This is a genomic window from Archangium sp. (genome assembly GCF_045802675.1).
In the GTDB taxonomy this organism is placed as follows: Bacteria; Myxococcota; Myxococcia; order Myxococcales; family Myxococcaceae; genus Archangium.
On the sequence record NZ_JBJMQO010000003.1, the window covers coordinates 1 to 46,161 of the forward strand.

General features: G+C 68.3%; 36 protein-coding genes. 12 read left to right on the top strand and 24 right to left on the bottom strand.

Annotation, left to right across the window (positions count from 1 at the left end; all coding sequences use genetic code 11):
- Positions 1 to 1,383, top strand: a 1,383-nt coding sequence (locus ACJ8AN_RS00365; RefSeq protein ID WP_407753159.1) for a sensor histidine kinase, incomplete at its 5' end; no start/stop codon positions are given.
- A gap of 12 nt (positions 1,384 to 1,395) precedes the next feature.
- Here the strand turns inward: ACJ8AN_RS00365 and ACJ8AN_RS00370 are convergent.
- Positions 1,396 to 1,527, bottom strand: a complete 132-nt coding sequence (locus tag ACJ8AN_RS00370; RefSeq protein WP_407753160.1) for a hypothetical protein — start codon at positions 1,525 to 1,527, stop codon at positions 1,396 to 1,398.
- A 257-nt stretch (positions 1,528 to 1,784) separates the two neighbouring features.
- Between ACJ8AN_RS00370 and ACJ8AN_RS00375 the strand changes: the two genes are divergently transcribed.
- Positions 1,785 to 2,303 carry a helix-turn-helix domain-containing protein gene (locus ACJ8AN_RS00375; protein WP_407753161.1) on the top strand — a complete coding sequence of 173 codons (519 nt, stop codon included), beginning with the start codon at positions 1,785 to 1,787 and terminating at the stop codon, positions 2,301 to 2,303.
- A gap of 4 nt (positions 2,304 to 2,307) precedes the next feature.
- Positions 2,308 to 4,899 (top strand): VIT domain-containing protein, encoded by a 2,592-nt coding sequence (locus ACJ8AN_RS00380; protein ID WP_407753162.1) that lies wholly within the window; start codon positions 2,308 to 2,310, stop codon positions 4,897 to 4,899.
- A 60-nt stretch (positions 4,900 to 4,959) separates the two neighbouring features.
- Here the strand turns inward: ACJ8AN_RS00380 and ACJ8AN_RS00385 are convergent, their stop codons facing one another.
- On the bottom strand, positions 4,960 to 5,967 hold the full coding sequence (locus ACJ8AN_RS00385; protein ID WP_407753163.1) for an NADP-dependent oxidoreductase: 1,008 nt from the start codon (positions 5,965 to 5,967) through the stop codon (positions 4,960 to 4,962).
- Positions 5,968 to 6,152: 185 nt separating this feature from the next.
- On the opposite strand from ACJ8AN_RS00385, the gene ACJ8AN_RS00390 reads away from it, so the two are divergent.
- The 3 genes from ACJ8AN_RS00390 to ACJ8AN_RS00400 are packed head-to-tail and all read left to right on the top strand — an operon-like array spanning position 6,153 to position 10,287.
- Positions 6,153 to 8,405, top strand: coding sequence for an ATP-binding protein (locus ACJ8AN_RS00390; protein WP_407753164.1), 2,253 nt, complete (start codon positions 6,153 to 6,155; stop codon positions 8,403 to 8,405).
- Positions 8,406 to 8,414: 9 nt separating this feature from the next.
- Positions 8,415 to 8,858 (top strand): PAS domain-containing protein, encoded by a 444-nt coding sequence (locus tag ACJ8AN_RS00395; protein WP_407753165.1) that lies wholly within the window; start codon positions 8,415 to 8,417, stop codon positions 8,856 to 8,858.
- A 58-nt stretch (positions 8,859 to 8,916) separates the two neighbouring features.
- Complete coding sequence (locus ACJ8AN_RS00400) at positions 8,917 to 10,287, top strand: styrene monooxygenase/indole monooxygenase family protein (protein ID WP_407753166.1); 1,371 nt, start codon at positions 8,917 to 8,919, stop codon at positions 10,285 to 10,287.
- Between the two features lie 12 nt (positions 10,288 to 10,299).
- Here the strand turns inward: ACJ8AN_RS00400 and ACJ8AN_RS00405 are convergent, their stop codons facing one another.
- The gene (locus tag ACJ8AN_RS00405; RefSeq protein WP_407753167.1) at positions 10,300 to 10,899 is read right to left on the bottom strand and encodes a hypothetical protein; all 600 of its coding nucleotides are present in this window, start codon (positions 10,897 to 10,899) and stop codon (positions 10,300 to 10,302) included.
- Between the two features lie 450 nt (positions 10,900 to 11,349).
- Between ACJ8AN_RS00405 and ACJ8AN_RS00410 the strand changes: the two genes are divergently transcribed.
- Positions 11,350 to 12,081: a class I SAM-dependent methyltransferase gene (locus ACJ8AN_RS00410; RefSeq protein ID WP_407753168.1), complete on the top strand. Its 732-nt coding sequence runs from the start codon at positions 11,350 to 11,352 to the stop codon at positions 12,079 to 12,081.
- A 170-nt stretch (positions 12,082 to 12,251) separates the two neighbouring features.
- Here ACJ8AN_RS00410 and ACJ8AN_RS00415 read toward each other — a convergent pair whose 3' ends face one another.
- Positions 12,252 to 14,060 (bottom strand): hypothetical protein, encoded by a 1,809-nt coding sequence (locus tag ACJ8AN_RS00415; protein ID WP_407753169.1) that lies wholly within the window; start codon positions 14,058 to 14,060, stop codon positions 12,252 to 12,254.
- Between the two features lie 289 nt (positions 14,061 to 14,349).
- A complete protein-coding gene (locus ACJ8AN_RS00420; RefSeq protein ID WP_407753170.1) occupies positions 14,350 to 15,918 on the bottom strand; it encodes a urate hydroxylase PuuD in 1,569 nt (522 codons plus the stop codon).
- A 286-nt stretch (positions 15,919 to 16,204) separates the two neighbouring features.
- On the opposite strand from ACJ8AN_RS00420, the gene ACJ8AN_RS00425 reads away from it, so the two are divergent.
- Positions 16,205 to 17,296 (top strand): ATP-dependent DNA ligase, encoded by a 1,092-nt coding sequence (locus ACJ8AN_RS00425; RefSeq protein WP_407753171.1) that lies wholly within the window; start codon positions 16,205 to 16,207, stop codon positions 17,294 to 17,296.
- Between the two features lie 14 nt (positions 17,297 to 17,310).
- On the opposite strand, the gene ligD is transcribed toward ACJ8AN_RS00425, so the two are convergent.
- Positions 17,311 to 18,381, bottom strand: a complete 1,071-nt coding sequence (gene ligD / locus ACJ8AN_RS00430) for a non-homologous end-joining DNA ligase (RefSeq protein ID WP_407753172.1) — start codon at positions 18,379 to 18,381, stop codon at positions 17,311 to 17,313.
- Between the two features lie 135 nt (positions 18,382 to 18,516).
- On the opposite strand from ligD, the gene ACJ8AN_RS00435 reads away from it, so the two are divergent.
- Positions 18,517 to 18,855 carry a VOC family protein gene (locus tag ACJ8AN_RS00435; RefSeq protein ID WP_407753173.1) on the top strand — a complete coding sequence of 113 codons (339 nt, stop codon included), beginning with the start codon at positions 18,517 to 18,519 and terminating at the stop codon, positions 18,853 to 18,855.
- A gap of 172 nt (positions 18,856 to 19,027) precedes the next feature.
- Here ACJ8AN_RS00435 and ACJ8AN_RS00440 read toward each other — a convergent pair whose 3' ends face one another.
- Positions 19,028 to 20,077 carry a nucleoside 2-deoxyribosyltransferase gene (locus ACJ8AN_RS00440; RefSeq protein WP_407753174.1) on the bottom strand — a complete coding sequence of 350 codons (1,050 nt, stop codon included), beginning with the start codon at positions 20,075 to 20,077 and terminating at the stop codon, positions 19,028 to 19,030.
- 308 nt (positions 20,078 to 20,385) lie between these two features.
- On the opposite strand from ACJ8AN_RS00440, the gene ACJ8AN_RS00445 reads away from it, so the two are divergent.
- On the top strand, positions 20,386 to 20,511 hold the full coding sequence (locus ACJ8AN_RS00445; RefSeq protein ID WP_407753175.1) for a hypothetical protein: 126 nt from the start codon (positions 20,386 to 20,388) through the stop codon (positions 20,509 to 20,511).
- 39 nt (positions 20,512 to 20,550) lie between these two features.
- On the opposite strand, the gene ACJ8AN_RS00450 is transcribed toward ACJ8AN_RS00445, so the two are convergent.
- On the bottom strand, positions 20,551 to 21,759 hold the full coding sequence (locus ACJ8AN_RS00450; protein WP_407753176.1) for a trypsin-like peptidase domain-containing protein: 1,209 nt from the start codon (positions 21,757 to 21,759) through the stop codon (positions 20,551 to 20,553).
- Positions 21,756 to 22,535 carry a hypothetical protein gene (locus ACJ8AN_RS00455; RefSeq protein ID WP_407753177.1) on the bottom strand — a complete coding sequence of 260 codons (780 nt, stop codon included), beginning with the start codon at positions 22,533 to 22,535 and terminating at the stop codon, positions 21,756 to 21,758. Before ACJ8AN_RS00455 ends, ACJ8AN_RS00450 begins: the two co-directional genes overlap by 4 nt.
- Before the next feature lie 558 nt (positions 22,536 to 23,093).
- On the opposite strand from ACJ8AN_RS00455, the gene ACJ8AN_RS00460 reads away from it, so the two are divergent.
- A complete protein-coding gene (locus ACJ8AN_RS00460; protein WP_407753178.1) occupies positions 23,094 to 26,780 on the top strand; it encodes a tetratricopeptide repeat protein in 3,687 nt (1,228 codons plus the stop codon).
- Positions 26,781 to 26,823: 43 nt separating this feature from the next.
- On the opposite strand, the gene ACJ8AN_RS00465 is transcribed toward ACJ8AN_RS00460, so the two are convergent.
- The 15 genes from ACJ8AN_RS00465 to ung all read right to left on the bottom strand — a co-directional run bounded on the left by ACJ8AN_RS00465 (position 26,824) and on the right by ung (position 45,461).
- On the bottom strand, positions 26,824 to 28,173 hold the full coding sequence (locus tag ACJ8AN_RS00465; RefSeq protein WP_407753179.1) for a DUF6986 family protein: 1,350 nt from the start codon (positions 28,171 to 28,173) through the stop codon (positions 26,824 to 26,826).
- Positions 28,174 to 28,185: 12 nt separating this feature from the next.
- On the bottom strand, positions 28,186 to 28,527 hold the full coding sequence (gene uraH, locus ACJ8AN_RS00470; protein WP_407753180.1) for a hydroxyisourate hydrolase: 342 nt from the start codon (positions 28,525 to 28,527) through the stop codon (positions 28,186 to 28,188).
- A complete protein-coding gene (uraD, locus tag ACJ8AN_RS00475) occupies positions 28,524 to 29,036 on the bottom strand; it encodes a 2-oxo-4-hydroxy-4-carboxy-5-ureidoimidazoline decarboxylase (RefSeq protein ID WP_407753181.1) in 513 nt (170 codons plus the stop codon). Before uraD ends, uraH begins: the two co-directional genes overlap by 4 nt.
- Positions 29,037 to 29,038: 2 nt before the next feature.
- Positions 29,039 to 30,055, bottom strand: a complete 1,017-nt coding sequence (alc, locus tag ACJ8AN_RS00480) for an allantoicase (RefSeq protein ID WP_407753182.1) — start codon at positions 30,053 to 30,055, stop codon at positions 29,039 to 29,041.
- Between the two features lie 30 nt (positions 30,056 to 30,085).
- Positions 30,086 to 31,447, bottom strand: coding sequence for an allantoinase AllB (gene allB, locus ACJ8AN_RS00485; RefSeq protein WP_407753183.1), 1,362 nt, complete (start codon positions 31,445 to 31,447; stop codon positions 30,086 to 30,088).
- A 275-nt stretch (positions 31,448 to 31,722) separates the two neighbouring features.
- A complete protein-coding gene (locus ACJ8AN_RS00490) occupies positions 31,723 to 34,050 on the bottom strand; it encodes a PPC domain-containing protein (RefSeq protein WP_407753184.1) in 2,328 nt (775 codons plus the stop codon).
- A 90-nt stretch (positions 34,051 to 34,140) separates the two neighbouring features.
- Positions 34,141 to 34,452 (bottom strand): YkvA family protein, encoded by a 312-nt coding sequence (locus ACJ8AN_RS00495; RefSeq protein ID WP_407753185.1) that lies wholly within the window; start codon positions 34,450 to 34,452, stop codon positions 34,141 to 34,143.
- 120 nt (positions 34,453 to 34,572) lie between these two features.
- Positions 34,573 to 36,141, bottom strand: a complete 1,569-nt coding sequence (locus tag ACJ8AN_RS00500; protein ID WP_407753186.1) for a hypothetical protein — start codon at positions 36,139 to 36,141, stop codon at positions 34,573 to 34,575.
- Between the two features lie 482 nt (positions 36,142 to 36,623).
- Complete coding sequence (locus ACJ8AN_RS00505) at positions 36,624 to 37,310, bottom strand: hypothetical protein (protein WP_407753187.1); 687 nt, start codon at positions 37,308 to 37,310, stop codon at positions 36,624 to 36,626.
- Positions 37,311 to 37,460: 150 nt separating this feature from the next.
- On the bottom strand, positions 37,461 to 37,721 hold the full coding sequence (locus ACJ8AN_RS00510) for a hypothetical protein (protein ID WP_407753188.1): 261 nt from the start codon (positions 37,719 to 37,721) through the stop codon (positions 37,461 to 37,463).
- Between the two features lie 293 nt (positions 37,722 to 38,014).
- Positions 38,015 to 40,777 carry a DNA gyrase subunit A gene (gene gyrA / locus ACJ8AN_RS00515; RefSeq protein ID WP_407753189.1) on the bottom strand — a complete coding sequence of 921 codons (2,763 nt, stop codon included), beginning with the start codon at positions 40,775 to 40,777 and terminating at the stop codon, positions 38,015 to 38,017.
- 187 nt (positions 40,778 to 40,964) lie between these two features.
- A complete protein-coding gene (locus ACJ8AN_RS00520) occupies positions 40,965 to 42,122 on the bottom strand; it encodes a hypothetical protein (protein ID WP_407753190.1) in 1,158 nt (385 codons plus the stop codon).
- 25 nt (positions 42,123 to 42,147) lie between these two features.
- A complete protein-coding gene (locus ACJ8AN_RS00525; RefSeq protein ID WP_407753191.1) occupies positions 42,148 to 42,921 on the bottom strand; it encodes a tetratricopeptide repeat protein in 774 nt (257 codons plus the stop codon).
- Between the two features lie 132 nt (positions 42,922 to 43,053).
- Positions 43,054 to 44,676 (bottom strand): type VI secretion system contractile sheath domain-containing protein, encoded by a 1,623-nt coding sequence (locus ACJ8AN_RS00530; protein ID WP_407753192.1) that lies wholly within the window; start codon positions 44,674 to 44,676, stop codon positions 43,054 to 43,056.
- Between the two features lie 110 nt (positions 44,677 to 44,786).
- Positions 44,787 to 45,461: a uracil-DNA glycosylase gene (gene ung, locus ACJ8AN_RS00535; protein WP_407753194.1), complete on the bottom strand. Its 675-nt coding sequence runs from the start codon at positions 45,459 to 45,461 to the stop codon at positions 44,787 to 44,789.
- A gap of 208 nt (positions 45,462 to 45,669) precedes the next feature.
- Here ung and ACJ8AN_RS00540 point away from each other — a divergent pair.
- Positions 45,670 to 46,161: ATPase, T2SS/T4P/T4SS family (locus ACJ8AN_RS00540; protein WP_407753193.1), on the top strand; the 492-nt coding region annotated here is incomplete at its 3' end.

The following is a 46,161-nucleotide window of genomic DNA, read 5'->3' on the forward strand; positions in this document are numbered from 1 at the left end:
ATCCAGAGCGCCGCCGGGCAGCCCGGCATGGAGGAAGGACGGCTCGGCGGCCAGGAGAACGCGGCCCACCTGCGGCGCCTCTTCGAGCGGGTGAAGCAGAGCCGGTCCGGCGAGGCCATCGTGGAGCTCCCGGAGCACTCCGAGTACATCGCCGTGACGCGGCTCCAGGGCCCGGATTGGTATTTCGCCACGGTGTTGCCCGAGAGCACGGTGACGGGGCCCGCCCTGAGCGCGGCGCGCTACGTGCTGCTGCTCGGCGTGCTGTCGCTGGTGCTGGAGCTGGTCATCATGTACTGGGTCCTCCAGCGGCAGATCCGCGAGCCCCTGGTGGCCTTCGCCCGGGCCACGGACCGGGTGGCGGCCGGCGACTTCCAGGTGGCGCTGGACAGCTCGCGCGGCGACGAGCTGGGGCAGCTGGCCCGCGCCTTCCAGCTCATGGCCGGGCAGGTGCAACGGCGCGAGGAGGAGCTGCGCCAGGCCAACGAGGGACTGGAGCACCGGGTGGAGGAGCGCACCCGCGAGCTCAAGGACATCCACCTGCAGCTGGTGCAGACGGCGCGGCGCGCGGGCATGGCGGAGATCGCCACCAACGTGCTGCACAACGTGGGCAACGTGCTCAACAGCGTCTACACTGCGGCCCAGGTCGCCAAGGAGCGGATGACGGGGATGCGGCTGGAGCACGTGGGCCGCGTGGCGGGCCTGCTCCAGGAGCACCTGGCCGACGCGGGCACCTTCCTCACCCAGGACGAGCGCGGACGCAATGTCATGCCCTTCTTGAGCAAGCTGGGGAAGAACCTGCTCGACGAGCGCGCCGAGGTCATCGTGCTGCTCGACGACGTGGGCCGCTACACCGAGCACATCGGAGACATCGTCAAGGTGCAGCAGAACTACGCCCGCATGCCCCGGGTGCACGAGCCCGTGCAGCTGGCGGAGCTGATGGAGGACGCCCTGCGCATCAACGCGGCCGGGCTCTCCCGCCATCAGGTGAAGGTGCAGCGGCACCTCGCGTCCCTGCCGGCCGTGCTCACCGACAAGCACAAGGTGCTGATGATCCTCGTCAACCTCGTGAGCAACGCCAAGTACGCCATGGACGAGGTGACCCCGAGCGAGCGGCTCCTCACGGTGAAGCTGGAGCAGACCCAACCGGACCGCGTGCACATCGCCATCCACGACAACGGCATGGGCATCGCGCCGGAGATGCTCACGCGCATCTTCCAATATGGCTTCACCACGCGCGCCGAGGGCCACGGCTTCGGCCTGCACTCCAGCGCCCTGGCGGCCCAGGAGCTGGGCGGCTTGCTGACCGTGCACAGCGATGGGCCCGGCCACGGCGCCACCTTCACCCTGGAGATTCCCTTCGTGCAGGTGCTCGCGACGGCGTGAGCCCGGGGCTCCTCACCGCTTCGGCTCGCCCGTGGGCACGGGCACCTGGGCGTCCGGGTACAGCTCGCGCTTCTCCGGCTCGAGTGCGTCCCGGCCCAGCCGCAGCGACGCCAGCGCGAACAGCGCGATGACTCCCAGCAGCACCACGCCCACCGAAGGTGCCGCCGGTCCAGGATGGAGACCTCCAGCCGCGGCATCTCGCGCCTCGGGTGGCCCTCCGGCAGCGAGCGCCACTCGCGCAGCATCTCCCGCGTGCACGCCGTGCCCCTCTGTCCTACCCGCCCCACGCCCGCCGCGAGCCTGCTCGGCTGCCCTCCCCCATCCAGCCACTGGCTTCATGACAGTGACAATTCACCAGTGACGACTTGACACAAGCGCTGTCGAGTCCTACTGTCAGTCCCGTGAGCACGACGAAGACACCCAGGGAGTGGAAGCTGACGGAGCTGGCCGAGGCGGCGGGCGTGTCCCCACGCACCGTGCGCTACTACGTCCAGCGGGGGCTGCTGCCCGCCCCGCCCTTCAAGGGGCCGGACACCGTCTACGGCGAGGACCACCTGCTGCGCCTCAAGGCCATCCGCGCCCTACAGGCCCGCTTCCTCCCGCTCGATGCCATCCAGGTGGAGCTGGCGCGGCTGAGCCCCGACGAGCTGAAGGCGCTCGTCGACGCTGACGCCACGCCTCCACCCGCCTCCGCCGCCGGGGCCGCTGTACCCGCCCCCTCGCCGGCTCCCGCGTCGGAGCCGGTGAAGGAGGAGGCCCCTGTCTCCCCCTCGGACGGGGTGACAAGCTGGCGCCGGTGGGAGTTGGCGCCGGGGCTGGAGCTGCAGCTCGCCGACACGGCGGACGAGAAGACCCGGGCGCTCGCCGAGCGTGTGCGCGCCCTCATCAATGAGTCCCAGGAAGAGTCCCAGGAAAGGTAGCGCCATGGTGAACGAGAAGGCTGGTCTGTACACGCAGAGCGGTGCCCAGGTTCCCCTTCAGGGAGTGGACGTCAGTGGCGAGTTGCTCGGCGGGCACGCCCGGGTGCGCGTGCGCCAGCGCTACCGCAACACCGAGTCCAAGCCCGTCGAGGCCGTCTACGTCTTCCCCCTCCCCTCCGACGCCACCCTCACCGCCTTCTCCATGGAGTGCGCCGGGCGGCGCGTGCAGGGCATCCTCAAGGAGCGCGACGAGGCCTTCCGCGCCTATGACGACGCGGTGACGGCCGGCCATGGCGCCGCGCTGCTCGACCAGGAGCGCCCCAACGTCTTCACCGCCCAGGTGGGCAACCTCCTGCCCGGCGAGGAGACCCTCGTCGACGTGGAGTTCCTCCAGGCCATCCAGGTGGAAGAGGGCTGCGTGCGCTGGGCCCTGCCCACCCTCGTGGCGCCCCGCTACATCCCCGGCTCGCCCTCGGGAGACCGCAGTGGCCACGGTTGGGCCGACCCCACCAGCCGCGTGCCCGACGCGGACCGCATCACCCCGCCCGTGGGCGACGCGCGCTACGGCCTCACGCTCGACCTGCTCATTGCGCTCGGCCGCGAGGTGGTGGTGGAGAGCCCCTCGCACAAGCTGGAGGTCTCGAAGGCCGAGGGCGGCACGCACGTGAAGCTCTCCCAGCCCCAGGTGGCGCTGGACCGCGACCTGGTGCTGAGCATCCGCAGCCCGGACACGAGCACTCCGCTCACCACGCTCGTCACCCACCGCAAGGGCGAGGAGCCGGGCGCCTTCGCCCTCACCGTGGTGCCGGACCTGCTCGGCATGGCCGCGGGCCCCAGGCGTCAGGAGGTGGTGTTCGTCGTGGACACCTCGGGCTCCATGGGCGGCGAGAGCCTCCCGCAGGCCCAGGGCGCGCTCCGCCTGTGCCTGCGCCACCTGCGCGAGGGCGACCGCTTCAACATCATCGCCTTCGAGAGCTCCTTCCAGCTCTTCTCCAAGGAGCCGGTGACCTTCACCCAGAAGACGCTGGAGCAGGCGGACAAGTGGGTGGCGGCGCTGCAGGCCAGCGGTGGCACCGAGCTGCTCCAGCCCATGCAGGCCGCGGTGCAGGCCGTGCCGGACGGCGTGGTGGTGCTGCTCACCGACGGCCAGGTGGGCAACGAGGCGGAAATCCTCAACGCGGTGATGGGGGCGCGCAAGACGGCACGCCTCTACTCCTTCGGCATCGGCACCAACGTGAGTGACGTGCTGCTCAAGGACATGGCGCGGCAGACGGGCGGCGCGGTGGAGTTCATCCACCCCGGCGAGCGCATCGACGACAAGGTGGTGGCGCAGTTCTCCCGCGCGCTCGCCCCCCGCGTCACCGGCGTGGAGCTGCGCTTCGAGGGCGTGGAGGCCTCGGAGCTGGCGCCCGCCGAGCCGCCGCCGCTCGTGGACGGCACGCCGTGGAGCCTCTTCGGCCGCTACACCACGCCGGGCAGCGGCAAGCTGGTGCTCAAGGGGAAGTCGGGCGCCGAGACGTTCTCGCTCTCCATCCCCGTGAGCTTCCCCGCCCAGAGTGACCGGCCGGTGGTGGAGAAGCTGTGGGCCGCCGAGCGCATCCGCGCGTGGCAGGACGCCGCGCTCGTGGGGCGGCGCGCCGAGGCGCTCAAGCAGCGCATCGTGCAGCTGGCGCTCGCGCACGGCATCGTCACGCCCTACACCTCCTTCGTGGTGGTGGAGGAGCGCCAGGGCGAGCGCCGCGCCTCGGGCCAGCCGGAGACGCGCGTCGTCCCCGTCAATGCCCCGGCCGGCTGGTCCATGTTCGGCACGGCGAAGCAGGAGGAGCAGGCCCCCCAGGCCCAGGGGGTGGCGCGCAAGGGCCGTCCCGCCATGGCGGCGAAGAAGCTCGCGGCCCCGAGCATCGGGGGCATGGCCCCGGGCTCGCCGCCGATGCCCTCGCCCGCCCGCGCCGCGCCGTCCGCGTCGTTCGCCCCGCCCCCGCCCGCGCCCGTGGCCGCCGCTCCGGCGGCCCGAGCCGCCTCGGCGGGTCCGTCGGGTGCCTCCGAGCGGAGCAAGGGCGGCTTCGGCACCCTCGCTGGGCTGGTCAAGGAGAAGGCCGCCGCCAAGATGGACTCCATGGACCTGGGCCGCGATGCCGACGACTCGTTCTCGGTGCTGGCGGAGTCGTCCGCGAGCCTGGAGCTGGAAGCGCCCGCGGAGGAAGAGTCCGCGGCGGACGGCGGCGTGGGCCTGCTCGAGCAGCAGCTCGCCAGCGGCCTGTGGGCGGGCACGGGGACGGGCGCCGAGCCCGTGCGCCAGGCCCGCGCCACCGCGCTCGCCCTGCTGGAGCTGTTGCGCCAGGGCATCACCAGCAGCCACGCGCTGCACGGCGCGCAGGTGAAGAAGGCCGTGGAGGCGCTGCTCGCGCTCGTGCCCCAGTTGAGCGGGGCGCCCGACGTGGCCGAGCTCGCCCTGGGCGTGGCGTGGCTGGTGGCCGCCGGCCCGCGCACCCGGGGGAAGATCGCCGAGGCCGCGCAGCCCATCGCCGGGCTGAGCGCGCGGCTGCAGAACGAGGTGGCCCTGCGCCAGCACGTGGACGCGCTCGCCACGCGCTGAGCCGGGCCCTCCGCACCGCCGAGGCGCTTGTCCCGGGCCTCGGTGGTGGGTGGAGCGGGGTTACTCCCTGGCGACCTGGAGCACGAGCTTGCCCGTGTTCTCGCCCTTGAAGAGCTTGAGCAGGGTGTCGGGGAACGTCTCGAGGCCCTGGACGATGTCCTCGCGGGACTTGAGCTTGCCCTGGGCCATCCAGCCGGCCATCTCGCGAGCCGCCTCGCCGTAGCGCGGGGCGTAGTCGAACACCACCATGCCCGTCATGCTCGCGCGGTTGACGAGCAGGGACATGTAGTTGGCCGGGCCCTTCGCCGGGCCCGTGTTGTTGTACTGGGAGATGGCGCCGCAGATGATGATGCGCGCCCCGCGCGCGAGCTGGGTGAGCACCGCGTCGAGGATGTCGCCGCCCACGTTGTCGAAGTAGACGTCCACGCCCTTGGGGCAGTGCGTGCGCAGCGCCTTCTTCACGTCCTCGGACTTGTAGTCGATGGCGGCGTCGAAGCCGAGCTCCTCCACGAGGTAGCGGCACTTGTCCGGCCCACCGGCGATGCCCACCACGCGGCACCCCTTGAGCTTCGCGATCTGCCCGGCCACCATGCCCACCGAGCCGGCCGCGCCCGAGACGACGACGGTGTCCCCCGGGTTGGGCTTGCCGATGTCGAGCAGCCCGAAATAGGCCGTCATGCCGGAGATGCCGAGCACGCCGAGGTAGACGGGCAGCGGGATGCGCGGGTCGACCTGGGTGACGCCCTTTCCGTCGGAGCGCGCGTACTCCTGCACGCCGAAGACACCCAAGACGTGGTCGCCGGCCGAGAAGCCGGGGTGCTTGCTGGAGACGACGCGGCCCACGCCCGCGGCGCGCATGACCTCGCCGATGCCCACGGGCGGGATATAGGACTTGCCCTCGTTCATCCACGAGCGCATGGCCGGGTCCAGCGAGAGGTAGAGCACCTTCACCAGCAGCTCGCCGTCCCTCGGCTCGGGGACGGGCTCCTCGGTGTACTTCCAGTCTTCGCGCTTGGGCATGCCGGCCGGGCGGGCGGCGAGGCGGAACTGATGATTGGTGGGGCTCATGGTGCTCCTGTCGGAGACGGCGGCTACGGAACGAGGCTTATAGCGCCCGAGTCACTTATGAGTCTATAAGCCTGCCCTGCCCGGCCCGTCACCCGGTCCCTTCAGGGATGACAGAGGCTGGACAAACCATGACGAACAGAAGTGGGGGAAACATTCCGCGCCCGTCGCGGTTGAGCCATTCCCGAATGACAGCTCCCACGCTCCGGCCCCCCACCTCCCTGGCCCGCTCGACCCTCATCCAGATGGGCGTGCGCATTGGCGTCCTCATCGCCCTGAGCACGCTCGCCAGCTACCTGCACATGTTCCACACGCTGCGCGAGGAAGCCCTCCAGCAACTGGCGCGGCATGTGGCGGAGCGCAGCCAGCGGGAGCAGGCCATCTTCACGCTGGCGGAGGACAACCACGCCATCCTCCGCAAGGCCCTGGAGGAGCGCATCCGCGCCTGGGGCCAGCAGGATCCGAATCCGCGCTTCGACAGCCTGTTTACCCAATGGCCGGATGGCACGGTCCGCTCCCGGGTCGAGGGCTTCGACGGGACGCGGATGGCGGGAGTCTTCGTCCCGCCGGGTGTGAAGCTCGACACGGAGCTGCGCCGCCGCATCCTGGCCGCCTACGACGTCACCATGCAGTACGGGCCCGCCTTCGCGGCCCGCTTCATCGACACCTATGTCACCCTGGCGGAGGGGCCCGTCATCACGTTCTGGCCCACGAGACCCGCCTGGGCCCTCGAGCTCCCGGCGAACGACCCGACGCTCGAGTACGAGTACGTCACCATCACCACTCCCGCGAAGAACCCGCGGCGGCGGACGGCCTGGACCGGCAGCTACCTGTACCCGCCCACCCAGAACTGGTTGGTCACGGTGAGCACCCCGCTGGACCTGGAGGGCCGCCATGCCGCGACGTTCTCCCATGACGTCATGCTGGACGAGCTGCTGGCCCGCTCCATCAACGACCACCTGCCCGGCACCTACAACCTGCTCGTGCGAGATGACGGCCAGCTCATCGCGCATCCCGGGCTGGACATGCGGGGCGCCACCGTGGACTACGACCTGCTGGGCACCGCTCCGAAGCCCGGGGAGACGGCCCCCCGGCTCGCGTCCGAGGAGGAGCGGGTCCACCTGCGGAGCCTCTTCGAGAAGCTGAAGAACCGCCAGCCCGGCGAGGACCTCGTGGAGCTCCCCGAGTATGGCGAGTACATCGCCGTGGCCCGGCTACAGGGGCCAGAGTGGAACTTCGTCACGGTGCTGCCCAAGAGCATGGTGACCGACTCCGCCTTGAGGGCGGCGCGCTATGTGCTGCTGTTCGGCCTGGCGTCCCTGCTGCTGGAGCTGGTCATCATGTACTGGGTGCTCCGCGAGCAGATCTCCCAACCGCTGCTGGCTTTCACCCAGGCCACGCACCGGGTGGCGTCCGGGGACTTCCAGGTGACGCTGGACACGCGGCGCGAGGACGAGCTGGGGCAGCTGGCGGGGGCCTTCCGGACCATGGCCAACCAGGTGCAGCAGCGCGAGGAGCAGTTGCGTCAGGCCAACGAGGGACTGGAGCAACGCGTCGAGGAGCGGACCCGGGAGTTGAAGACGGTCCACGGGCAGCTGATACAGACGGCGCGGCAGGCGGGCATGGCGGAGATCGCCACCAGCGTGCTGCACAACGTGGGCAATGTGCTCAACAGCGTCTACACCTCCTCCCAGCTGGCGCGGGACAGGGTGGGCGAGCTGCGGTTGGAGCACGTGAGCAAGGTGGCCATCCTGATGGAGGAGCGCCAGGCGGACCTCGCCACCTTCCTCACCCAGGACGAGCGCGGGCGCAACACCCTGCCCTTCCTGAACAAGCTGGGACAACACCTGCTGAAGGAGCGCCAGGAGATCATCACCCTGCTGGAGGACGTGGGCCGGTACACGGAGCACATCGGCGACATCGTCAAGGTGCAGCAGAACCATGCCCGCACACCCCGGATGAACGAGCCCGTCCACCTGTCCTCGCTGCTGGAAGACGCGCTGCGCATCAACGCGGCCGCCCTCACCCGTCACCACGTGAAGGAGGTCCGGCAACTGCCCGTCCTGCCTCCCTCGATGACGGACAAGCACAAGGTGCTGATGATCCTCGTCAATCTCATCAGCAACGCCAAATACGCCATGGATGGGACGCCGCCGGAGCAGCGCATCCTGCGCGTGAAGCTGGAGCGCCCCGTGCCCGACCGCGTCCGCATCGAGGTCCAGGACAATGGCATGGGCATCCCCCCGGAGCTGCTCACGCGCATCTTCCAGTACGGCTTCACCACCCGGGCGGACGGGCACGGCTTCGGCCTGCACTCCAGTGCCGTGGCGGCCCAGGAGCTGGGGGGCTCGCTGACGGTCCACAGTGACGGGCCCGGGTGTGGCGCCACGTTCACGCTGGAGCTGCCCTACCAGCCCATCGGGCAGAGCGCTCCCTCATGACGGACCCAGGTGAGCCCGCTTCCTGAGCAGCGGGGAGACGAGGGCGGAGTGTCCAACTCCTCCACCCTCTTCGAACAGGCAGCGCTGCGCTCTTGCCAGGAGCCGAGGGCCCGTCCCACTGTGCCTGACTTCCAGCAACTCTTCGAGAAGAGCCCGGGCGCCTACCTCGTCCTCACGCCCGACGCGGACTTCACCATCGTGGCGGTGAGCGACGCCTACCTGCGTGCCACCTTGACGGCCCGCGCGGCCATCCTCGGCCGCGGCCTCTTCGAGGTGTTCCCCGACAACCCGGCGGACCCGAACGCCACGGGCACGCGCAACCTGCGCGCCTCGCTCGGGCGGGCCCTGGCCACTCACGCGCCGGACACCATGGCCGTGCGTCCCGCGAAGCTGAGGCGCCAGGAATTCCGGGCTCGCCGGCAACCCTTGGCCAGGTCATGGCCGCGGGCGTGAAATCACAACCAACTCCGAGGGCCTCTCCCCGCTGTGGACACCCAAGGGTGGGGAAGACATGCGGAATATCGGCATCATCGGCTCGGGAGTCGTCGGACTCCTGGCCGCGCACGGCCTGCGCCAGGCGGGCCACCAGGTGACACTCTATTCGGACAAGACGCCCGAGCAGTGGCTTCAGAGCCGGCCCACGGGCACGGCGGCGCGCTTCGGCCTGTCGCTGCAACTCGAGCGCGAGCTCGGCCTCAATCACTGGGATGACGAGGTGCCCTGGGTCGAGGGCGCGCACATCACCGTCTGCCCCGCGCCGCGCAACCGCCTGCTCACGCTCACGGGGCGCATGCGCGAGCGCTTCCTGGCCATCGACGTGCGGCTGCAGAGCCACCGGTGGATGAAGGGCCTGGTGGAGCGGGGCGGCCGCATCGAGCTCGAGTCCGTGACGGTGGAGCGGCTGGAGGAGATCGCCGCCGCGCATGAGCTCACCCTGGTGGCGGCCGGCCGTGCGGAGCTGTGCCAGCTCTTCGAGCGCGACGCGGCCCGGAGCGTCTACGACACGCCCCAGCGCCAGCTTGCGCTCATGTGCATCAAGGGCCCGAAGCTGCGCTTCGACAACCTGCCGCTGGTGCCGGTGAAGTTCAACGCCTTGCCCGGCGTGGGCGAGGTCTTCTACATGCCCTATCACCACAAGGACGTGGGCCCGAGCTGGAACTGCCTCTTCGAGGCGAAGCCCGGCGGGCCGCTGGACCGGTTCCGCGAGGCGAAGAGCGGCGAGCAGGTGGTGGAGCTCGCCAAGGGGCTGTTCCGTGAGTTCTTCCCCTGGGACGCGGACTGGTTCCAGGACGCGGAGCTTTCGGACTCACAGGGGTGGCTGGTGGGGGCGTTCACGCCCACGGTGCGCCAGCCGGTGGGACGGCTGCCCTCGGGGCGCGAGGTGATGGCGCTCGGGGACACGGTGATGTCGCTGGACCCCGTCGGGGGGCAGGGCGCCAACAACGGGTACAAGCAGGTGCGCAACCTGCTCGAGTGCGTGGCCGCGCACGGGGAGCGGCCCTTCGGCGCGGCGTGGATGAGCGCCACCTTCGAGCGCTTCTACGCACGCCACGGGCACCCGACGAACACCTTCAACAACCTCCTGCTCGAGCCCATCACCCCGGCGGTCCGCGAGCTGCTGATGGCCCAGTACGGCAGCGACGGCCGCGAGGACAACCGGAGCGCGGTGCAGCGGTTGGCCGATGCCTTCGCCGAGAACTTCAACGACCCGGCCTCGCTGACCTCGGTGATACAGAACCCGCGCAGCACGCGCGACTTCATCGCGGGGACCACCGGCGGCCCCTGGTTCTCCGCCCTGGCCCGCGGCGGGCTGGGCGTGGCCTGGGGGCAGTTGCGCCAGAAGCTCGGCCTGGACCCGAGGACCCCACCCCTGGCCGCCTGAATCGCCGCGCTTTCACGACCCGCCCATCCCACGCTTGCGCCCGGCGGTGCGCTTCCGGGGCACGGGCCCGAGCACTTCCGCGATGGCCTCCTTGCGGAGCATGGCTTGGGCGCGGGTTGCGAACTCCTCGAACGGGAGGGCCTCGCCCGCCTTCGTCACCAGGACCAACCGGTACACCGCCCGCGAGCGGCTGGTCGGGAACGAGTCATTGGACGAGGACGTGTACTCATGGCGGGTCACCTCGAAGTCCGCCATGTCCGCGGGCGACACCTGGCGCTCGCGCGGCGCGAAGGGGCGCAGGTGCCAGCGGAAGGTGAGGCCCTTCTTCCGCTCGATATGGACGGAGCACGCGGCGCTGGCGGCAATGGCACCCGCGAGGGTGAGGCCACTTCCCACCGCGGCCATGGTGAGCGGTATGAGCTTGAACGGGAACGGGATGGGCAGCCGGAGGAAGGGAAGCGTCCTCGCGGTGAAGCCCGCGCCGAACACCGCGGCGGCGCCTCCCACCAGGCGTGCCGGTAGCGCGGGGCCTTCCAGTTCGAGAACACCTCGCTCGCGCTCCGAGACCTTCACCTTCATCCGGGTGCACGGCGGAGAGGAGAGCCATTGCATGGCCAATAGGATACGCCCGCTTCCTCAACACTCCGCCCTCTTTCTTATACGCCACGGTTGGGCCAGGCCGCTCCCGGCTTACAATCTCTCTCTTGAGCGGGGTCACAACGGCTGGCCGTCATCGCCGCGGTCACCCTGCCGATCACGGCCCTGTCGTCGATCCTCGGGATGAACGTCATCGTCAGCGGGAGCACCCATCTCGGGCTCCTGCTGCCGGCTCTGGCGGTCATGCTGGTGATGTCCGCCGTCCTGCTCGTCTGGGCCAGGCGCAAGGGATGGTGGTAGCCCTACCCGGGGCCCCTGGCGGGCTGGTAGGGCCTCACGCGCACGGAGAGGAGGGACCCGAATATCCGCCGATCCGGCCTGAATCCCCGCTCTCCCCTTCCTCGGGCTCCCGACGCATTCTCTGGTCCCATGGTCCGCCTCCCGCGGGCCTCTCGAGGACACGCCATGGCTCACGAACACCCCGCCCCCTCCGCCCACCACGTCGTGCACGGCTTTGGCGCCGACCGCGCCGCCCACTACGACGCCCAGGTGTCCGTCAACCTCGCCGGCGGCCAGGCGGCATACGAGCTCGGCGTCAGCGCGCTGACCGCCTGGCTCGATGGCCAGGACACGGCGTCGTTGCTCTTCGTGGGACTGGGCACGGGCGCGGAGTTGCTGCCCTACACCCGCTTCGACGTGCCGGGCTGGCGCTTCACGGGCGTGGATCCCTCCGACGCCATGCTCGCCGTCGCCCGCACGCGCCTGGAGGCCGAGGGACTGCTCTCGCGCACGCACCTGCACCTGGGCGAGCTGAATACCCTGCCTCCCGGCCCCCCGTTCGACGGCGCGCAGATGATGGGCGTCCTGCACCATGTGGAGGGCGAGGAGGCTCGCCTCGAGCTGCTGCGGGAGGTGACCCGGCGGCTCAAGCCCGGAGCGCCCCTCGTCGTGGGCTGCCGCGTGGGCAAGGATCCCATGCTGACGAACGTGGAGTTGCGGCGGTTGCGGGCGTATGGAGTCCCCCCGGACGCGCTGGAGCACCGGCGTCAGCTCTTCGCGCAGATGCGGCCCATCGAGTCCGATGCCGCCCTGTTCGCCCTGTTCGCCCGGACCGGACTGGTGGAGCCGCGTCCGCTCTTCGTCTCGCTTCAGTACAAGGTCTTCCTCGCGCGCTTCGAGCCCGGAGCCGCGGGCTGAGACGATGGACGAAGGGCTCGGAACCGGCTGGCGGGCCCGGCGAGGTCGGGGTTGAGCGCGCTCCAGCGCGGGCCTGCTGTAGCAATGGAGCAAGGCACGTCGTGGACAGCACCGGAGGCGCCGGAAGCCGCTTCTGGGTGGAGTTGCCGCTGACGCCGCACGCGTGAGCGTTACGGCGAGACCTCGTCGGACACCACCTTCCCGTTCGGGTCGAGGACCGCCTTCCAGTCGTGCTTCTGCTTGTCGTACACGTCGTCGTAGTACCGGCCGGTGATCAAGACCGAGCCGTCGGGCCGCAGTTCGAAATGATCGCCCAGCGGCGTGTGGGGTCCGCCGTCGCCGCGGAATTGGTAGTCCCAGAGGACCTTCCCTTTCGCGTTGAGCTTCACGAGCCGGGTGACCGGATACCGGCCGGGGTGGACGTACGACAGGATTTGAGCCACGCAGCCGCCCTCCGGCGTCGCCGCGACCGTGCCGCCCTCGTAGTCGAGGAAGCCCTTCTTCACGAGCACCTTCTGCCAACGCGGCTTGCCCGTCGGCTCCAGCCGCGCGACGACCGGCTTCGTCCTCCCCGGCTTGTAATCGTCGTCGGTGTTGCCGCTGAGCGTTCCGATGAGGCAGACGTCGCCGCTCGGCGCGACCACGAACTGCCCGAACGTCGCGGCGGGATCGACCTTGAAGTCCTCGTAGCGGAGTCCGTGGTGGTCCGCGTACTGCTTGCCGAGGACCACTCCCTGGGCGATTTTCAAGTCGCCGCCCGCGCTGCCGGTGACTTCCGGCGAATCCACGTCGTCGGGCACTTCGTACAGCCGCACGCCCTTGTCGCGGGACCAACCTTTCTCGTCGACGAACGGGGTCATGAGCATCCGCCCGTTGAGCCCAACCCAGGCTTCCGCCGCGACGCCGTCGTTTCCGGGGAAGAGCATCCGCATCGGAATCGACGTCTGGAGGCTCAAGTCAGAGACGCGCCGCACTTCGACGACCTTCGGCGAGATCTGCTGCGTGTTCGAGATCACCAGCAAGCTCTTGCCCGACGGCGTGAGCACGAAGCGGTGGACCTTTCTCATTCCCCGCGTCTTCGCGTCGATCGTCTTCTTGTCGAGGTCGATGCGGATGACGTCGCCGAGCTCGTTCGAGCCGAGGAGGAGGTAGCGGTCGTCGGGCGTGAAGGCCGTGCCGTAGGTGGTGGGCGGAACGGGATAGGAGTCCACCTGCTTCGACGGGATGTCGATGACGAGCACTTGTTGTTGCGGCCTGGCGGGGTGGTCGCGCTCGTTGCCTTTGTCGTTGTACTCGACGAGCGCGAGCTTCTTGCCGTCAGGGCTGAACACCTTGGGACCGGACACCAACGTGATAGGCTTGTCACGCTTGGGGAAGTCGACCGTCATCGTCCAGTCGATGGCGCGCGTCTCGAGATGGATGCGTGCGAGCTCGAACGAGGTGTAGCCGTCCTTGGTCACGTTGCCCGCGGGGTTCACGGCGACCGCGTAATAGAAGTACGTGTCAGTCGGATCGAACCCGATGTCCTCGACGTAGTGGGTGTTGTCCCAGGGGCCGAGCAGCACGAGGTCGGAGAACTGCCGGGTGCGTTGGTCGTATTGGCAGAAGTAGGTTGCCACCGCCTCGTAGCCCTTCGTCGCGTTGAACGTGAGCGAGGTGACCTGCCCGTCGTGATGGATGAAGGTCGCGGACGGGTTCGTGCGGCCCAGCGTGTCGGTGTGCGCCTTCGGGAGTTGGTGCAACGGCACGGGCACGTCGATGACCTTGCGCTCCTGGAAATCGAACAGCTCGTAATGCGGCATCCTGGGGCGGTTCTTCTCGTCGCGCTCCCACGTGACGCCGACGAGGACGAAGCGCTGCGCGCTGACTTTCGCGGCGTTCGTGTACTTCACGTCGGGTAGCTCAGCCACGAGCCGCAAGCCCCCGGCGAGAGCGAGTTGCGGAAAGAGGAGGAGGAGAGCAGCGATGTGCGTTCGCATGCGGGGGACTGTAATGCCCATGCGGGCGGTGACGCGGTCTTCAGCTGCTGAATTCACGGATGCGGAAGGTGCGCGCCACTGTGGTGCTCACGCAAGGAGGGCGCACATCGGCCTTCTCGCGCACGCTCGAGTGCGACTCGTAACGAGACGGGGGCTCGAGCGTTCTGCACGAAGATCACGACGACGCGGCACGCCCCCGTACCACCACACCTACAAGAGGCGGAGAAGGACATGGAGGCGCGCGCTTCGCCTGTGCGAAGCGCGGCTGTCTTCCTCCGCGTTGTCTGTTCTACGCGCCGAAGACGCGGATGAGCTTCACCAGACCGTCCAGCGTCTTGGCGTCATCGGCGAGCCCGGGGTTGGGCGGCATCACCGGGCTCTTGCCCACCGCCGCACCGCCTCCGAGGATGACCTTCTTGAGGTTCTCGTCGGTGATGGTCTGCTGCCAGGCCTTGTCACTGAAGTTGCGCGGCTTCGGGTTGATCGCCGCCGCGAGCGTGCCATCGCCATGACCATTGGGGCCATGGCAGTTGCTGCACACGGCGGCGAAGAGGGTGCGCGACGACTCCGGCACATCCGCCAGCTTCGCGCTGGCCAGGGTGGTCGGAGCGGGAGCGGGAGCGGCCGCGGGCGGCGCGGTGAACGCGGGCATCTTCGCGCCCTCGGGCACATGTCCGCCCTGGGCGAACCAGGCGCCCACCAGCGCGCGCTCCTCCTCCGTCATGCCCGTGATGTTCCCGAGCGGCATCGTCTTGGTGGACACCGCGCGCACGAAGACGCGGTCGGCGTGGGTGTGGATGGCGTCCGGCGTGTCGAGGATGACGCCCTGCGGCGGTGCGGCGAACATCGGGCTGGAGGGATGTGCCGCGTGGCAGGTGGCACAGCGGGTCTGCAGCACGGCGGCGACCTCCTCGAACTTCACCGGCGGCTTGCCCGCGAACTGCTCGAGCGCGGGGTCCGGCGGCGGCCGCGTCAGCACCACCACCGCGAGGAGCGCGGCGGCCGTGCCCGCCCACATCACCGGCGGCGTCCTGCCGCGGAAGTTCATCGCGTACTTGAGCCCCGCCCCGACGACGAAGAGCAACCCGAGCACCAGCCACGGCCGCGAGCTGCCATAGGTGCTCGGGAAGTGGTTGGAGAGCATGGTGAACAGCACGGGCAGCGTCAGGTAGTGGTTCTGGATGGAGCGGCCCTTGGCGCGCAGGCCGTAGGTCGTGTCCACCGGCTTGCCCTCGCGGGTCATCGCGAGCATGTGCCGCTGCGCGGGGATGATGCGGAAGAACACGTTGGCGGCCATGAGGGTGCCGAGCGTGGCGCCGACCTGGAGGAACGCGCCGCGGGCGCTGAAGACGCGGGTGAGCCCGTACGCCAGGCCGGTGATGAGCACGAGCCCCACCGCGGCGAAGACCCGGTTGTTCCTCGAGAGCGGCGTCCTCCAGAGCAGCTCGTACAGGCCGTAGGAGAGCGGCAGGATGCCCAGGCTGATGAGCGTGGCCTGCGTGGCGGTGAGCGGGTAGACGCTCGGGTCGATGAGCAGCGCCGCGCCGTTGAGGTTGAAGACGATGACGAGCAGCAGGAAGCCGCTGATCCACGTGGTGTAGCTCTCCCACTTGAACCAGTAGAGGGTGGCGGGCAGCTCGCCCTTGGCGAGCGACTTGCGCTTCACCACCTCGTAGAAGCCACCGCTGTGCGTCATCCACAGCTCGCCAACCACTTCGCCCTCGCGGGGGCGGCTCGGCGAGGTGAGGTGGCTGTCGAGCCACATGAAGAGGAACGAATCACCTATCCACATGATCGCCGCGATCACGTGGACCCAGCGCACGAGGAGATTCAGCCACTCATGGAAGAAGGCGTCCATGGCGGGACTCTACCGCTTTTTCCGCCGGGCGCGGACACACGTGCCGTGCGTACGCCCGAGTCGGTGTTGGGCTCGTGAGCGCGCCGCGGGCAACACCTCGCGGGAACAAGCCCACGCCCCTGCTGCCTGGGTGGGCCGCCTGGGCAGGCGGGTGCTCGAAGCGGCTGCACGGCCTCTTCCGAGCCCCTCCTGCCGCATGACCCGGTCGCCGAGCGAGCAGGCATCAGTGGCGGGGACTCCCCGGCTCCGGGTTGATCACCCCTCAAGTCGGACCCAGCTTCCCAACATGAAGCTGCCCGTCATGCCTCCGGTGTCGCCCATGCTCGCCAAACTGGTGCGCGAGATCCCGGGAGAAGGCGAGGTGCTCTACGAGCCGAAATGGGATGGATTCCGCGCCATCGTCTATCGCGACGGGGACGAGGTCATCCTCGGCAGCCGCAACGAGCGGCCGATGACGCGCTACTTCCCCGAGCTCGTCGAGTCGATCCGCGCGCATCTGCCGCACCGCTGCGTCGTCGACGGGGAAATCGTCATCGTGGGCGAGGACGGCGGGCTCGATTTCGACGCGCTGTTGCAGCGCATCCACCCGGCGGCTTCACGCATTCGGAAGCTGGCGGTGGAGACGCCCGCCTCGTTCGTGGCTTTCGACCTGCTCGCGCTCGACAAGCGGGACTTGCGGCCGCGGCCCTTCCACGAGCGCAGGAAGCTGCTCCAGAAAGCGCTCGCGGGTGTCCGTGCGCCGATTCACCTCACGCCCGCCACGCGCAGCCGCGAGGTGGCCGAGGCCTGGTTCAGCCGCTTCGAGGGCGCCGGGCTCGATGGAGTCGTCGTCAAGCCGCTCGACCTGCCGTACCTCGAGGGCAAGCGCGAGATGTACAAGGTGAAGCACGAGCGCACCGCGGACTGCGTCGTCGGTGGCTTTCGCTGGCACAAGGACGGCAAGGGCGTCGGCTCGCTGGTGCTTGGCCTCTACGATGAGCACGGCACGCTGCAACACGCGGGCGTCGCCACGAGCTTCGCCGCGAAGCAACGGGTGGAGCTCGCGAAGAAGCTCGAGCCGTACCGGAAGCGGGCGATGGAGACGCACCCCTGGCGCGAGTGGGCGGAGGTGGAGGACGACGCGGTCCGGATGCCGGGGGCCCAGAGCCGCTGGAGCGGGCAGCGCGACCTGGGTTGGGAGCCCGTGCGCCCGGAGCTCGTCGTCGAGGTGGCGTACGACCACCTGCAGGGCATGCGCTTCCGTCACGCCACGCACTTGCGAAGGTGGCGCCCGGACCGGACGCCGCGCTCGTGCACCTACGCGCAATTGGAGCGCTCGGTCCCGGCCGAGCTCGCCGAGGTCTTCGCCTCCGGGCAAGAGGCCGCCCCTGCCCATTGAAGGCGTCGTTCCTGTCAGCTCGACGGCTTCCGCCGCGTACGCGGCTGTCGCTTCGCACGTGCCGCGAGCGCCGGTTTCGCGCGGAGAGCGCCCTCGCGGGGGGGCGCACGGAGCGGTTCGTCCTTCTGCTTTTCGAAGTGCGGAGGAAAGGGGGCTTCACCGAGCCCCGCGGCCGTCTGTCGCTCGAAGAGCTCGAGAAGGCTGTCGAGCGTGAAGGCACGCGCATCCATCTCTCCCCAGACGTCACCGAGCTTCTTGTAGCGCCGGGGCACCGTGGCGAGCGTGAGCTCCTCGGGCTCCACGTCCGCGACCTCGTCCCAGCGCAGCGGGCAGGACACGCGCGCGTCGGGGTTGGCACGCACGGAATAGACAGACGCGATGGTCCTGTCCTTCGCATTCTGGTTGAAGTCCACGAACACCCGCCGGCCGCGCTCCTTCTTCCACCAGGCGCTCGTCGCCTTGCGCGGCATGCGCCGCTCCACCTCACGCGCGAGCGCGAGCGCGGCGTGGCGAACCTGAGTGAAGTCCCAGTGCGGTGCGAGCCGGACATAGACATGGATGCCGCGCGACCCGGACGTCTTCGGGTATCCCACGAGCCCGTGCTCCTCGAGCACCTCGCGCACGCACAGGGCGACCTCGCGCACGGTGGAGAAGCGCACGCCCGGCTGCGGGTCGAGGTCGATGCGGAGCTCGTCCGGGTGCGAGAGATCGCTCCGGCGTACCGGATGTGGGTTGAAGTCCAGACAGCCGAGGTTCACCGCCCAGACGACGTGCGCCAGGTCCACCGGGCAGAGCTCGTCCGCGCTCCGGCCGCTGGGAAAAGTCACCTCGGCGGTCTGGAGCCACTCGGGCGCGCCGGCCGGAATCCGCTTCTGGAAGAAGAACGCGCCCTCGGCGCCGTCCGGGTAGCGCTTGAGGGCGCACGGGCGCTCGCGGACGCCGCGAAGCATGCCTTCACCGACGGCCAGGTAGTACTCGATGAGGTCGAGCTTCGTCTCGCCGCGCGCGGAGAAGAAGACCTTGTCCGGCCGGCTGATGCGCACGGGACGGCCCGCGACCTCCAGTTGGGTGAAAGCGTCGGACATGTCCTCAAGTTAGGTCCACCTTTTGGACGGGTAACCGAGCTGAGGGGGAAGCGCCCGGCCGCTCGGCGGCGGAGCGAGCGCTGGCGTTCAAACAGCGCGCGCTGCCCCAGAAGCCCACGCCCCTGCCGCGTCCTCATGGGGAGGGCGGCCTGGGACGACGTGTGTCCCAAGGGGCTGCACGGCCTCTCCTCCGGCCCCACGCACAGCCTGGGCGGCACCCGTCAGCGGCGCTCCGACTACGACCATGCTCCGGCCGATATCACCCCGCAGCACTATGCCTTCCTCGTCAGCGAGGCCGAGTTCGATGAGGTTCTCGCCCGCGTGAAGGCCCGCGGCCTGCCCATCTACGCCGAGCCCACCGGTGAGGGCGCCGGAGAGCTCAACCGCAACTGGGGTGGTCGCGGCTTCTACTTTCCCGATCCCAACGGGCACTGGATGGAAGTGCTCACCCGTCCCTACGGATACCAGGGTTGACCTGGAGCAGCCGCTCCTGAATCACGCCTCGCGGCCCATACCAACCCAGGGACCTCGAGCACGACACTGGAGCTCGACGTCTCGGGACATGGGGCCCCCGCATCACCGTACCGCCCGGGCTCAACGCGCCGACGTACCTGCTCGCCCGGACCCGCCGCCAGCTCGCTCTTCGTTACGCGGCCTCCGCGGAGGCGGAGAGAACCTGTTGCACCGCCCGGGGGATCGCCTCGAGCGATTCGACGATCCGATGGGCGGAGTGGAAGATCATCACGTTCTGCTGGGTGCGGTACCCAGCGACGGAGCACATGCGGCGGCGCGAGGAGTAGTAGAGAACGACGCGACGGCCCAGCGCCCAGGCATATCCCTGCACGGCGGCGCTCTCGGCGTCCATGTCCGAGCCGTCCCCCAGGGTGACGACGACCTGGCTGCGGCCGACGGCACGCAGATCCGCCGCCATCGCCGCGTCGCTGCTCCCGTGGAGATGTCGCTCGGAGATGCTGACCGTGAGGCCTCGCCGTGACAGCGCCTCCGCCACCCGCAGGGCCAGCAGGTGCTGGTACTCGTAGAGGCCGCCTCCGAACTCGAGGTGCACCCGGGCCGGCTCGGGCGACGGCGTCTCGTGGAGGCGCGCCGTCATGTCCCCTTCCTCGACCAGTGCTTCGAGGGCCTGTCCCACGCCCCGCTCGACGTCCTGGAGCGCGTCCTCGACTCGGGTGAGGTAACCCTCTCGCGTCGGCTGGGCCGCGGGAGGGAGGGCACTGACGTCCACGACCCGGTGCGACAGGAAGGCGAGCAGCGGCTCCACCTGGGCCGACTCCCGCTCGGGGCCGTAGGAGAAGCGCACGAAGCTCGAGGCGATGGAGAGCACGGGCACGCGGCGGACGGCGGCATAGCCCATCTCGAAGGCAATCCCGGCATCCTGCGCCAGCCCCTGGAACGGCGCGACCAGGGCCACGGCGTCATCCAGCTTCTCGCAGTCGATGCGGAAGATGGCCTCGGTCAGGGAGTCGTCCGGCCCCCTGAGCACGGCCTCGTTCGAGTCGCGAAAGGGCAGGAACGTCAGCGGCCCCACTGGGGCAATGCCACGCCGCTCGAGCACCCGCACCATCGCGGCATGGCAGGCCCGCTCGATCCTGGCGCCGTACAGCTTCCCCACGTGGTCGAACAGATGGGTAGCGACGTACACCGAGGATGCGCCACGTCCGAGCGCCTGGAGGTTCATCACGGACCTTGTCGAGGAGGGGGAGCGACGAGCATACCGCACCCGGGTTCGCGGTAACCCATGGCACCGGGGCAAGCCCACTCTGCGAGCCAGTCAGGGGGTCAGACGATTCGTCAGGGGCCATGTGTCGGTACGAGTTCTTTGACACCTTTCCAGTGCCGCCACGCCGACGCGTGCCAGCGGGCGCCCGCCCATGAAGTAACACAGGCCGCGGCGGCACAGCCGTTACACGGAGGACAGGAGCACGGCTGTGTCACGCGAGCCCCGAGCCGCGCCCCGCTACGCTGCGGCCAGGAGGAAGGACCCGTATGGCCAACACCAAAATCCACATCGTGGCGACCCTCATGGCGAAGCCGGGGCAGGAGGAGAAGGTGCGCGGCATGTTGCCAGAGAAGGAAGTCAGACGATTCAGAGAGACGACTCTGAGAGCGTGAGGTGTCAGAACAAGCACTTTGACACCTCACCCGCTCACCTTACCTAGTTATCGTGATCTGGTAACTGGCCTCCACGTAGCCGCCCTCCCGCGAGTTCAGATTGGTCTGGGTGAAGCTCTGCTCGCGCTTCGTTCCGTCCGAAAACACGAGTTGGAGGGTGGGAACGAACTCCCATTTGTCATTGCCACTGGCCCGAGAACCTACGGTGAACGTGCAGGCTGAGAGAGAGGAAATGGGGAAGGTACTGTCCACAATCTGCATCGACCTCACCTCTGTCCCCGGGTCATCCCACCCATCGTGGTCCCTATCCGAGCTGCAGCACTCCAGACGGGCGACGACATAGGGACACTTGAGGTGAGTGATAACTTGGGTGTCCCAGTCCTTATTGTTCGAGGTTTGTTTGAAGATGACCCGTGCCTCCTTCATCGTCGCCGGTGACAGTTTTGGTAACGGCGGTCGCGAGGAATCACCTTCAGCATCGCAGACCAAAGTCTGTGGCAATTGACCTCTTTCGAGTGAAGTCCAAAGGCTTCGATCCACCTTTCCTGGCTCCACTAGGTTCAAATCGCCCATTGGAACAGCCCAGGAGATCTCGATTCTGCCCTCGTCAAGTCCACCAATGACGATGGCCCCGACCTGCTTGCTCTCATCAATCAGCACGGGCGCTCCGGAATGACCGGGGATCAAATGACCCTCCAAGCTCAAGACATGCCGTGTGACATTCGGGCTTTTACGTTCTCCGAGGACCTTCAAATCCCCAGGCGGAAGCAGTTGGTTGAGCCGAACCCTCGGCGTGCTCCGAACGGTGAGTGAGGAACTCTCCAATTGCCCGGAGATACCTTTTGGATAACCGAGAGTTCGCAACTTCTTGATGCTGTTCCAATCGGGATTCTTCGCTTGCGGCAGTCCCAGATTCGCTCGGGTGCTATCGGCATCGAGCTCTTCCGATGAGAGCACGGCCACGTCGAGATCTGCATCGACATACTTTATTTCCAGTTCGGACCAGACGACTGCCCTGCTGCTCGAGAGGAATTCGGCCCTGATGTCGCTACAGCCAACCACACCATGAAGCGCGGTATAGATACCGCGCCCTGCTTGTAGGCGAAAGCCACTGAGCGTCTTGCCTTTACTCCCATCTTTGCACAGCCCCGTACGAATCTTGAAGACGTACTCAGAAGGTTGTGCCCAGGAACGTGTGGGCGTGACGGAGACAAGAAGCGCTGAAAGAAGTGCGAGAAGTGCTCTCACTGCATGCCTCCGGTACACAGAATCTCCGCGAGTTTCCGCAAGGATTGAGGAGTTTTCAATGCGCTGGCTACGTCTTTGACTTTCTTGTTCTCCGGGACCGATTGAAATAATCCTTGCAGGTCTTCGTCGGAAGCATGGGTCAACTCGGAGCACTCATCGCTTTGCATGCCCGAGAAAAGCACGCCCGATTTATTGGTAAGGAGTGAAGTGTCGGCCCGTGGCGGCACAAGATCCTTTGACGTCTCCGAGAATTGCAGCCGGAATAGCACTTCGGCTACCTCTTCAGGACGCTTGTTCAGGGTCTTGCTCCACTGGTCAATCATGAGCTGGGCCTCCTCCCGGTCGAGCCACTGCCTGTAGCGCTCGGGAGCAGTGGCCGGAAACTGCTGTTCAAACAACCTTCGAACGACTTCTCGGCGGCTCACTCCTACCTTTTCCCACTGCTCAGCCACTTCTCGCGTATGTGGCGCAAGCCACTGATGAGTCCTGGCCCACACCCCCAACGAAGCCCCAATAGCGAGGGTCGAAATGAAGATGCCCAGTGGGACGGCTGTTGCTTTCGGGAGTGAAAGGTTCCGTGCCTTTCCCTGGGATCCTCCGGCGGTCTCTTCAGGCTTGAGTCCAGCCAAGGCGCTGATAACGCTACTGGCAACAGCGACGATACCCGTGATGACTGTCAGTAGCACAGGCGATACGGAGAGCCCCATCAACCAGCCCACTCCCAAACCCGCAGCGACCAAGGCCAGGGTTTCTCTCAAACTGTCCTGCTTGTTCATGCTGTGTTCTTTCCTCTCCCACGAATGTCGACCGGTTCACGGATTTTACCTGAAGCACCAGCCGGTTTGGAACCACAGCGATTTCAAGGGCTTGGAGTGTGCCTGTAGGGTAGGAAGCCCCTGCATGACCATGCACCTCCTTTGAAGGGGAGTCAGATCGATGCGAACAAGAGGGACGGCATTGAGCAGGAGGGCAGTTCGCATGGCGAAGAAACCCAAGTCGAGTCTGACACCTTCTCTGGGTGAGAGGGGGCGGGCCGGCCGCACCGCCCCTTCTCTCCGGCATGCCGAAGGGCCGAGAAGGGTGTCAGACGACTCGTCGGGACGAGTCGAAGAGTGCGAGGTGTCGGAACGAGTTCTTTGACACCTCCTCGCCCAGGGTGCTCGTCGTGGCCTCGGAGCCGGTCAGCAGCAGGAGAAGAAGCCGAGATCTTTCCTGGGCGTCTTGCGGACCGCGGCTGAGGCCTCCGCTTCAGGAGGAGGTGGCTTGTCGAGGCGCACGATCCCGGTACGCTGCGGTTCATGCCCTCGAACGAGCGCGGAGCACGCAAGGCCCACGTGGTCATCCTGACCGCGATCACACTGGAGTACCAGGCGGCGCTCCATGTGGAGGCTGGTGCCTGGGAAGGGAGCCAGTGGGAGAAGGAGGAAGGCCCCAACGGTCTTCCGGTGGCATTCCGCACGTTTCGCGGAAAGGGAGGGAGGCCACTGCGCGTGGCGGTGGCGCAGGCGGGGGACATAGGGCCAGTGGCGGCAACGAATGCACTGCTGCCCCTGGTGCAGAAGTACGGTCCCCAGTGCGTGGCGATGAGCGGCGTGTGCGCGGGCCGCCCGGAAAAGACGAACCTCGGCGATGTGATCGCGGCCGAGCGTCTGTTCTTCCACGACACCGGCAAGAGGCTCCCGGACGAGGTGCAGCAGGATCTCAAGACATACAACCTCCGCGAGGACTGGAAGGTCGCACTCGAGCACTTCGACTTCGCCGGGCGCTTCCGCGAGGAGTCGTGGTGGAAGTCGCGCCCCTTGCGCTACGAGTGGCAGGAGAACTGGGTCCTCGCGAAGCTGAACGAGGGTATCGCGGACCCCTCGGCTCTCCCCGAGTGCACCGAGTGCTGCCCGCAGTGGGAGACAGTCATCGAGTCGCTCTGGAAGTCCGGCCACGTGCGGGACGGAACCCTTACCCTTACCGACGAGGGGAAGAGTCGCATCGGCCGGATCCTCATCAAGCACCGCAACCGCCGTCCCAACACCTCGCCCTCGGGAACGATGCTTCCCTTCAAGGTCCACGTCGCCGCGATGGGCAGCGGCAACCAGGTGATCGAGGATGAGTCAATCTGGACCTGCACGGCCGAATACGTACGCAAAGTGCAGGGCCTGGAGATGGAAGCTGCGGCCCTTGGCGCGCTGGCCCATGCCCAGCGGGACAAGAAGCTCGACGCGCTGGTGATGAAGGGCGTGATGGACTTCGCCAACCAGGGCCGCGACGACCACTTCAAGGCGTTCGCCGCCCGGGCCTCGGCCGAGTGCCTGCTCACGTTCCTTCGCGAGCAACTCGACGTGCGGGTGGAGCCCGATGTCGATGACCTGCTGGTGCCAGGGTTCGAAACCTTGCCGGAGAATCCACCCCCTTCCGCACTCCTCAATGCGCGATACGAGGTCGTGCCCTTCCACGAGCAAGGGCGAGAGGAGTTGCTTTCGGAGCTCGACCAGTGGTGCGACGAGGGACCCTCGGTCGCTGTGCGGCTGATTCATGCGGAGGGTGGGGCAGGCAAGACACGGCTCGCAATCGAGTGGACACGCCGCCGTAAAGCCCTCGGATGGGCCGCAGGCTTCCTGGCAAAACCGGTACCCGGAGACTGGTTCGAGCGCCTGTGTGGGCTTGGGCAACCGGTGCTAGTGGTGATCGACTACGCCGAGAGCCGTTCGGACCTGCGTGAGGCACTCATGCGGGCCTTGCGCTACGCCAAGCAGGAGGGAGCGAGTCATCAACTCCAGCGGATTCGCATCCTGCTCCTGGCTCGCAACAATGGGGACTGGTGGCAGTCGCTGCGGCAGGACGATACCGCGCTGGCGGCATGGCTCGACGAGACTCCTCCACGGCTCCTGCCACCGTTGGTCAGTGTGACAGCCGAGCAGGAGCAGGTATTTCAGGAGGCCGCAGAAAAGTTCGCGAAGATGCGAGGCAAGGAGTACGTGAAGCGCGCCTCCTTCCCACTCACGAATGCGCATTCCGAGCAGGTCCTCTACGTACACATGGCCGCACTCGCTGCGGTGGAGGGTCTCGCCTTCGAGGCAAACACTCTGATGGAGGTGATCCTCAACCACGAGGAGCGCTTCTGGGAAGCCCGTGCTCAGCAGGATGACGTGGTGCGCTCGCTGCATCGCTCCTTGGCGCGACAGATGGTTGCCGCCGCCACGCTTCAGGGGGGACTCACGACACCGTCCACAGCGTCCGCTGTTGCCGGACGGCTCCTCGGTCGCACACCTTCAGCCGATGAGCAGGCATTGCTCCTGCTGCTCCAGCGGATCTACCAACGAACCGGCATGACTTCCGACATGTTCCTTCCCGCCCTGGAACCAGACCTCCTCGGCGAGGGAATGGTGTGCCGTGTGGCCACACCAAAACTTAAGGGGGACCGTGTTCCGGACGATTGGATCAACCGGCTGTTCCCGCCCGAAGAGGAGCAACGTGTCGTGGTGGTAGGCATGGAGGTGCTCGGCCGAGCATCCGCCACGCAGCCTGTCGTGGTGCGACCGTGGATTGAACGACTGCTTACCGTGTCATTCCAGCAACGCGCGCGGCTCGCGCTGGAGGCTGTGAAGGCCATCGGGCTGCATACGGCGCTCTCGGAACTCGGCGATATATTGGCCGACCGGCTTGAGATGGACGGTGACGCAGCGTTGGCCCGTGAATTCGAAGCAGCGGGTATTCCTGAATCTACGATCTCGCTTCGTCGGGTTGCGGAATGGACGAGTCGCACGCTTTTGACCGCCTTGCCGTCATTGGAAGATGAACGAGTACTCGCTGAACGGGCGCGACTGCTCATCAGCTTGGGCAATAGGTCAGGCGCGCTGGGTCGGCGCGAGGAGGCGCTGCAGGCCACACACGAGGCCGTTGAAGTCTATCGAGTGCTGGCAGAACGCAACCCCGATGCCTTCCGGCCCAGCCTCGCTGGCAGCCTCAACAACCTCGGCATACGAATGAACGCACTAGGCCGGCGCGAGGAGGCGTTGCAGGCCACACACGAGGCCGTTGAAGTCTATCGAGCGCTGGCAGAGCGCAACCCCGATGCCTTCCGGCCCAACCTTGCGATGAGTCTCAACAACCTCGGCATACGGATGAGCGCGCTAGGCCGACGCGCGGAGGCGCTGCAGGTCACGCGCGAGGCCGTCGAAATTTATCGAGTGCTGGCAGAGCGCAACCCCGATGCCTTCCGGCCCAGCCTGGCTGGCAGCCTCAACAACCTCGGCAATTGGTTGGGCGAGCTGGGCCAACCAGCGGAAGCGCTGCAGGCCACGATCGAGGCTGTTGATGTCTGCCGAGAGTTGGCGAAGCGCAACCCCGACGCCTTCCAACCTGACCTCGCTGGCAGCCTCAACAATCTGGGCAACAGATTGGGAGAGTTGGACCGGCATGAGGAGGCGCTGGAGGCCACGCGCGAGACCGTTGAAGTCTTCCGAGAGCTGGCGAAGCGCAACCCCGAAGCATTCTGGCCTGCCCTCGCTGGTGGCATCAACAACTTGGGCAACAGATTAGACGAGTTGGGCCGACACGCGGAGGCACTAGATACCACACGCGAGGCCGTTGAACTTCGCCGGGAACTTGCGAAGCGCAATCCCAATACCTTCCGACCTGATCTTGCGACCAGCCTCCACAATCTGGGCGTCACCTTGAGCGAGCTGGGTCAACATAAGGAAGCCCTGCAGGTGATGCGCGAGGCCGTTGAACTTCGCCAAGAACTGGCGAAGCACAACCCCGACGCCTTCCGCCCTAAACTCGCTACCAGCCTCAACAACCTAGGCAAAAAATTAAGCACGCTGGGCCGACACGGGGAGGCGCTGGAAGCTACCCGCGAGGCTGTTGAGAATCTCTGGCCCTTCTTCGAACAGCACCCGGCTGCCTTCGCTGGAAATATCGCCACCATGCTTCGACAGCTTTTGGAGCTTCACCAATTCCTCCAGCGCCCACTTCCTCCCGAGCTTCAGAAACACATCATCGTGTTCGCCCGCCTCGCTAGGCATTGACCCGTAGTTCTCAGGTGGATGCCGAACATTCCCCTCCGCGCGGCTACGCTGTCTTCCGGCGGCCCTCGAGGATCTTCAGGAACGAGCGGGTGCGCAGTTCATCCAGGGTCAACCCCGCGGCTCGCGCCTCCTCCTCGGTGAGCGCGCCGCAGGCAATGCCTCGCAGGAAGTAGTTCAGCAGTCCCTGGCCCGTCGCCGCGTCGTCGAACACGTCCCCGAGCAGCGTCGCCTGCGCCGCCTTGTCCATGAAGGACTTCAGCCGCGCCGAGGCCGCCTCCAGTCCCTCCAGGAAGAAGGCATACACCGCCGCGTAGCGTACTGGTAGCTGCGCCGGGTGCAGGTCCCAACCCTGGTAGAAGCCCCGCTCCAGCGAGTTGCGCGTGTGTCCGTACGCCAGGCGCCACGCCCGGTGCACCACGTCGCGGTTCTCCTGCTTCTGCGCTTCCGTCAGCGGATTCGCGCCCTTCTTGTGTGGGCCCACCGGCATCACCGTGGTGGCCCCGTCCGAGAGCGCCACGTCCATGCCCGCCAAGGACAGTTGCATCAGCTCGCGCGCGAGGTGGCTCGCCGGGTGCGTCATGCTCTGGTACGCGGCGGTGATTCCGAGCGCCGCCGTATAGTCATACACGCCGAGGTGTGCTCCCACGCAGCGTCCCTGTGCCGCCGTCACCAGCCCCGGCAGCGCGAGCCGCCCTTCCCTATCGAACAGGGACTGGGGCGTCTCCACCATCAGCTCCAGCTTCAGAACTCCCGCGGGCAGGCCCCGCTCCTGCTCCAGCACCTCGAGCATGCGCGCCAGTGCCGCCACCTGCTCGGGGCACGTGATTTTCGGCAGGGTGATGACGAAGTTCTCCGGCAGCTCGTTGCCCGTGCGCTCCAGCAGCGTGCTGACGAAGAGGTCCAACGTGCGCGCGGCCCGGTCGAACAGCTCCTCGGAGAGCGATTTGACCCGGATGCCGATGAAGGGCGGCAACGTACCCTCCGCCTGGCCCTTCGCGAGTTGCTCGGCGGCGGAGACCGCGTGGCCGTCCTCCTCCGCGTCCGGCCGGTGCCCGTAGCCGTCCTCGAAGTCGATGCGGAAGTCCTCCACCGCCTCGCGCTGGAGCTTCGCCAACACCCGCTCGTGCACGCGCCTCGCGAGCTCCTCGCCGCCCAACTCCAGACACGTGGCGAGCGTCCTCGCGTCCGGCGCGTACTCCTGCAGCGCGGCCAGGGCGAGCTGCCCCATCTTCCTCGCCGTGTCTGATTTGAACAGGTGCGCGCCCCCGTACACCACGTGCACGGGCTGGCGGCGGGAGGACTCGCCCGGGTACGTGCGGGCGTACGCCTGATTGGCCTTCTTCAGCGCCTCTCGCGCGGCGGAGAGGCGCTCGGGTTTCAGGGTCGTCTGCATAGCGGCGAGGGCTCAGCTCCCCCGGTACGTCGAGTAACCGAAGGGGCTCAGCAGCAGGGGGACGTGGTAGTGCTCGTCCGTGGCGGAGAGCTCGAAGACGACCGACACGTACGGGTAGAAGCCGCGCACGGAATTGGCCTTGAAGTACTCCGCCGTGTGGAACGTCATGCGGTAGGTGCCCGGCTCCAGGCGCGTGCCCGTGGGCAGGAAGTCGCGCACGCGGCCATCCGAATTCGTGGTGCCGCGCGCCAGCTCGCGCCAGCCATCGCCGGCCTGCGCTTCCAGGGTGATGGGGACGCCAGCGGCCGGGCGGCCCCACTGCGTATCGAGGACGTGGGTGGACAGGGTGCTCATACGGTGGTGAAGAGCTTCTCCAGTCGGATGCGGGTGATTTTCGCCTGCTCGCCGGCCGCGACGCGCAGCTCCTCGTCCGGGGCGTTCTTCATGCGCTCGCGCAACAGGCCGAGCATCTCCCCGGCGCTCTTGCCCGTGGCGCACACCAGGAAGATGAAGCCGAAGCGCTCCTCGTACTCGCGGTTGCCGTCGGCGAGCCCCTGCAGCACTTCCTCGCTGGCCTCCTGCACGCCGCGCTGCTCCTGCGAGGACCAGGTGGCGGTGGCCTTGTACTTCTCCCGCAGCTTCGACACGTCGCCGATGCGCGGGTGGTGCGTCATCGCCTCGCGCCAGTCCTCGGGGCCCGTCTGGGACCAGAGCCGCTCGGCCTCCGCGTACACGGAGGCCTCGCTGGCGAAGGGACGCGCGCGGGCCATGCCCTCGGCCCAGCGCGTGGAGCCGCAGCAGCGCAGCAGCTCCGCCCGGGCCTCCTCGAAGGGCAGGCCATTGAGCCACGCGAGCCGGTTCATGCTCACACCGCCCGCCCGTGCACGCGCAGCCGGCTGATGCCGCCATCCGGGAAGATGTTCAGCCGCACGTGGGTGAAGGGCCCCTTGGCCTGAAGCTCGGCCTCGTAGAAGTGCCGGTGGTGCGCCTGGAGCTTCGTGCGCGGCAGAATCTCCTGCCAGGTGATGTCCTTCGCGTTGGCGAAGTCGAGAATGTCTTCCTTCAGGAAGCACCCCTCCAGCGAGGCCATGTCCGGGAAGTTGCCCTTGAAGTGGTTGGTGTCCAGCTCCACGCGCTGCACGGTGCCGGGGGCGGCGAGCTTCACCACAATCCAGTCAAAGCCAGGCACGCGCTTGCGGCGCGTCTCCCAGCCCTCGCCCATGGTGGTGGCGCGGCCGGGGAGGATGAGGTTGTCCTTGGGCCCGAAGAAGGCGTCGTTGGTGGTGACGACGAGGCCGCCGTTCTCCGCCGCGGCCAGGTCCACCCCCTCGCCCGAGCGCAGCTTCTCCAGGTCCGGCTTCACCACGCCGTGCACGCGCAAGCGCGCCACGCCGCCGTCCGGGTAGATGTTGAGGCGCAGGTGCGTCCAGCGCCGCTCGCTCGCCACGGGCAGGTAGTTCTGCGTGCCGCCCACCAGCTTCGTCCGGGGGACGATCTCCGTCCACGTGGCCTTCTGCAGCTCCTCGGGCGAGGGCTGGCCCTGCGTCTCGAGCGCGTCCACCGAGGCGTACTCGGGGAAGTTGCCGATGAAGTGGTTGGTGTCCACGTTCACGCCGCGGATGACGCCGGGCAGGCCGAGCTGGATGAGGCACCAGTCGTAGCCCGGGACGCGCTTGCGCCGCGTCTCCCAGCCGTCCATCCACTTGCCGAACTCGGTGTACTTGTCCGGGATGAAGACGCCTCGGCCCGGCTTGAGCAGGTTCTCCTTGGGGGCGAAGAACTCGTCGTTGGCGTAGAGGGCGCGGCCGCCCACCTTCTCGGCCGCGAGGTCGATGAGCTCGGCGAAGGCGACTCGCACCTTGCCTTCCTCGGGTGTTTGCATGCTCGGAGTTTCTCCTGGGAAAGACTGTAGCTAGGCCACCGGCCGCGAGGTGCCAGGACGGCGCACCCACTCGCCCACCGGGCGCTTCGTGAATTCACCGCGCGTCTGCACCTGCTGGCCCCGGACGTACGTGCGCTCGACCACGCCCACCAGCGCGCGGCCCGCGTACGGCGTCAGCGAGTGACGGTGGAGCACGCGCGAGGGCTCGGGCGTGAAGGTGGCCTCGGGGTCGAAGACGATGAGGTCCGCGTCCGCGCCGGGCGCAATCGAGCCCTTGAGGCCCTCCAGGCCGGTGAGGCGGGCGGGGTTCTGGCACATCCAGCGCACCAGGGACTCGAGCCCGTGGCCGCGCGCGCGGGCCCCCGTCCACACGGCGGGCAGGCTGAACTGGAGCGAGGCGATGCCGCCCCACGCCGCGGCGAAGTCTCCGCGCTCCAGGTGCTTGAGGCCCGGGGTGCAGGGCGAGTGGTCCGACACCACCATGTCGATGTCCCCTCGCGCCAGGCCCTCCCAGAGCTTCTCGCGGTTCTCCGCCTCGCGGATGGGCGGAGCGCACTTGAGGTAGGTGGCGCCGTCGGGAATGTGCTCGGCGTCGAAGGTGAGGTAGTGGGGGCACGTCTCGGCGCCGAAGGGCAGGCCCTCGCGGCGGGCGGCCGCGATGTCCGGCAGCGCGTCCGAGGACGACAGGTGGACGATGTGCACGCGGCCGCGGTGCTTGCGGCACAGCTCGATCATCATCCGGATGGCGTCGTCCTCCCAGCGGCGGGGGCGGGACTCGAGGTAGCTGCGGTAGGTGCGCGTGTCGCCCTGGGGCGGGCGCTCGTCCGGCGTCATCTCCGCGTGGACGATGAGGGGCACGCCGCGCCGGGCGAGGATGGGCATGGCGCGGTCCAGATCCTCGCGGGTGACGTGGGGGAACTCGTCCACGCCCGAGTGGATGAGGAAGCATTTGAAGCCGGTGACGCCCGCGTCGATCATCGCGTCCAGCTCGCCCGCGTTGCCCGGGATGACGCCGCCCCAGAAGCCGTAGTCGATGGTGCAGTGGCCCTCGGCGGCGGCGGCCTTCTGGCGCAGCGCCTCGCGGCTGGTGGTGGCGGGAATCGAGTTGAGCGGCATGTCCACCACGGTGGTGATGCCGCCCGCGGCCGCCGCTCGCGTGGCCGTCTCGAAGCCCTCCCACTCGGTGCGGCCGGGCTCGTTGATGTGCGCGTGGCAGTCCACCACGCCGGGCATGAGCACCTTGTCGCCGAGGTCTTCCACCGGCAGGCCCGCGGGCACCTCCGAGGGCGCCAGCACCGCGGCCACCTTGCCGTCTCGAATCACCACCGCGGCCTCGCGCACGCCACCCGGGGTGACGACTCGCCGGCTGCGCAGTACCTGCTCACCGCTCATGGCTCGAACTCCTTGACGTCGTAGCTCATCGGGAGGCCGTACTTCATACCGGAGATGCTCGCCCGGCCGAAGCCCCACGAGAGAGGGGGGGACAGTCAAATCACGCCCCACCCCCTCCGCGCCAAGGGGGGGCCGCGGACTGACGGCATGCGAACGAAATGGGCCCGGGGTCCGCGATACCCTCACCCCGTCCCTCTCCTGGAGGGCGAGGGGAAATGGGCACGGGGCAAGGAGAAGCGCAGCGCGAGCGCCCCCCCATGCGAGTCCCCGTCCCGCTACTTCACCATCATCGTGTACGAGGCGACGGTGTTCGACGTGCTCGCACTGGGGTTCTGGAACTTCACCCGGACGTAGCAGTTGCCCGCCGAGCCGCTGGTGAAGCCCTTCGAGCCCACGCCGTTGCTGGCGAGCAGGGTGACCTTGTCCGGCCCGTAGACGTCGAAAACGAGGCCGGTGCCCGCGGAGGACAGGGTGGCGGTGTACGCGGTGCTCGCGGCCACCGGCACGGAGAACCAGTCCACGTCGGCGGCCACCTGCAGCTTGCCGGCGGTGGCGGTGCCAAGGGTGAGCACCGTGGGGCTTGTGTTGGTATCGGAGTGGTCATCCACGCCCCGGTCCGTGAGCTGGAAGTTGTAGGAGGCCACGGCATCGGAGAGCGCCCTGAGCCGCACGTAGTACGTCCCCGCGGTGGTCATCCGGTAGATGACCTGGGCGTTGAAGCCGCTCACCGTGTCCGACACCAACACGGTGCCTCCGGAGTTCATCAGGTACAGGCCGCAGCTGAACGTGCCGCCGGTAGCGCAGGTGAAGCTGAACGCCTGGTTGGCCTGGGCCTGGAAGGAGAACCAGTCCTCGTCGCCCAGGAAGTCCAGATTGCCGACCGTGGGGCTGGTGGAGGGGGTGATGGCCGTGGCCGTGGCGAGCGTCTCGCCATGGTCGTCCGTGCCCAGGTCCTTCAGGGTCCACTGGTAGCTGTAGGGCGTGAGGCTGGGCGGGGCACCCGACGCCAGCAGCTTCACGTAGTAGGTGCCCGCCGTGGCGAACTTGTATTGCAGCACCGCCTCCACACCCGGGGCCGAGGCCGTCACCGTGCGCAGCGTCGCGCTCGCGGCCGTCAGGTAGACGGCGTTGCATTTCACGCCGGAGGCGGTGCAGGTGAACTCGTAGATGTGGCCCGCCGCCACCGGGAACGAGAGCACGTCGAGGTCATCGGGGAGCTCGAACTCCGCGGCCGTCGAGGCGCTCGGCGAGGGCGTCACCGCGAAGGCCGATTCCACCACGTCGCCGTAGTCGTCCTTGCCCAGGTCCTTCAGCACCCACTGGTAGCCGCCGTCGGCGAAGGCGGCCTTGGCGGTGACCCGCGCGTAGACGATGCCCGCGGTGGTGAACTCGTTCGCCACGTACGAGACGCCCGAGACCGTGCTGCCCGCCTTCCACACCGAGCCCTGCTCATTCACGAAGGCCACGTCGCAGGTGAAGTGCGTCTGCGGGTCGCAGAAGAACTGGTAGATGTGGCCCGCCTCGGCCTGGAACGAGAACACGTCCAGGTCCTCGGCGTACTCGAGCTTGCTCGCGGTGTACGCCGTGCCGGCGACGACCGCCGTGGCCTGCGCGGGCGTGTTCGGATGGTCGTCGATCCCGAGGTCCGTGACCGTGAACGTGTAGCTCGCGCGCTGCTTGCCGGAGCGCTCGCTCACGCGCAGGAAGTACTCGCCCGTGGTGCTCACCAGGGTGGTGAATCGCGGAGTGGCGGACTCACTCGAGAGCACCACCGTCGTCTCATCCGTGTCGAGCAGTTCCAACCGCAACGCCGCCGCGAGCGAGGTGGACCACGCTGCCTGGAAGACATAGGCGTGGCCCGCCTCCAGGTGCACCCGCACCACGTCCGTGTCGCCGAGGAACTGCAGCGCCCCACCGTGCGCCGTTCCATCGGGCGTGAGGGAGGGCGTGGTGACCTGCGCGGGCGTGTCCGGGAGATCGTCGGTACCCAGTTCCCCGAAGGAGACGCTGTAGGAGCCCAACGAGGCGCGATCCGCCGAGAGGACCCGGGCATAGAGGGAGCCGGTGGCGCGGGCCTTGTACGCCACGTCCGTCCCCGACGCGCCAGCGCTCTCCGAGGCGAGCTGGGTGGTGCCGTCCGCGTCATACAGGTCCACGCGCATGGCCAGGCCCAGGTCACCGAAGGCGGACACCTCGTAGATGGTGCCCGCGGTGGCGTCGAGGCGGAACCAGTCCTCGTCCGCCGAGGAGGTGAGCGTGTGCGGCTCCGAGGGGCCCGAGGTGCTCACCATGCGCGCGAGCGCCGGGCACTCATCGGGCTCGAAGGCATCGCCCAGGGAGTGCTGGCCCGCGCAGGTGGGCGTGGGCTCGCGCTGGCAGCCATCCCCCTGGGGGGTGTAGCCCGCGACGCACGCGCAGACAGCCTTCCCATTGGACACCGAGCAGTCCGTCTTGTTCGGCGCGGTGCAGGGATTGGGCTGGCAGGGGTTGGCGGGCGGCGGCGTGACGTCCGTCCCGTCATCCGTCCCGATTTTTCCAGGACAACCCGCGCACAACACCACCAGCGCCACCGCGGTGACCACATACCTCGGGAAGACCCTCATCTGTCTGTTTCGCCTCCGTAAAGGGCGCAGAATACACGCCCACCCGGCGAGAACAGAGAGAGCGGCCAGAAGCGCGGCCGCGGACGGCGCTCAGCGCTCGTGCAGGGGCGGCGTGCCGGCGCGGCGTGACGCATCCGGCTCCACCGGATGAGACCACGCCGAGCCCTCCGGCTCCGGCTGGTAGCGCTGCACCTCGCGCACCACGAAGAAGGCCGCCGCGGACAACACCCCGAGGTCGTCCAACCACCCGAGGATGGGGAGGACATCCGGAATCGCGTCCACCGGGGAGACGAAGTAGATGACGGCCAGCAACCCGGCCAGCCTCCGCCACAGCGGCACGCGCGGGTCTCGCACGTAGCGGAAGAACCGGGTTCCCATTGCTCGAAGGCCAGTGGCGTTCATGTCCTCTCCTACGATTGGAGGCGCACATCCATTGCGGCCCCTCCACCGTAGGCGTCTGGCCGCTCGCGGGGCAAGCGGCCTCGTGGACGGGAGTCTCCTCCGTGTCTTCCCGGCGTCGCCTCAGTCCTCGCACTCCGGGGGCTTGGGCTTCTTGTCCTTCTTCGCGCCGCCCCGCACCTGCGCGCCGTCGTCCTCGCAGACATCATCGGGCCCCGGGTGCTTCTCGAAGGGCGGACGCTGCTCGAGGAAGGCCTCCATCAACTGCTGCCGGTACGGGAGGAAGGTGCCCACCAGCGCCTCGGAGAGGCCGTAGCGGGGACCGTCCGGTCCGTCCTCCTGTATGCGCTCGCTCACGTGCACGAACTCGTAGGGCTTGGACTTGTTGGGCCAGGTGAGCCCGCCCCCGAGGTTCACGTTGGTGCTCAGCTGGTGGCAGCCCGCGCAGGAGAGCGTCTGGGACCGCGCGACGATGTTGGCCGGGGTGAGCTTGCTGCCCAGCCGGGTGAGCTCCTCCTGGAGCTTCGTCTTCAGCGGGCTCGGGCCATTGCCGAAGTGGAAGACGTAGAGGTTCTCCGTGCCGCTCGAGTTGCTCTGCCCCGTGTTGAAGCGATCCTCGGTCGCCATCGTGTAGCGAAGCACGTCGTTGGCCGCCAGCGTCTCCACCTGCGAGACGAACAGTTGCTCGAAGTCCTCCTTGAGCGGATGGCTCACCTTGGCGCTGAAGAGCACGCCGGCCGGGTTCGTCTTCACCGTGTCCGGCTCGAAGCGCAGGGTGCACGCGTCGCCCGTGCAGCGCTTGCGCACGCGGAACTCGCGCAGCGTCCAGGTGGGCTGCATGAACTGATTGGTGCGCACCTGGCCGGTGACGCGGTCCGTGGCATTGCCCAGGTTGTCGATGTGGATGACGGGGGAGAACTCCCCCAGACCCTCGAAGTAGAAGCGGTGGAGGGCCTCGGCGCGCGCCGCCACGTCCGGCTCCCGGGAGAGCTCCGCCCAGAAGCGCATCACCTTGCGGCACCCGTGGATGCCCTTCTTCGGATGCGGGTTGGGCAGCACGCCCTCGAAGGCAATCAGGTTGCGGCTGTTCGCGTCGGTGCTGCCCGGGCGGCGTGCGAAGACGATGCGGTACTCGCCACAGTCGCTCCCGTCCTGCGCCGCCAGGTCGAAGCGGTTGAAGAGCCCGATGGGCACGTAGGTCGCGGCGTTGGTGTCGGGCGAGGTGAAGGAATTCTCCTTCGCCTGATCTCCCTCCTTGCGCGAGCAGGCGTAGGCGAAGCCGTTGAAGCCCGGCTTGCCATCCGGAAGCACCTGATCATCGCAGTGCGGTCCGCCCAGGCCCAGGCCCGGCGCCTTCCGCTGCGAGTCCCACCACTCCTGGTAGAGCCGCAGCCCGGTGAGGTCCGGAACGCCGCTCTGCTCGGCGAGCCGGTTCATCACCTCCTCGAAGCTGAAGCGCGACAGGATGGCCGTGTCCGTCACCGCCAGCGAGCGCCGTGGATCCAACACGACGTCCAGCTTGGGCTTCGCCAGGGATTGGGTGTCGCCCAGGGGCAACAGCCCGATACCGCGGCGCTCCGGGTGGAGCGAGACCTGGTGTGGAGCAGCGGGAACGGCGGGTGGCTCGGTGGTCACGCCGCACGCAGTGAGGGCCGTGACGCCTGTCACGGCCAGGAACAAGAACGAACGCATCTGAATGAACCCCCCTCATGCGGGCCGCCCGACTCCAGACGAAGGCGTGCCTGCCCCCAGAACTTAAGAATCGAGGCAAGGCGGGGTTGACCGTCCGGCACCCGACGGCCGGCATGGGACTGGGGACAGGGTTCGTACGACTACCCGACCCTGTCCTGCCCTGGAGGGCAACTACGCGCGGGGCGCGACTGGGGCTGGGGCACGCCTCCAGCGCTGGTACGCCGCCCAGATGCAGCCGAGCAATCCCACCGCAGCCACCGCACCGCCTACCAGGAGGCCTTGTACCGGGTGCCGGCATACAGGCAGCGGCGCTTCCAGGGAGAAGGTGGGACAGTCAAATACATAGAGCGCGGCCATGCCCATCCAGCACCAGGCCCAGAAAAGCCCTGACACCAGGAGCAGCACCGAAAGCCCGAGGCCGAGCCTCTTCCACCAGAGATGTGGGGCATTCATGGTGATTCCTCCCATGACTCGGGCTCTCGTCAGATCTTCCCCAGGTCGGGCTTGCGCGGGTCGGGCAGGGGAACGACCTTCGTCGAGCAGCGATCGAGCACACCCGCGGCGAAGGTCTGGCACTGGTTGGTGGGAGTCCAGGCCCCCAGCGGTTTGCCCAGTTCCAGCTCGCGATTGACGCACGCCTCGTCCACATCCACGACACGCTCGCAGGTGGAGTCAGGAAGGTTTCCCCGACCTGTGTGATCGTTGAGTCGTGTTTGTGAGAAGGGCATGTTCACTCGATCGCCAGGAACACTCCCATCATCGGGGCCCATCCCCGCCTCCTTGGTGGAAGTCCGCAGCCAGTGGTGCTTCAAGCCGAGCTCATGGAGGACAGGCACATCCGCGGTGCGCTTGCAGAGTTCCACCCCCCGGCCGAGTGCCGCCGCGGCCTGCTCCTTCTGTCGCGCCCGGAGCATCTCCAGGAGCTTCAGTTCCTCTCCCTGTGGCATGTCGGCGCGGCTGAACGGCTGGGCCGGTGCGTGGCAACTCGACTCCTGCGCACCACGCGGCTGGGGCAGGTAGGCCTCGAGGGTGTTCGCGGTGACTGAGGACGAGCACTGATTGCTGGGACTCGTTCCGTGCTCCTTCGCCACCGCGGGCGACGAAGACACAGCCGAGGAATCGACGGCCGTGGAGAGCGTCTGCGCACTACGAGAGGAAACGGGATCCATGTGGGCTCCGGGAATGGGTCTCCCTACGTCGTGCAACCCATATGCCCTCCGCATTGCTCCTGATTCCGAGGACTTGCGGCACAACGGGACCCCGCGGCGTCTCCGCCGCGGGATGCAGGATCCGAAGATCGAGAGCCCAGAGGGTGGGCCCTACCGCTCGCAGATGCCAATGCGATTGCCGGCACCGTCGAAGCACCGCGCCTTCGACGGGGAGTCCGGGCAATAGCAGGCCGCTCCCGTGTCGCACGTGTCCTGCTCGACCTCGCAGGGCTTCGCGCAGAAGGTCTCCTCGTACTCGGTCCCTGGCTGCCAGTGCACGCAGATGAAGCCCGGCGCGCACTGAATCGAGCTCACACAGGGTCCGCTCTCGCAGCCGCCGAGCAGCAACGCGAGCACGGCCAACACGCTCACGCCGAACCCCACACCAGGACACCGCTGTCTCACCGCACTGACACTTCCGTGAAAATGACTCATGACGTTGGTTCCGTCGGACTCACTCATGCCTTCTCCGGGGTGTTGGGTTGCCCGGCTGCCCAGAGCAACTCCCGCGCCATGCAGCACGCACACGCACCGGTCCCCCAACGCGAAGAGGGCCAGGGGAGGATTGATCCTCGCCCCAGCCCTCTCGTGTTCTCACGGGTTCAACTCGTGGCCCGCGATACCCTCACCCCGGCCCTCTCCCGAGGGGAGAGGGCTTGTTGGGGTCAGCTCTCCTCGGACTCCGGCTCGGTCTCCCCGGTCTCCGCCGCGGTCTCCTCGGCCGGCACCTCCGGCTCGGACTCGGACGTGGCCGACGCGGACGCCTCGACGGCCTCCGCCTCTCCGCCGCCGTTCTCCTCGCTCTCGTCCGCCTCCGGCAGCTTCGAGATGCCCGTCACCTTCTCCTCCGCGCTCTCCAGCGCGATCAGCCGCACGCCCTGCGTGTTGCGGCCGATGACGGAAATCTCCTTCGCCTTCATCCGGATGAGCATCCCGCCGTTCGTCACCAACAGCACCTCGTCCTTGTCCGTCACCTGGACCAGGCCCACCACCTTGCCGTTCCGCTCGGTGGTCTTGATGTCGATGATGCCCTTGCCGCCTCGGCCCTGCTGACGGTACTCGGTCTCCTCCGTCCGCTTGCCGTAGCCGTTCTCCGTCACCGTGAGAATCGTGGTGTCCTTCTCCACCACGTCCGCCCCCACCACCTCGTCACCGTCCTCCAGCGTGATTCCCTTCACGCCGTAGGCCTGGCGGCCCATCGAGCGCACCTCGCTCTCCGGGAAGCGGATGCTCATACCCGTGGCCGTCGACAGCAGGATGTCCTTCGAGCCGTCGGTGATCTTCACCGCCACCAGCTCGTCGCCATCGTCGATGCCCAGCGCGATGATGCCGCTGGAGCGCACGTTGGCGAACGCCGAGAGGTCCGTGCGCTTCACCACGCCACGCTTGGTCACGAAGAAGACGAACTGGTTCTCCACGAACTCGCGCGTCACCAACACCTGCGCCAGCCGCTCGCCCTCGGCGAACTGCACCAGGTTCACGATGGCCTTGCCGCGCGACGTGCGGCCCGCCAGCGGAATCTCGTGCACCTTCAGCGAGTACAGCCGGCCCTTGTTCGTGATGGGCATCAGGAAGGCGTGCGTGCTCGCCACGAAGAGGTCCGTGACGAAATCGTCCTCCTTCGTCGTCGCCCCCGTCTTGCCGCGCCCACCGCGCTTCTGCGCCCGGTACTCGGAGAGCGGCGAGCGCTTCACGTAGCCCGTGTGCGACAGCGTGACCACCATCGTCTCCTCGGCGATGAGGTCCTCGCTGGTAATCTCCTCGGCCGCGCCGGTGATCTCCGTGCGCCGCTTGTCGCCGTAGCGCTCGCGGATCTCCTGGAGCTCCGTCTTGATGACGTTGAGCAGGCTCGACTCGTTGGCGAGGATGTCCTCCAGGCGGAGGATTTCCCGGATGAGGTCCACCAACTCGCGGAACAGCTCCTCGCGCTGCAGGCCGGTGAGGCGCTGCAGGCGCATCTCGAGGATGTTCTTCGCCTGCTCCTCGCTGAAGCCCGAGCCCTCGTACTTGTGCTCCAGGCCCGAGTAGCTCGGCACCTCGGCGCGCGCGCGCGAGACGAGCAGCTCCATCTGCGCCTTGGCCTTCTCGTAATCAATCCGCTGCAGGTTGCGGAAGCGCTCGTGGGCGTAGAGGGCGGGCGAGAGGATGTTCATCAGGCCCCAGCGCGCCTCGTCGGGATCCTTCGAGGCGCGGATGAGGCTCACCACCAGGTCGATGAGGTCCTGCGCGACGAGCAAGCCCTCGACGATGTGGCGGCGGGCCCGAGCCTTGCGCAGCTCGAAGCGGCTGCGGCGCGTCACCACGTCGCGGCGGTGCGAGATGAAGCGCTCGAGCAGCTCCTTGAGCGTGAGCGTGCGCGGCTGCCCCGCGTCGATGGCCAGCATCACCGCCCCGAAGGTGGTCTCCAGCGGGGTGTTGGCGAACAGGTTGTTGAGCACCACCCCGGAGATGGCATCGCGCTTGAGCTCGATGACGATGCGCATGCCCTGCCGGTCGCTCTCGTCGCGGATGTCGCTGATGCCCTCCAGCTTCTTCTCGCGCACCAGGTCGGCGATCTTCTCGATGAGCCGCGCCTTGTTCACCTGGTAGGGAATCTCCGTGACGATGATGCTCTCACGGTCGCCCTTCTTGGAGGTCTCGATCTCCGTGCGGGCGCGCAGGGTGATTTGACCGCGGCCCGTCTCATACGCGCGCAGAATCCCCTCGCGGCCGGAGATGAAGCCGGCGGTGGGGAAGTCCGGACCGGGGATGAACTGCATCAGGTCGCGGACGGTGGACTCGGGATGGTCGATGAGGTGCAGCGTCCCGTCGAGCACCTCGGTCATGTTGTGCGGCGGGATGTTGGTGGTCATGCCCACCGCGATGCCCGTGCTGCCGTTGACCAGGAGGTTGGGGAACTTGCTGGGGAGGACGAGCGGCTCGACGGTGGAGTCGTCGTAGTTGGGCCCGAAGTCGACCGTCTCCTTGTCGATGTCCGAGAGCATCTCCTCGGCCAGGCGGTCCATGCGCACTTCGGTGTAACGCATGGCGGCCGGGGAATCGCCGTCCACCGAGCCGAAGTTGCCCTGGCCATCCACGAGCAGGTAGCGAAGGCTCCACTCCTGGGCCAGACGCACCATGGCGTCGTAGACGGCGGTGTCGCCGTGCGGGTGGTACTTACCAATCACATCTCCCACGACGCGCGCGGACTTCTTGTAGGCGCGGTTGTGGTAGTTGCCCAGGTCGTTCATCGCGTAGAGGACGCGGCGATGCACGGGCTTGAGGCCGTCACGCACGTCGGGCAGGGCGCGCCCGATGATGACGGACATCGAGTAGTCGAGATACGAACGGCGCATCTCGTCTTCGATGTTGACGGGGATGAGCTCGCCCACGCTGCCTTGAGGAGGCGCGGGGGGTGTTGCCGGCTTGTCGGTGGTGTCGTCGGCCATGAAATCTGGGGTCAGGGAGAGGCCCGCCACGGAGGGGGGCCAAAAAGGGTAACGTGCCTACGTAACCCCCGGTATTTCCTGCGTCAACAAGGGAAACACCGGGGTGACGAAGGGTAGCCAGAAAGGGGGGCCCGAGCCTGCCCGGACGGGGGGCTTCAGACGCCTTTTCAGACTCCCGATTTCTTCTTCAACGGATGAGCTCGCCGGCTTGTTGCACCAACTTCACCAGCCGTGACGAATCCTTCCACCCGCGCAGCGCCGTGGAGCCGATTCCATGCCTCTGGATGAGCTCCCGGAGCACGCCGCGGACCCGCTCACCGTCCGGCCCGCTCCGCGACTCATCCGCCCGCCAGGCCAGCGCGTCCAACCGCGCCCAGCGCGCGTCCGGCCAGCGCTCGTCCTCGGGAATATCCTGCCGCTGGGCGTCCCATAACTCGTAGGCCACTTCAATCAACGCGGCCCGGGCATCCACCAGCGCCTCCGAGGCCGCCAGCCGGATGCGCGGCACGTACTCGCGCTCGAGCAGCCACCAGAAGACCTCGAGGTACTCGTGTGGCGCGGGCTCGAGCGGGGCCAGCCGCGCCTGGACGAGCTGCCGCACCCGGACCCACGCTTCCCGGTGCCAGTATTCGGCGTGCACGAGGCGCTCGGGGCCGTTGCGCGGCGGCTGGTGCGGCGCCCGGGTGGCCACCTTCTGCAGCTCGTTCACGATGCCCCGGTTCGCGTCCACGCCGGACAGCCGCTCCCACAGCGCGACGAGCGCCGCCTCACCCCGGACCCAGCCCTGGCGCAACTGCTCGCGCTGCGCGCTCGTGAAGGGGAGGCGGCCCGTGAGCAGCATGGGCGGGGCGAAGAGCGATTCGAGCAACTGCCCGAAGGCGGTGGCGTCGCGCAGCGCGGGCAGCGAGTCCGGCAGCACCTCCAGCGCGGTGCTCCAGCGCTGCTGGGGAGGCACCACGCGCGGCAGGGTGAGCAGCCAGTCCTCCAGGGCGCTCATCAGGCCCCCGAGGGGCTCCTGGGCGCTGCGCCCCAGCTTGCGCGCCACGTCCCGGGCGAGCTGCTCGCGCAGCGAGTGCACCTCGTAGAGGCAGCGCACGGTGGGATTGCTGTCGGGCCAGTGCTCGGCCTCGGCACGGCGCAGGGCGGGGCCGAGCAGCGCGTCCAACTCCGCCTGGTGGGCCGCCACCTCGCGCAGCAGGGGCCGCTCCTGCCGCAGCCGCTCCTGCCAGCGGGACTCGGCCAGCGCCAGCACGAGGCGGTAGTAACGCTCCCGGGCGGGCTCGAGCAGCACGGCCCGGCCCTCCAGGCGTACGCGGTATTCGTCCTCGGCGGGCGGCGCTCCCATGGTGCCCGCGAGTATACCTCCCCGCTCAGCCCACCTGGGCCATCGCGTCCTTGGGACGCAGGGGAGCGGCGAGCCGCTCGGCCTCGGCACCGAGGGGTCCTTCGGGATCCAACGCCTTGGCGCGCTCGAAGGAGGCGAGGGCCGCCTCGCGGTCTCCCTTGAGCTTGAGGGCGACGCCCACGTTGAGGTGCGCGGCGACGTTGTCGCGGTCCATGGAGAGCGCCTCGCGGAAGAGGGCGAGCGCCTCGTCCAGGTCGCCGGTGAGCAGGGCCTCCTTGCCGACCTGCACGCGCTTGTCCGCGTCGTTGACGAGCTCCACCTGCAGCAGGCTGCCGCCGGCCACGGTGAAGACGAGGGCGCGCAGGATGCCGCCCCAGTAGAAGGTGAGGCCCTCGGCGGCGGCCACGGCGGCCAGGGGCAGGTCCGGCAGCAGCTGCTTGCCGCGGAACTTGAAGCGCACCTTGGTGTAGCGGCCCTTGTTGGCCCAGTGGACGGCCTCGGCGCGCAGCTTCGCCAGACCCTCTTCAATGCGCTTGGGGTCGATCTCGAAGGGGAACGCCTGGCCGCCCACGGGCTCGCCGGCCGGCAGGGCCTTCATCTCGGGGACGGGCTCGGCGGTGGGAAAGGCGGCCTCGAAAGCGGGAGGCTCCACCGGGGCGGCGCGCTTCTTCGCGGCGGCGGGCTTCTTCGCGGCGGGCTTCTTCACCGGAGCCACACGCTTCTTCACGGACGCGGGGCTCTTCTTCGCGGGAGCGGCGCTCTTCTTCTTCGGAACCTTGCGGGATGCGGTCTTCGCCATGGTGAGGGAACTCTAACCCCTCGCGGCGCGGCTTGCTCGCGGGAGCCCCATCACCGGGTGGCGCCCGGCGGTTTCCAGGGCAGGGGCCGGGCCGCTCAGGGGGCCCGGTCCCGAGCAGCACCGCCCTCCCGCTCACCCGCGCATCGGCAGGACGAAGCCCAGTTCCAGCGGCATGCCCGCGTACTCCGGCCGCACCAGCGCCGTCACGCGTACGCCACGGGTCCCCTCGCCGGTGGACACCACCTCGCCGCGCACCCGGCCCGCCGGCGTCGCGCCGCCGAAGAGGAACACGTCCGCCGCCTGCGTGAACAGCGTCGCCACCTCGGCGTCCCCCGCCTCCGGCGGCAACTGGTCTCGCACCCACTGCGCGAAGCGCACGATGCGGCCCGTGAGAATCTGCGCCGGCAACGCCACCTTGTGCTCGCCCCCGTACACCATGGGCGCCGCCGTGAGCTGCAGCACGTCCGAGTTCCTCCCGCTCCCCAGCCCCAGCACGCCCAGCTCGGCCAGCCGCGACTGCGTGCGCACGGGGAAGAACGTCTCCGTCGGCACCGCCATCCCTCCGTCCCGTCCCGGCGGCAGCTGCCACACCGAGGGCGCCTGCACCCCGCCCGCCCCTCCGAGCACCCGCGCGAAGCTCCCCGTCTCGCGGAAGCTCGACGCCAGCAGCGACGCCACGCCCAGCGCCGCGCTCGCGAAGCACGTCCTCCGCCGCGCCCCCTGCCCGTCCACCATCACCACCACGCGGTGCAGCGCCGCCGACAGCCAGCGCGAGGACTCCTCCGCTCGCAGCGCCTCCCAGGCCTCGCTCAGCCCCCCGCGCTCCTCCTCCACCCGGTTCACCACCTCCGCGGCCGACTTCACGCCGAAGAGCGACGGAGGCACGTCCACCACCACCGGCAGCTGCGCGCGCTCGCCCAGCGCCGCCAGCCGTCCCAGCGCGGCCACGTCCTCCACCGGCTCCACCACGAAGAGGGCATCCGGGCGCTCGAAGCGGTCCACCGGGAGCTGCGACTCCACGCCCTCCACGCCCGCGGGCACCTCCACGTCGAGCACCTCCACCGCCATCCCCGACGACTTGGGGCAGTGGTCCACCAGCATCTTCAGGCCGCGCCAGGCCGACTCCAGCCGCGCCACCAGCGGATGGGCGAGCACGTCCCGGGCCGTCGCCTGCACCGCCTCCTCCACCAGGGCCTTCGCCGGAGCCGCCACCGAGGCGGGATTCGCCGGAGCCGCCGCGCGTGTCCCCACGGCCTTCAGGAAGGCATCCACGCTCGCCTTCGCCGCCTGCTCGGGACGGGCCGAGTCCGTCTGCGCGAAGATGGAGTCCACGACGTCCGGCGCCTTCGGCGTGCCAGGCGCGGAGGGCACCACCCCATTGCCCGCCTTGGGCGGAGGCGGCGACTGCTTCTCGCGCAGCACCGCGCCCACCGTCTCGGAGAGCCGCCCGGCCCCCACCACCGCCTCGAGGCTCTTCACCGCCGCGTCCGCGGGCAGCTTGTCCAGCCCGTCCATGAGGGCCTTGAGCGCGCGCAGCTCGGGCACGGACGACAGCACCTCCGCCACCGTGAAGGAGCGCAGCTTGGGGAACGTCAGCTCGAAGGTGCGCGTCTGCCCCGCGCCCAGCCGGTCCTCCACGCTCACGCGCAGCCCGGTGGCCGAGCGCGCCAGCTCCTCGGCGTACGAGTCCGGCGTGACGACGAAGCGCCTGCCCGAGGGTCCCGGCGAGAATGTCCCCGCGACCCACCACCTCACCTGAGAACCCGAAGTACCCTCATGGCTCATCGTTGACGTCCCCCTCTTCAAGAGGGCGTCAGGCTAGCCCGAGTCGTGGCGCTCCGGACAGTTTCCGCTCCACCTCCGCCCTACGACGGAAGCGTCCAGTCGACGGGCTCGCGCCCCGCCTTCTCCAGGGCGGCATTGGCGCGGCTGAACGGCCGGCTCCCGAAGAAGCCCTTCTTCGCCGACAGCGGCGAGGGGTGCACTCCTTCCAGGATGACGTGTCTCGACGTGTCGATGAGCGCCTTCTTCTTCTGGGCGTAGCTGCCCCACAGCAGGAACACCACCGGCTCCGGCTTGTCGCTCACCTTCTGGATGACCGCGTCGGTGAAGCGCTCCCAACCGTGCCCGGCGTGGGAATTGGGCTCGCTCTGGCGCACCGTCAGCACCGCGTTGAGCAGCAGCACGCCCTGCTCCGCCCACGGAATCAGCGAGCCATCCTTCGGCTTCGGCACGCCCACGTCGCTCTGCAGTTCCTTGAAGACATTCACCAGCGAGGGCGGGGGCTTCACCCCCGGCTGCACCGAGAACGCCAGCCCGTGCGCCTGCCCCGGCCCGTGGTACGGGTCCTGCCCGAGCAGCAGCACCTTCACCTTCTCGTATGGCGTCAGCCGGAAGGCCGAGAACAGGTCCTCCTCCGAGGGGTACACCATGTGCTCGTGCCGCTGCTCGGCGACGAACGCCTCCAGCTCCGCGAACTCCGGGCTGGCCAGCACGTCCTTCAGCACCTTCTTCCAGTCCGCCGGCAGCCGTTCCTTCATCGAGCCCATCGCGCCTCCCGCGTCTCGTGCCCCAATCGTAGCACCCGTCCCACACTACTTCTCCGGTGGGTCGGCGCCAGGGTTTTTCGCACGTTGGTTGGAGGGCCCGTCCTCTGCTCGCCCCCCTCGCGCGCCGCCCGGCCGCCCTTCGGACAACCAGGCCGTCCTCTTGGGCACCGGCCGGTCTCGGGCTACCCTCTGGCGCGCCATGTCGATGTATTCCGAGTCGCTCCGCGCCTTCCTCAAGCCCGTCCTCCCCTATCTCGACGACCCGAGCGTCTCCGAGATCATGATCAACGGGCCCACCGACGTCTGGATCGAACGCAAGGGCAAGGTCTCCAAGACCGATGCCACCTTCACCGAGGAGGGCCTCATCGGCGCCGCGCGCAACATGGCGCAGTTCGTCGGCCGCCTCCTCAACGACGAGCGCCCCCGCCTGGACGCGCGCCTGCCCGACGGCAGCCGCATCCACGTCGTCATCCCGCCCATCGCCCGCAAGGGCACCACCATCTCCATCCGCAAGTTCTTCAAGGACAAGCTCACCGTCGAGTCCTTGATCAAATTCAAGTCCATGACGCCGCAGATGGCGCGGCTCATCGACGCGGGCATCCACACCAAGCTCAACATGCTGGTGTCCGGCGGCACGGGCTCGGGCAAGACGACGCTGCTCAACATCGTCTCCTCGCTCATCCCCGACGAG

Bases quoted from the DNA above. Each gene is read 5' to 3' on its own strand.
- ACJ8AN_RS00435 (WP_407753173.1), top strand. From the start codon at position 18,517: ATGGGGAGGGCGGCCTGGGACGACGTGTGTCCCAAGGGGCTGCACGGC.
- ACJ8AN_RS00465 (WP_407753179.1), bottom strand. From the start codon at position 28,173: ATGCAGACGACCCTGAAACCCGAGCGCCTCTCCGCCGCGCGAGAGGCG.
- ACJ8AN_RS00520 (WP_407753190.1), bottom strand. From the start codon at position 42,122: ATGGGAGCGCCGCCCGCCGAGGACGAATACCGCGTACGCCTGGAGGGC.
- uraH (WP_407753180.1), bottom strand. From the start codon at position 28,527: ATGAGCACCCTGTCCACCCACGTCCTCGATACGCAGTGGGGCCGCCCG.
- ACJ8AN_RS00380 (WP_407753162.1), top strand. From the start codon at position 2,308: ATGGTGAACGAGAAGGCTGGTCTGTACACGCAGAGCGGTGCCCAGGTT.
- ACJ8AN_RS00410 (WP_407753168.1), top strand. From the start codon at position 11,350: ATGGCTCACGAACACCCCGCCCCCTCCGCCCACCACGTCGTGCACGGC.
- ACJ8AN_RS00405 (WP_407753167.1), bottom strand. From the start codon at position 10,899: ATGCAATGGCTCTCCTCTCCGCCGTGCACCCGGATGAAGGTGAAGGTC.
- ACJ8AN_RS00505 (WP_407753187.1), bottom strand. From the start codon at position 37,310: ATGGATCCCGTTTCCTCTCGTAGTGCGCAGACGCTCTCCACGGCCGTC.
- ACJ8AN_RS00455 (WP_407753177.1), bottom strand. From the start codon at position 22,535: ATGAACAAGCAGGACAGTTTGAGAGAAACCCTGGCCTTGGTCGCTGCG.
- ACJ8AN_RS00400 (WP_407753166.1), top strand. From the start codon at position 8,917: ATGCGGAATATCGGCATCATCGGCTCGGGAGTCGTCGGACTCCTGGCC.
- ung (WP_407753194.1), bottom strand. From the start codon at position 45,461: ATGAAGGAACGGCTGCCGGCGGACTGGAAGAAGGTGCTGAAGGACGTG.
- ligD (WP_407753172.1), bottom strand. From the start codon at position 18,381: ATGTCCGACGCTTTCACCCAACTGGAGGTCGCGGGCCGTCCCGTGCGC.
- ACJ8AN_RS00440 (WP_407753174.1), bottom strand. From the start codon at position 20,077: ATGAACCTCCAGGCGCTCGGACGTGGCGCATCCTCGGTGTACGTCGCT.
- ACJ8AN_RS00490 (WP_407753184.1), bottom strand. From the start codon at position 34,050: ATGAGGGTCTTCCCGAGGTATGTGGTCACCGCGGTGGCGCTGGTGGTG.
- ACJ8AN_RS00420 (WP_407753170.1), bottom strand. From the start codon at position 15,918: ATGGACGCCTTCTTCCATGAGTGGCTGAATCTCCTCGTGCGCTGGGTC.
- ACJ8AN_RS00385 (WP_407753163.1), bottom strand. From the start codon at position 5,967: ATGAGCCCCACCAATCATCAGTTCCGCCTCGCCGCCCGCCCGGCCGGC.
- ACJ8AN_RS00445 (WP_407753175.1), top strand. From the start codon at position 20,386: ATGGCCAACACCAAAATCCACATCGTGGCGACCCTCATGGCGAAGCCG.
- ACJ8AN_RS00415 (WP_407753169.1), bottom strand. From the start codon at position 14,060: ATGCGAACGCACATCGCTGCTCTCCTCCTCCTCTTTCCGCAACTCGCT.
- uraD (WP_407753181.1), bottom strand. From the start codon at position 29,036: ATGAACCGGCTCGCGTGGCTCAATGGCCTGCCCTTCGAGGAGGCCCGG.
- ACJ8AN_RS00495 (WP_407753185.1), bottom strand. From the start codon at position 34,452: ATGAACGCCACTGGCCTTCGAGCAATGGGAACCCGGTTCTTCCGCTAC.
- ACJ8AN_RS00525 (WP_407753191.1), bottom strand. From the start codon at position 42,921: ATGGCGAAGACCGCATCCCGCAAGGTTCCGAAGAAGAAGAGCGCCGCT.
- ACJ8AN_RS00425 (WP_407753171.1), top strand. From the start codon at position 16,205: ATGAAGCTGCCCGTCATGCCTCCGGTGTCGCCCATGCTCGCCAAACTG.
- allB (WP_407753183.1), bottom strand. From the start codon at position 31,447: ATGAGCGGTGAGCAGGTACTGCGCAGCCGGCGAGTCGTCACCCCGGGT.
- alc (WP_407753182.1), bottom strand. From the start codon at position 30,055: ATGCAAACACCCGAGGAAGGCAAGGTGCGAGTCGCCTTCGCCGAGCTC.
- ACJ8AN_RS00390 (WP_407753164.1), top strand. From the start codon at position 6,153: ATGACAGCTCCCACGCTCCGGCCCCCCACCTCCCTGGCCCGCTCGACC.
- ACJ8AN_RS00500 (WP_407753186.1), bottom strand. From the start codon at position 36,141: ATGCGTTCGTTCTTGTTCCTGGCCGTGACAGGCGTCACGGCCCTCACT.
- gyrA (WP_407753189.1), bottom strand. From the start codon at position 40,777: ATGGCCGACGACACCACCGACAAGCCGGCAACACCCCCCGCGCCTCCT.